Consider the following 56,704-nt stretch of genomic DNA (forward strand, 5'->3'; position numbering starts at 1 on the left):
GAGCGGGGGTAATTCCGAAACGCTACCCCATCGTTGACAGTCTCGGCCCTTTTCCCCGCGCGAGCGGGGGTAATTCCGAAACGCTACCCCATCGTTGACAGTCTCGGCCCTTTTCCCCGCGCGAGCGGGGGTAATTCCAATGTGAGGGTGGCACAATCCCCGCCCCCGTGCTTTTCCCCGCGCGAGCGGGGGTAATTCCCCCCTTCCGCCGATACGCAGAAGCACGCTATGCTTTTCCCCGCGCGAGCGGGGGTAATTCCGGGGTCGACATTCCCGGCCGCAAGGCGAGGCCCTTTTCCCCGCGCGAGCGGGGGTAATTCCTTCCGTGGCATAGATGGAGTGATGAATGCCTTCTTTTCCCCGCGCGAGCGGGGGTAATTCTATCGCCGACTTGGACGAGGGTACTGCGTTGAGCTTTTCCCCGCGCGAGCGGGGGTAATTCCCGGGTGCAGGCGGGCGAAAAAATAGTTGTGGACTTTTCCCCGCGCGAGCGGGGGTAATTCTGGTAAATGCCTTGGATGCTTAAAAAGTTTATGCTTTTCCCCGCGCGAGCGGGGGTAATTCCGCTGCCTCGCAACGGTTGAGCAGCTGCTCGAGCTTTTCCCCGCGCGAGCGGGGGTAATTCTGTTGCTAATTCCAGGCCCTGTACAGGCAGGAACTTTTCCCCGCGCGAGCGGGGGTAATTCCACATGCTCATGTCACCGGCGCGAGCATACATACTTTTCCCCGCGCGAGCGGGGGTAATTCCGCACATTCACGCACATTCGGCTTTCGGGCTTTTCTTTTCCCCGCGCGAGCGGGGGTAATTCTGTTTATTTCTATGCCGTTTTGCTCATACCAGTCTTTTCCCCGCGCGAGCGGGGGTAATTCCCTCCATGCCACGCTACCCGCAGCTAGGATTTGCTTTTCCCCGCGCGAGCGGGGGTAATTCCAACTACAACAACGGCACCCCGCCTTTGGCCCACTTTTCCCCGCGCGAGCGGGGGTAATTCCCCAGCAAGCGGGAGGGGGGCATTTATGGGCAGCTTTTCCCCGCGCGAGCGGGGGGAATTCCCCAGCCCCTCAACCCCTCCTGGTAATCAAGGACTTTTCCCCGCGCGAGCGGGGGTAATTCCCAAACCCTCATCCTCTCATTCAGCAGAGGCAACTTTTCCCCGCGCGAGCGGGGGTAATTCCTTCCGCCCAAACTTCTCTACCGTGCAAGTAATCTTTTCCCCGCGCGAGCGGGGGTAATTCCGCTTCTTCGCGCCAATCACGCCGCGCCCCTTCCTTTTCCCCGCGCGAGCGGGGGTAATTCCTGAGCTCAGAGCAGTCTCGCCAGCAGGTCCTTCTATTCCCCGTGAGAATGGAACAGGGAGAAATTCGATAAATGTTACTCGACCACTGTCGAGTGGCGTGTCACGTGCAGCTCAGATACGTGTAGGAATAATCGTTTAATATGTCATAGCCGTTTCTGTAGCTGTTGCATTTAGTTGCAGTAGCGGCCATTCTTATCTACACCTAACCCTATTGGTTTCAGGCTATTTAAGGACGCTCCCTGCCGTAAGTAGCATGCCCCGTGATTGATTAACGTAGGGGACGCGTCAGCAATCATTCCCGAGTCTTTTAGGCGTTAGAGCTGCAGTTTTTCCTTCACACTTGCGTACCATTGTTCTCGTGTGCCAACAGTGGTGAATTGCTGGCGTCTAGGTGCTAATTCCTGTCCGGGAACATAGTCCTTTATAGTGGCGAACCGTTCTTTAAAGTTGCTGTTCGTTACGAATAGTGGCAATTTCGCGAAATCTTTTGTGGGCCCTATACCAAGGTAAAATGGAAAGGAAGGTGCGAATGCCTTCCTGCCTAGGTAGGTGCTATATGTGGGATCACGTAGTGCGGCTGCAATATCTTTAGTATGGTCAGCACAAGTAATCTGAACTATAAATTCAGAGTCAGCTAGATACGTCCGTTTCGAAATTGCGGTGCCGCTCTGAGCATCAGGAGTAAAGCTCATGCTCTTATCGCTTGCCCGTAGATTATGTGCGATAATGATGCGCCTGCGGAACATCTCTTCTTTATACGGCGGGTTTATGGTTTGGAATTCGTCGACTACGCGACCGGGCCGATCTTGCCGTACCGAAAAGAAAACCTCATCTAACCAGTCTTCCCAGCTCCCACGCTTATATCCCAGTGCCCCAGCTAAGAGGCCTTTCAAACCGCTAGCTGTGGGAAAGCGGTTAGTATGCGCCACGTTGCCGGTTATTTTCATGCCGGTCCACGATTGTAATGGGCCGGCTAGCCTAAGGTATATGGACTTACTCATCAGAACCGATCCATGCGACTACAGCATCTACAAGCTCCTTCTTCGTGGCCACACGTAGGTATCCAAAGCGTCCGTCAAGGTTGCCGTAGGTGCCGGAAACGATCTGGCAAGGCCCGAAGTTGTCGGGATCGAATCGCCGCGCGGCAGCGTATTGCTCGGCAAGACGCTGAACGCTAGATTCGAGGTAACCACCGCTCTCGGCCGGCTCAACTGGCGTCTCAAAGTCGTATGCGGTGCGGTAGCGCTGCTCTTCTGCAACAACTACCGCAGGCATTGCATATGGGGCTGTTGAATGTTCTTTGCCTCGAGGCTGCCCATAAAGAATTGCGTTTATGAGTTCGCGCAGATTGGACTCGGAGTCAGCCTTGCCAAAGCCTGTCCAGCTCTCTTTCAGCTGCTCGCGATCTATGGTCACGGTTCTGTAGAAAATGCCGTTCGTGTAGTTCGCGACCCCCAGGAAGGTAGCGCCAGTTTGATGGTTGCGTTCCTTTATATCGTCAGTGGTGGAGAAATAGTCGTTGTCAATGTTGGCTTGGTGAGTTGTGAGTGCGGGGGATACACTCAGCGCTGCCTCTGTGCCTTTTTCAGCTTTGTTCGCGAACATGCGGCCGAAGCTAGCAATAGCAAGGCTGCCAGTCTGTCCATCGGCAATGAAATCGTTGTCAGAATTGGCAAGAGCGGCCGTTGCTGCAGTCTGGATCTCTTCTTGGCTCATCCAAGAGGAGCGAGATGCCTCATTCTCCGACGACGAGCTTTTGGTAAGAGAACCGATTATTTTCTTCGCATGTTTCAATACTTGTTTTTGATCGGCATCCTGCTTTATCTTCAAAGCTGTGCGTAGCACTTCGTCTGCTAAATCCCCTGATCGTACGGATGCGTCGAGTGAGGCATTCTCGTAGATGGTACGAATCCCCTTTTTTATAGACTGTGAGGAGTGCATGGCCCGCAAAGCGCCCCCTTGATATATACGCTTAGGAACGCCGGAATCATCGCGGTTGAGGTTGGAATAGCTGACTGGGGTAAGGATGTGCAGAGTAAGATTGCGGTACATATTAGTCCTCGTGATCTGTTTGTTCTAAGGATTTGTTTAATTCTGAGGTTTGTGGAACAAAGGAGTAATAATCGCGCAATATGCGCAATCGTGATTGTTTTGAGGTTTGTGATACTCCCTTTCCCCACCTTAAAAAGGTATGAAGTAAATTTACGTAGTCGATAGCCGGACAAGCGGTTTTGTTGGAGGATGCTATCTGAAAAATACGTCTAATAGTCAGAATAGCCTGCTCAAGTGGTTGGGTGTGGATGTATGTAAGCCGATTCTCGATAACCGTGTCACTACCGCGAATATCTGACCGGGCCATTGCAACCTGGCGTGCCCAGAGCCCGAGCGTATGTTTCCGTAGCTCGGCTTCAGCCTGTGGCACGTTTGCGAATTCAGCAATAATGGCTGCAACACGAAGCAACGCAATGCGTTCATCGTCACGTTCAGGATTCTGAGCGTAAGGAATAATGTATGGGTAGGCGTAGAATTCAGTCTGGCTAATGGCCCCCTTGCGGATGGCTGAAAGCTCACGTCGCCTACCCTCCTCCCTCCAGTTAAGAATCTTGTAAACGAGCTCTTTATATGCCGGCGTCGAACTCACTTCATTCATTTCTTCACGTCTTTCTTTGGAGTGATCAGGTTAGCCGTTTTCCGGAGGTTATAGGACACTCTACTTCTAACGAATCCGATGCGATTGGGATAAATTTGAGCGTAGGCTTCTGTTATTTCGTCAAATGCTGATAAAGAAGCATCCACTGCCCTCTGGTATAGTTCGCGGGGCAATGTTGAGGACTCAGTATCTTGGATACTGCGAATAAAGTCTTGGTATACGTCGCTGATATTGCGCCAAAAAGCATTTACTACGTCGGTTTTTCTTGTGGCCAGTGGATCCAGTGCGTAAATGCGCCCTTCAGAATCTGTGTCTTCCTTACCTGCCCGCCGGAAAGGAGCACTTACCGCGCGAAGTAAGCCCTGAATCATAAGGGCACAGTCGCAAACCGCAGCTTGCAGTTCTTGGTTCAGGTCCAGTACCCATTTGGAGGGATCTGGGAAATATACAACTGACGCTAAAATTCCTGGAGACTGTGCCGTTTTACCTATTTGGTGCCTGATGAAGGATAGGCTCCTGTGTGCGCGAGGGACCGGTGCTAAACAGTCTCGACCAGCAAACTTGGGTATGTTTTGACGAGCGGCCCACTCTACGGCAAGTTTTGTGGGGTCTTCACCTATGTCCATTCTTGCGGCGTGTGCCTTACCATCGTTGCCGGTTATGTACAAATAAAGGGGGTCGGTTAAATTTCTGGTATCCCACCAGGCTTTTGCGGCGGCCTTTCGCTCGGAAGGAGAACCGCTATGTGTTCCCATTTCGAGTGCGTACCATTGTTCGGGTATGCCTCCTATACGAACTTGTAGGAGCCTACCGTTTTCCCAGCGACAAGCGGGCGCGTTAGAGCTCCAAGATGCGCACCAGAGCGGATGATGCCCATCAGTGGACTTTGATTCCCGGCCTTCCCTATCTGCCCATGCAGGTAGGCCAGACCCCTGTACCCACTTCCAAGGAATCAGTCCTAAGAGGGTTTCCAAGAGGTTGCGGCCTCGCCAAAATATTTCTGTGGCGCTATTTTCTTTGCCTAAAAATCGTATCCCTGGGGCTCCCATCTGCATTTTTCGGTTAGCGTACTTTCCGTTCCCTGCCATGGAGTAAAAACTGTGCACCACTAAGGATCTAGCCGCGGAAGCTGAGTGTAGGAATTCCTGCTCGGGCAATGAAAGGTCCCAAAAAGAATCGCCTTGCTCAGAAGGCACCGTTGGAAGTAATTTTCGGACTGTGTCCTCTTTGGGGCGAAACTTAGTTGTTAAGTCAGGATGTTTGGCAGCCGGCTGTTGCATAAACGGCTTATCAGGACTGTCTAAATACGATACTTCAAGCAGCCTGTCTAGAGTTTTATTCACGGCCGCTGCTGGTAAACCGTTTTCCAGTAGTTCGTCTGAGTCTATATATTTTTCTTCTACATCTACAATGGAAGAATCAATATTCCTTAGAACCAGTGGCAAAAGATATGCCAAGAAACGGAGCTGAGCGCCGTATTCGTAGCCGGGCACGTTGGGGTCTAGATTAGTAGTATGCGCAGCTAGTAAGGCCTCTTCTACCGTTGCCGGTCCAGTGGCTAGGCCTATCCATTTAGGGCCACGCAAAGCGTTGTACTTCACTAGCGCTCCTTTCTGTTTCTAGAAGGCTAGCACGTGGTACCCCCACCTATGGCAAGCTTATAAAAGATTATAAATAAGTCTTCGCTCAGGCCGTTTTTAGGCTAGTGTGAAAGACAGTTAATCTTACTAGTCTGATGCGGTGAAATATTACTAGTTCGTCAGTAGAAAAGAGGATGAATTGGGTACAACGGCTTTCCTAACGCGCTTTCCAGTGCACGCCGCGCTCGGAAGAGGTGCCGCCCATAAACCAAGTAAGGGTTGGGATGTGAACGATCCTAGCTTCCGGCACAGGGCAGTCATGGCACTGTTTGGGCAGACCAATAATGCTAACCCTCGCGAACATGGCAAGATTCTCTTTCGCTTTGAATTTCTGCCAGGTCAGGCCCCCTATTTTTTGGTCCAGTCCTTGGCGCGGCCTCAGGAAGGTGATCTTGTAGGGCAAATAGAAATCAAAGAAGTTGATCTGACGCCTCCGCCCTCGGGAAGTGTAGTCCGTTTCCGGCTTGCGGTAAACGCAATTCAACGCAAAGGCGCCAAAGGCGTAAACCCGATACCTGCCGATTTTGAAGAAGCGCCAGAGGGCGTGCCCCACCTCAGCGAGTGGCTTGCAGGTAAGCTGCGGGGCGCTCTAAGCGAAATTGAAATTGTCTCCCACCAGCGCCAGCTCTTGGGTGCAAACCGCAATGGGAAAAACAAGAACGGCGTGTTAGTTCAGGTAGACACCATAGACGGAGTGGCTAAGGTGGGCGATTCGGATGCTTTAGAAAACCTTATTATCAACGGCGTGGGCAGGGCTAAAGCCTACGGCTGTGGCCTGCTATCTGTACAAGCAGTGCGGTAGCAGTGGACATCCACCAGCGGATTTGGGCGAAAGAGATAGGGCTAGACCGCCCGTACCCGCTTCTTGCTCACTTGCTGGATACGGCGGCAATTGCCAAGCAACTTTACATGGGCTGGCTGCGGCCAGGGCTGCGCGAGCAAATTGCCGAAGACTTAGCTGACGGCGACCAAACAGAGACGGTAAAGATAATTGCCTACATCGCCGGTACACATGATATTGGCAAGGCAAACCCTTACTTTCAGGCCCAACCGCGCAACAGCAATGAGGCTTTTGAGCGTATCCGAGCGGCCATCTTACAAGAAGAGCAGTGCACTTTCTTAGATGAGGACGAAATTCCGGTACCACCAAGTGCTAAACCCTATCTGACCAGGCATGAGCGTGTGGGTGCGATCGCGTTAAGCCCGAAACCGCTCGAGGCCGGTACAAACTTGCGCCGCGCCTGGTGGGGGATACCCGCGCTTGGCCACCACGGGCGCTTTACAGAACCTGCCGAAGAAGAACGGCAGGAACAAGAACTTGAACGAATCCTGGTCACACGTAACTGGGAACCCATTCAACGAGACCTCCTAGAGGCTATGAAAACCGCGTGCGGCATTAGTGAATTACCCAGACTGGCCTCTGGAGTTACTACTGTGCTCTTGGCGGGGCTAGTAATACTAGCCGATCGGATAGCTTCGGGAACCGACTGGGTGCAGGCGCGCGCTAACCTCGCCGCTGATGGGCAAATTAGCCTTGAAAAGCCAAAACATTGGATAGACAAGGCAGCTACCTCCGCGTTAGAGCGAATAAAAAACACCCTTGGGATTTATAAGGGATGGGAAAACCAGCAGGCTGCAATCGCCGAGATACTTGGCGGGAACCAGCCTAGGCCATTGCAAGAAGAAGCTATGCGAGTAGGGGGAGGCATCTGGAACGTTATGGCCCCTACCGGGGGAGGGAAAACTGAAGCGGCCATATTACGTCATTCCACCCGGGATGAACGCCTGATCTTTTTGTTGCCCACGCAAGCGACTTCAAACGCTTTGATGCGTAGAATCCACAAAATCTATGAGCACACGCCTAACGTGGCCGCCCTGGCACACGGATTAGCATCAGTCGAAGATCTCTACGCGCAACCGGTTACCGTTGCCTCCGATAAAAAAGAGGGCGGCTTATACTACACAGATTTCGTGAAAAGCGGCAGTTCCCGCCTGCTGGCTCCCATATGCGTAGGCACAGTGGATCAAGGGTTATTAGCTACTTTGCCGGCAAAATGGACCCATCTGCGTTTACTTGCTTTAGCTAACGCGCACGTAGTCATTGACGAGGCGCACACGCTGGACCCTTACCAAACGAAACTCGTAGAGAATCTACTAGAATGGTTGCGGGCAACAAATACCCGCGTGACACTACTGACCGCAACACTTCCTAGCCAACAGCGCACTGATTTTTTGAACGCCTACTGTGGGAAACCTCCAACCGGTAAAACCCATTTTCCTGCCTCAGAAAATCTCCAGGTTGGCGAGTGCGAAGGAAAACTCTCCATCCCAACAGTGCGTGAATACAAAATAGCTTTCACCACCGAAAATATCGCCTACGATGCGTTGGTCTCAAACCACGTAACCTGGGTGAAAAAGATGCGCGCTAAATACCCTAAAGCACGCATTGGGATCATCTGTAACACCGTAGAGCGGGCGCAAAAAGTAGCCAAAGAAATAGGTGAACACACAATCATCTTGCACTCGCGTATGACCGCAGAACACCGCAGACAAAACGCTGAGCTACTAGAAAAAACTATCGGGCCAGACAAAAAAGGTGAAGGCCTAACAGTGGTGGGTACCCAAGCAATTGAGGCATCACTCGATATTGACTTAGATGTAATGAGGACGGAATTGTGTCCGGCGCCCTCGTTAATTCAACGTGCTGGCCGTGTTTGGCGGCGTGAAGATATAAATCGATCCCTCAGGATTCCAGGCGCTGTGCATCTACCCATGACTGTTGTGAAGATCGACAACGATGCTGGTTTCCAGGTGCGCCCTTATTTTGATGCCGAACTGAGCCGTACTTGGAAATGGCTCAACGGCCATCACATGATGAAAATGCCCGATGACTGCCAGGACTTTATTGATTATTCTAAAGTAACTTTAGATACTATCGTTGAAGATTTTGAGGGAGCGACGGAACAGCTCGCAGATGAAGTGCTCAAAGCGCAAGAAGGCCTGGCTGTCGCCAACAAACTCGGTGACCTTACGAAAAAAGGGGTGACGTTGGGGACACTGATAGCAATGACGGCCCCGAAAGAATCCAGCGAGAACGAGGCGTCCACCAGATTCATAAAAAGAAATACTATTCAATGCATATTGGGCGATCCGACTGGGGTTATACCCGGCGGATGGGGAGGTAGCGCAGAGAGACTTTTAGCCGCACGCGGTAGTGACCAGGAGCTGATCAAGGCTGCAATGCGTGGTTCAATTCCTATACCAGAAGGCAGCAAATATGCGGCTATTCTGGCAGAGAAAGTAGCTTTAACACAATCAAAATCGCTCTTAGCAAGATACTACTTCATTCCTAACGCGCTCCAATTCTATGACCCAAACGTGGGTTTAACTGTTGGTGATAACTAGTGCCCTACTCCCAAGATGCGTTGACATTTTCAACTATTCCCACTAACCATCAGGTGAGATTGGAAGACAGGGTTAGTTACCTCTATTTGGAATACTGCCTAATTCGTCAAGATCGCACTGGAGTTATCGCAATAAGGGAGGGCGAAGGCCGCGACCGGAATGGGCCTAAAACTGCCAAGTTACAAGTTCCTGTTGCTGGTATGGCAGTGCTTTTGCTCGGTCCGGGAACGAGCTTGAGCCACGCCGCTGCTGTTTCGTGCGCAAGATCAGGCGTAGTAATAATGTTCTGTGGCGGGGGAGGAATAAGTTGTTACACTCACGCCAGCCCCCTAACCTCATCGGCGAAATGGGCTATAGCGCAAGCCCGTCTGGTTGCCAGCGAGGAACATCAGATTCAGGCTGCCCTATACCTGTATAAGCTGCAATTAGGCATCGAAAATATGCCCGGTGGAACCATTAATGCGATGCGGGGACTTGAAGGGCGCACTATACGTAACGTGTACAAAGCACAAGCCAAGAAGTACGGAATAAAGGGATTTAGGCGCGATTCTAACGGAGACGATGTGGTGAATGTCAGTTTGAATCTTGCGAATTCGATACTCTACGGCTGCGCTGGGGCGGCCTGTTCCGCGATAGGCGTAAATCCTGCACTCGGAATAATACATAGAGGTAATGTGCGATCATTACTTTTTGATTTAGCTGATCTGTATAAACCAACTATGACCATACCGCTGGCTTTTTCTGCGACAACTGCTGAAGACCCACTCATATTCGTTCGAAGGAAAATTAGGGCAGCCATATTCGAAAAACATGTAGTGGTTAGGATGTTGGATGCTCTGATGCAGGTTCTATCACCGCATCTTCCCCGTCGTGACGACGACCGTTTGATCGGATCGGTCGGGGAAGAGGTATCTGGGCATATTCAGTATGGCAAGGACTCGTAATGTTTGCGGTTGTCACGGCTACTGCGATACCGGATCATCTACACGGATACCTAAGTAGATTCCTGTCTGAAGTTTCTCAAGGGGTATACGTAGGTAACGCTTCACCTGTTGTAGTTGAAAATCTTTGGGAACGCTGCAATGAAGCTGCAAGCGGGGGCGTTTTGACACTAATTGTTTCTAACAATGAAAACGAACAAGGGTTTGAAGTTCGCACATGTGGCGATGCTAGCAGGCAGATAGTAGACATCGATGGTATTCAATTAGTGGCGCACTAGCACCGGGCGTGTGTGAGCTTGCCTCGGTTGGGCGGCCCGGGAACTGTTCTAGTTCAGACGAGCTGTAGCCACGCGAGAGTGAGCAACTGCCCTGTAAAATTGCTGGTGGACTTTTCCCTGCGCGAGCGGGGGTAATTCCCATCTTTATCGAAAGTGTGGCTAGCCCCCCGCCTTTTCCCGCGCTGGCGGAAGGCAATTGCAAAGGTATACCGGCCCCTACCGCGCCACTCTGCCCTAGGAAAATACTAGATTTCGCCTTGGACTTTGGCCCAGGTGAGGAATTCGGTGGCACTGTAGATTGGTTTGCCTAACGTGCGTGCCTTGCGGGCTTTCACTGACATGCTGGATGTGTCTGCAGCGATCAGCAGGTCGCAGCGGGTTTTGGTTACTGACGATTTTACTTCCAGCCCGACTGATACAGCGAGGAGTTCCATGTCTGAACGCTCGTAGGTTTTGTTGCCGTCGTAGGCGGTGCCCGTGAAACAAACCCGGGTTCCCTGCTTTAGCAGGTCCGCCAACGGCATTTGTAATCCGGCGTAACGGTAGTGCACATGCTGGTCGTATTCGATATTGAAACGGTCGACTATTTGGCAAGATTCGGCGGTCAGATCCATGTTCTGGAGCCGCTCCTGCAACATTTTTGCCACCACTTCCACGTAACCGAAAGGCACGATCTTGCCGGCCCCGCGCGGCAGCGCCCAACCCGAAACGCTGGTGGTGGCTGGCTGGTAGGCGTACAAGTCGCCCTCTACGGTAGCCGACGCAGCCAACGACGCCACTTCGAAGGCGGTGTCCGCATGCGCGTTCCCCTTAACCTGCGCGAGGGCAAAATGCTTTAGCGGAGCCACAATCCCCGTCCGCTTCAACTCGTCATCGAACACCTTCAGCGCGTGGCGGGCGTTGGCCGTGACCACGCCCGTGCCCTCAATTATCGGCTCAATCGCGGGCCAAAGCTGTGCCAGGGTGGGCGCCAACTGTAAATCTGCGGCACTCACACCATAGCGTTCAGCCGCGTCGCCCACATCCCGCGTGGGGTTCACAAGTGACGTGAACGCCCACCCGTCCTCACGCAAAATAGCAACCTCGAGCGGGCGCTGGAACCCGTCCTTGCGGCCACAAAACAGCGCCCCCAAAAACGTGCGCTCCTGGGTGCGCTTTCCAAGGCGATCCGCTAAGAACTCGCGCACCCGCTGGTCCACTTTCACGTCCCGAGGGCGAATATGCCGGCGCAAAACGATTCCCTTCAGGGACTTGCACCTAGACAGGGCCACGTAGAGCTGACCGGGAGCAAAAATCCCCCCGGACAGATCAATTAGGGCGTGCTCTAGGGTTTGCCCTTGCGACTTGTGGATGGTGACGGCCCAGGCAAGCTTGAACGGCAGCTGCGTGAATGTGCCCACCACCTGGTTAGTGAGCGAACCTGCCGAAAGCGCCGGACGCGTCACCTCCCACGTGTGCACACCGACGGACACAACATTCCCACTGCGCAGCCGCACCTGCACCTCAATATCCCCTTCGGGGAAGGCCACGGATTCGACCACCCCCAGTGAGCCGTTAACCCACCTGCCAGCCGCATCATTATTGAGCAGCATCACCTGGGCGCCAACCTTGAACTCCAGCTTGTCCTCGGTGGGAGCTTCGAAGCGTTTCGTGTCGCCGCTACGGGCAGCAAAATGGGTGTGCAACTGCCCGTCGAGGGCGTCCAGGCGGCGGCGGTTGCGCGCCCTCACTACCCTGTTGGTGGTTGCGATGGTAAGCCAAAATTCGCCTTTGGGTGGTTCAAAATCAGGGTCGACGCGTGCGTTCAAAGCGGACATAACCTGCTCGTTGACGTCCCCTGAACGCAGTTCGCCCAGCAGGGAGGCAAGGTTTGAATCCCCTGCTTGGCGGAACTGGTGGGTGAGCTGTACTGTGGGGAAGCGCTCCGGGAAATAGTGAGCTGCCGAGAAAAAGTAGGGGCTGGAGTAGGCCTCAGAAAAATATGCTTCTTCGGCGGTAGTAACTACCGGCGGCAGTTGATACAGGTCGCCTACGAGCACCACCTGCACCCCGCCCAGTGGTGAACCGGGGTTGGGCCCGTATCGTTCTAACGAGTAACACACCATGTCGAACAGATCGGCCCGCACCATGGAAGCTTCGTCGATAATCAGAGTGTCGAGCTGCGAAATCAGCCCCGCGAACCTGCCTGGCGCCGCCTGCCCCATGCGCACCTCGTCGACCGTAGTAGAGGGGGCGAACGAAAAAAGCCTGTGCAGGGTGTAACCGTTCACGTTCAGCGCTGCCACCCCCGTAGGTGCGGCTACCACCACGTTCTTTGTGGTCTGTTGGACGAAATGCCGTATTAGAGTGGATTTGCCTGTTCCAGCATTGCCAGTGATGAACAGTGACCGGCCTTGACGCAACAGGTCGAGCGCGCGGACAAAATCGTCAGTCATCTGGATAGGCATACCCACATTGTGCCACCTGCCCCTGACAGCTGATGGCGGTGGCGTGGTGGCCGCGGTGTTAGTTTCTTTAGTGCGAGGGCGGCTGGGCTCGCCCCCCTAAACTTGGGCTTGGCCCCTTGAACTTAGGAATAATTGTTCCCGCGTCGGATGGGAAACATTTTCCACTAATTCCCCATCGCGTAGCACAACGGCCCGCTGCGCCTGAGCTGCCACATCCAGATCGTGGGTCACCATGACAACCGCGGTGCCTTGGCGCCCAAGCTTAGAAAGTTCATCTATTACTAGGGCACTGGATTTAGAATCCAAAGCCCCTGTTGGTTCGTCGGCAAAAATTACGTGAGGCTTCACTGCTAGAGCTCTAATTATTGCTACCCGTTGGCGTTGTCCCCCTGAGAGCTGGGCAGGGTAGTAGTTCTTTCGCTTGGACAAGCCAAACTTCTCGAACAAGTTATCTAGTTCTGATTTTGCTAATTTCTTAGAAACGAAACGCAAGCCCAGCTTGACATTTTCCGCTGCTGTCATGGAGTCCACCGGGTTATATTGAAACTCACGATTTAGAGATTAGGATGGCTAAGACGAAGTAAATGACGTTCTTAGTTCGGTTGAGCATGTCGAAGGCGCTCCCGACGGATGCTGTTGCTACTTCGAGGGGCGTGAACACCAATATGGACAGCGCGGCAAGACGGACCTGGTTTCCGCCATCTGCCTGGGCTGGCCGTGCTCTTGGCAAAGTCTGTAAATCCGCACTGTCAAACTAACTAGCGCCCCCGGAGCTTTCTCCGCGAAATCTGCAGTATAGTACCGATACTCGCCCATATATGGGGCCCTTCTCTTGAAACGTTATGTCCTTTCTGAGACAGTAAGTGTGGATCATTCTTGTCCGCATGAAATTGTGGGCGTGCGAATGTGCGCCATTTCCCCGAACCCTAAAGAAGGTGTTTTATCGCCGATTCCAGCTATAACTGAACACATTGCAGGCCGCGAAAGATTAGCGATCTTTAGCCCCTGCACGCACCCCGAAGGGAAACATGAACATCCTCGAATGCGACCATGTTTATAAGATCTTTGGAAGGGACAAAAAGCAAGTAGTTCAAAAGCTCAAAGACGGCGTCGATCCTAAATCGATAAAAGGCGCCACGGTAGCTGTGAACGATGTTTCTTTCGACGTAAAAGAGGGCGAAATATTTGTTGTCATGGGCCTGTCAGGCTCGGGCAAATCGACTTTACTGCGAACACTAAATGCCCTCGGCCCCGCAACAGCGGGCACTGTGAAAATTAAAGGCACTGACATTACCAAGCTGAAGCCAGCTGAGCTGCGCAAGGTGCGCCAGCAATCCATGTCGATGGTTTTTCAGCATTTCGCATTACTTCCCCATAGAACAGTCTTAGAAAATGCTGCCTACCCGCTCGAAATTGCGGGTGTCAGCAAAGAAGAGCGCGAGGCGAAAGCCCGCCACGAACTGCAAGTAGCCGGCCTCGAAGGGCGCGAGGATTCCTACCCCTCGCAGCTTTCTGGCGGCATGCAACAGCGTGTGGGTTTGGCTCGCGCGTTGTGCGCCGAGGGCGACATTTTGTTAATGGACGAAGCGTTCTCCGCCCTCGACCCCCTTATTCGCCGCGATATGCAGGAGCTGCTGCTAGAAATTCAGGCGCGCTCCAAGCGGACCATTATTTTTATTACTCACGATTTGAACGAAGCCATGCTGCTTGGCAATCGCATTGCGGTTATGCGCAACGGCCAGATTGTTCAGGTTGGTACAGCCGAAGAGATTCTTACGAATCCGGCCAACGACTACGTGGCCAAATTTGTGCAGGATGTTGATCGTTCGCGCGTTATTACGGCCTCTTCGATTATGCGCCGCCCCGTGATGCGCATATATCTAAACGATGGCCCCAGGGTGGTTTTGCGCAAGCTCGAGGAAACCGATTTGCAAGGCGGCTGGGTTACAGCCTCTGGCGACAGGCGCCTGCACGGGTATGTCGAGGGCGACGAAATCGCTGACGCCCTCAGCAAGAATCCTAACCTGGACACGATCCGGGACCTGGTGCACTATTCGCACCCGGGTATTTCGGCGGACACTCCGCTTTCGGAAATCATTTTGCCGTCCGCTTCCAAGCCGATCCCCGTGCCCGTTGTTTCTAAGGACGGCCGCTTAGAGGGGATAATCGGCCGTGTGGCCCTACTGCGCGCCCTTGGCGAGGGCAGCGGAAACGAGGTCACTCCTGTTTCTACCGGCTCTATTCCAAAGGTGGATCAGTCTAGTTCGCCCACGCAAGAAGGGTCGGGTGCCAGTGCCAGCAGCAGTGCCAGTGAGGGCCCCAAAAACGCCACCGTTGACGGTGGTCGAAGCAGCGCGCGCGAGGGCGTAGCGCCAGCCTCCGACACCGCTTCCGCCGCTCCCGAAAACAAGGCGGGGCGTGGTTCTGGCCCGGCTGCGGGTTCTACTGTTCAGGAAGGTGATGCCGAATGATGCCTATGGTTCTTGATTCCTTCCGCATCCCGTTGGGCGGCTGGGTATCGGGCGCGGTCGATTGGATGATCGCTTCCTGGTCTGGCTTCTTCAACGTGATCTCAACTATCTTCCAGGGTATTAACGATGTGTTGCAGGCGATCTTGCTGACGCCCCCATTTTGGGTGTGGATCTTGGTGTTCACCCTGCTTGGGTGGTGGGCGAAGGGCTGGAAGCTTGCCCTCGGCTCGTTCCTAGGGTTCATGCTGATCTACGGCATGGATCAGTGGGACAATGCTATGCAATCGTTGGCGCTGGTCATACTGGCTTCAGCCATAGCTATCCTTATAGGTATTCCGCTGGGTATTTGGGCGGCCAGATCTAAACGCGTTTCGGCGGTGCTGCGCCCAATCTTAGATTTCTTGCAGACCATGCCAGCGTTCGTCTACCTGATCCCGTTCGTCGTGCTGTTCTCGGTGGGCGTTGTGCCCGCCATTGTGGCTACGATCCTGTTCGCTATTGCCCCGGCGGTGCGCTTTACCGAACTGGGCATCAAACAGGTTGACAAAGAGGTAGTCGAAGCGGCCTACGCTTTTGGCGCCACCCCGCGTCGCGTCCTTTTCCAAGTGCAACTGCCCCTGGCGCGCCAAACCATTATGGGTGGCGTAAACCAGGTGATCATGCTGTCCTTGTCGATGGTTGTAATCGCCGGCATGGTTGGTGCTGGTGGCCTGGGTGCAGATGTAGTGACTGCGCTGAACCGCGTGAACATGTCTCTCGGCGCCGAAGCTGGCCTGTCCGTGGTGATCTTGGCGATGTTCTTAGACCGTGTTACCGGCTCGCGGGCTGGCCGTAAGGCTGCGGCAGGCGACGGTGTTGGTGGCAAGTCTGTTCTGGATCGCATCGTAAAGCCGGCTGCGCTGTTGGCGGCCCTGGCGTTGGCTTTGGGCTGGACTGCCGTGGGCGCTTTCGGTAGCAGCGCGGGTTCCGATAAGACGATCCGCATTGGTGTGGCTTCCGGTTGGGACGAGGGCGTAGTCATTTCGAACGCTATGAAGGTCGCCCTCGAAGAGCAGGGCTACAATGTGAAGCTGCAAGACGCCGAGGTGGGGGTCATCTTTACTGGCCTCGCCGAGGGCGACTTCGACCTGCTGATGGACGGCTGGCTGCCCACCACCCACAAGGACTACGCCGAAAAGTACGGCGACCAGATTCAAGATTTTGGCGCTTGGTACGACAATGCGAAGCTGACCATTGCAGTGAACAAGGACGCGCCCATCGATTCGCTGGATGAGCTAGCCGCCAACGCGGACAAGTTCAACAACGAAATTATTGGCATCGACGCAGGTGCGGGCCTTACGCGCGTAACTAAGAACCAGGTTATCCCGCAGTACGGGCTCGAGGATATGAACTTCAAGATCTCGTCGACGGCGACCATGCTGGGAGCCCTCAAGGGGGCCATGCAATCCGGCGACGACATAGTGGTGACCCTCTGGTCCCCGCACTGGGCCTACGACGCGTTCGACATCAAGGATCTGAAGGATCCGAAGGGCGCGCTAGGCGGAGCCGAAAAGGCCCACTCCTTCGGCCGCGGCGACTTCTCGAAGGACTACCCCGAAGTTGCCGACATGCTAAAGCACCTGAAGGTCTCAGACGAAGAGCTGTATTCGCTTGAAAACTACGTGCTGAACAAGAAGGAAGGGAAGAACCTAGTCCAGGACACTCGCGACTGGATGGAAAAGAACCCCGACTTCGCCAAGCGGCTGAAGGTCAAAGAACCAGCCAAATAGGCGGATAGCCGCACAAACGCGGATTGTCTCCGCCTTAGCCCCTACCCGCAGGGTTTCCCCCGGGTAGGGGCTTTTCGCTTAACGCCGAGGGCGGCTGGTTGCTGGGTTGTTACTGCGGCTGGACTATTGCGACCGAACCTTGGTCTAGAGCACCACCGTGCGCGTGTTCGCCCTTGGCTTGCGACAAAACACCATGTCTCGCGAAAGTTGATCAAGGCTCGCGGCAGATTTCCCGTGGGTTACGCGCCGCGGCCCCAAAGGCTGGGCGTGAGCGCGTGCATAAAAAAGAGGCCGCAACTGAAGTTGCGACCTCTGGGCTGTGGCTCCGACCGGCGTCGATCCGGTGACCTTTCGATTTTCAGTCGAACGCTCTACCAACTGAGCTACAGAGCCTTTCTTAGACAAAAACCCGGGAAACCCGGGTCTGTCAGCGACCCTGACGGGACTTGAACCCGCGACCTCCGCCGTGACAGGGCGGCGCGCTAACCAACTGCGCTACAGGGCCATGGTAGGCAATGCCTAATATATTCAGTTGTGTCGCCCTTGGCGACCGTACCCCCAACGGGATTTGAACCCGTGTCGCCGCCGTGAAAGGGCGGTGTCCTAGGCCGCTAGACGATGGGGGCCTATTTATTTGGCTCCCGAGCGTTTCGGCTTTCGCCGTCTCCCTCGGACTCGATAAAGCTTACTGGAAAACCTTTGCGAACACAAAATTGTTTTGGCGTGAGCCTGGTCACCGTCCAGTTTTAATTTAAACGGCGGCCAAGATTACACGTCTTTAATTGGGATTCATCAGGCCTAATTGTGTCCACTCGACTAGCCTGGAATACATGATCTGCTCTGTGGTCGCCCGCGCTTTTGCGGGCGCTAACTCCGTGTTTCACCAGGCGCAATGGGTGTTGCTGCCAGCAGCTGATTCGCCCTCGCCATCGCCTAGTCCGTCTGAATCGGGCTCGCTACCGTCCACCGAGGACATATCTAAAACGGTCGACAAGGCCACCCAGGGCACGGTCGACATTTTGAATCTTTTAATGTGGGCGGCCATTGGGGCGGGCATCGGGATTGCGCTGATATTCCTTTTGCACTTGATTATTGGTGTGGTGGCTCATAGGCAGCGTTTTGTGCGGCTGGTAAAGAACCGGATTATCGTTCCCGCCTATTTCACCTGTGCGGTGTTCGGCGCCCACCTTGGGCTGTCCTATGCCTTCGACCCGTCGGATTCAGCCGCCTCGTGGGTGCCCGCCGCAAAGCACGCCGTACTTCTGTTGGGCTATGCGGGCATCGGCTGGTTGGCGTTCGCGGCAGCCGGGGTGATCGAGGACGTAACTGCCAGGCAAAAGGAGCGGCACGATCGCAAGGCCCGCCGCATCGAGACACAAGCCCAGGTGCTCCGGCGCGTATTACAGGCAGTAATAATCGTGCTGACCATTATCGGAATGGCACTCACCTATCCTGCTGCGAGGGCGGCGATGGCTTCAGTCCTTGCCTCCGCCGGCATTGCTTCGTTGATTGCCGGTCTTGCTGCTCAGTCCACTTTGGCGAATATGTTCGCCGGGTTGCAGGTGGCGTTTGCGGATGCGATTCGCGTGGGCGATGTGGTCATGATTAAGGGGCTGGATGGCGCTGAATTGCAGGGAACTATTGAGGAGATAACTCTTACCTATGTGGTAGTTCTGCTGTGGGATGACCGCCGCATGATCGTGCCTTCCACCTCGTTCACCCAGCAGCCGTTCCAGAACCTGACTCGCCAAACCCCACAACTGCTCGGTGCTGTGGAGCTGTCTCTGGACTGGTCTGCCCCCGTTTCGCAGATTCGCGCCGAGGCCGACCGCCTACTTTCGTCTTCAGACCTGTGGGACGGCCGCTCTGCCTCCGTGCAAGTGTCTGCTTCGAATGAACGGTACATGACCGTGCGCATTGTGGTCAGCGCTGAAAACTCTGGAAAGCTCTGGGATTTGCGCTGCTACCTGCGCGAACGCCTCTACGCCTGGCTGGTGTCCAATGCCCCCTACGCGCTGCCGCGGCACCGGTGGGTGCAACAGGTGGTCCAGCAGATCAACCAGGACGTTTCTGAAGAACGCGTCGCCCACCTGGCGCAGGAGCTAGCCCAAATTTCCCGCACGGATGCGGATACGGCCTCGGACATGCAAATAGACAAACTGGATACGGCCGAAGCGATCAAGCAGGTGCTGGCGCGGGGAGAGGGGCGCGCTAAGCAACCCGGGCAGAAGAACCAAAAGAACCAGAAGGGGCAGAGAGGCCAAAAGAAGAACCAGCGAAATGACAAGGCTGCCTCGTCGATTCACGAAGCCCGCTTGCAGGCGGCGAAAAAGAAGGCCCGGCGCCAGATCAAGCGGCGGTCGTTGCGCTCGCGCGGGATCGCCATGCCTCGCACCGGTCAGGAAACTTCGATCCTGCCCACCCAGCCGCTTGCACCCAAGGATGCCGCCGCCGTTGCGGTAGCTGTAGCGAAGCAGGCTAGCGAGCACCCCGGGAGCAAACGTCGCGGCAAGAAGCGGAATGCGCCCTCGGCGGAAACCACCCCAGATGTGGCGCAAACTCAGGTGCTCGCTACCGTCTTGGAGCAGCAAGAACGCGATGCCCAAACCGTCGCGCCGGAAATGGAAACCACCATGTCGGATCGCATGTTCTCGGGCAGTCCCGAGGCTGAAGAGCGCGGCCAACAGCTGTTCTCTGGGCCCCACAATGAAGAGGTAGAGGGCACTGCCCAGCAAGAGGACTCACCTGCGCAACAGAAGGGTGAGGCCGGTACCGTTAAAGCAGAGGCTGCCCCGCCCGCGAATAAAACAATCGACGTGACGGATGCGGGCACTTCAGAAACGAAGCTAATGCCAAAAATTCAGGAGGACGAATAATGGCCGAGGACTTTTCGAAGCTGACCGAAGCTGACTGGCGCACCCGGCTGACTCCCATGGAATACCACGTGCTGCGCGAGGCCGGCACGGAACGTCCGGGCACTGGGGAGCTGCTAAGCGAGGATCGGGAAGGAGTCTACACCTGCCGCGCCTGTGGGGCGGAACTGTTCCGCTCGGATACCAAGTTTGAATCGGGCTGCGGCTGGCCTTCCTTCTACGACCCGCAGAAGGCGGCGGTGAACATCTCTACGGATACCTCCCATGGCATGGTTCGCCAGGAAGTGCGCTGCGCCCAGTGCAATTCGCACCTTGGGCACGTGTTCCCGGATGCTCCGCAGACCCCTACTGGGGAGCGCTACTGCATGAATTCGGTGGCCCTTTCCTTCGCTCCTAAAGGCTAGTAAATGCCTGCAACCGTGCGTGTCATCAGCGCCAATATTGCTCACGACGCCGATGTGGCGCATGATCTTGCCCAGGCAAAGCCCGACATCTTGTGTATGCAGGAGGTCGACGTGCGGCAGTGGCGCTCTGGTTTTCGCGACCAGGGCGCCCTCATCTGTGAGGAAGCGGGGCTGAAGCATTGGCGCTTCCTGCCGTTTTTCCGCGGGCAGGCATTGTTCTTGCGGCTGCCGGTGCGGCGAGCCTTGGCGGGGCGGCGGCCTAGGCTAGGCGGCTTTGGCGTGGTGGTGGCTTCGCGGTACCCGGTTGCCGTGTGGCGCACCTTGAAACTGGGGGCGGCTCCCATTCGTCGCATCGGCCGCGCTAAGGGCGCAGGCCTCTTTGGCAGTTCCACCTCGGTTGACTTTGGGCAGAATCGGGCACTGCTGGCGGCGGACGTCCTGACGCCGGGTGGGCCGTTGCGCGTGGGAAGCACCCACCTAGAAATTCATGGCGTCACGGCCCGCTCGCAACTGGCGCACGCATGGAAACAAATGGTGGGGGGCACTTACTGTTCTCCTGTCGAGGGCGAAGTCCCACCCCCGCACGTATCTTCCACGCTGCTAGTGGGGGATATGAATCTGGGGACTGCTCCGGTGTTAGAAGCCACCGGGGTTAGCGAACAGATGCACGTGGGCATGCCTACGTTCCCGGCGGTGGCACCCAAATCGATTATCGACCATGCGGTAGCGGCCGGGAAGATCCGTTTTGAGGACTCGTATGTGATCGAGCAGAAGGGCTCCGACCATAGGGCTTTAGTCATGGAAGTGGTTGTGGGCGACTGGAAGTCGGATGCATCATTGCGTAAAAGTGGCAAACTTTGACAAACGAGTCGTTGTATGTGAAAAATTCCTAATAATTTTTCGCTCCAAACTAACATTTAGCTAACAGTGTCCTGCAGGGCTGGCATACAGGGCTAAATAGTGAAACTATAGGGGCAAGGCGTAAATGCGCACCCCTATAGTAAGGAAAGAAAAATGGGCGAGATCATCGGTACCATTATTTTTGGCGCGATCATTGGCGCACTGGCCCGTCTGTTCATGAAGGGCAGCCAGCCGCTAAGCATTCTATGGACCATCATTCTGGGCGTCGTCGGCGTTGTCGTTGGCAACCTGATCCTAGGCATCTTCAAATACCCGACTGACACCCCCGGCATTGACTGGTGGCGTTGGGTCGTCTGCACTATCTGTGCAGTAGTTGCTATTTCTATTTACTTGGCAGCCACTGGCCGCAAGAGCAAATAGTTTCAAATAGTATTTGAACTGAAGAATCCCGCACTTTAGGTGCGGGATTTTTTTGTATCCATTTTCTTTTTTGCAACCTATTGTGACCGGTTGATACACACTTAAATACGCGGGTGATTCGCATCTGTAGGAGCCGCCTTAGTAAAAGGTAGAGGTGTGGACGCGCCAGGGGTGAGGGTAGGGATAAAGTCCCGGGCTACCGGCCCAGCCGTTCTCGCATTTTCCGTGCGAGGACGCGCAGGCGTTTGCCGCCCTCGGAAAATATTGAATCGGGCACCTGGCCAACCCAGGCGTCGCGGCCAGCCCCTAGCCGACCGGCCACCCACGCCGCGTGCAGGCGCATATTCGCATTGGGCAGCAGCGAATTGAGCTGCGAATCCGGGTTTCCCCAAAGCCCACACGGCGCCTTCACGCCCTGCCAGGGGGCCGGTTCGTCAGAAGAATGCATTTCGAAAATCAGCCACGAAGCCGCAAGGCGCGCTGCTACGGAGGGGGCTACCGGGTAAACACCCACCGCGGGGGCGCCCACGATAGTGCTGATTAGCTTGTCAGAGTTCATTACCGACTCGGTGGCCGCCAACGGCAGAATAGGCGTTATCGTGCTAACGCCCTGGCCGGTAAGGGTACTAGCCCGCCACCGGCCAATCCGCTTCGCCGCTAAATAGTTCGGCCCCTGTAGTGGCACGATGGCATCCACCAGATGCCCCTTTGAATAGTAAACGTCAGTGGGAGTGCCGCTAAAGCACACCGTAGTGTCGGGGCGAGCCTGGCATACCATGCGCTCCACCAGGTCAGCCGCAATTGCCGCGTGCACATGGGCGCGCGAGGGCGCATATAGCGCATCCACCAAAATCACCGGCTTAGAAATGCCGCAAATGTAACCGGCCAACTGCCTGGGATTCTTCACCACATCGCATATCCGCCCCGAAGGAATCACCAGTTTGCCAGGCGCATCCTGGCAAGCCTGCAACAGTGCCTTACGCCGCTTCGAATCTGCCCGCACAATCGCGTGTACCGTAGCGCCCGCGTGCGCCAGGGCCACCGTGGGTGCAAGCTGCGCGGCCCCCGCCAACACCACCACTTCGTAGCCGGCCAGATTCCACCACTGCGGATGCAAGCTAACAATCGACAAAGCAGCCTGGGCGCGCTTGTTCAACAGCGAATGCCCAATCGGCAGCGAAAGCCGTGGAACCGGGCACGTGGCAGCCTGATCGGCTTTGCCCACCTGCGAAACAGGCACCTCAGTTGCAATGGGCTTAGCTTCGGCAAGGTTAGTCCCATCCGGTAACTGGGCGTTAGCGTAGATGAAATCCAACGCTGCCTTGGCCATGGTGGGGGAGTCTTCGCCCTCGAGCGCAGTTAGGTTATGGAAGGAGGTGGGATAGTTCTGTCGCCAATCACGGTCGCCAACTTCTGTCACCTTTGGGGAACCTGTGGCTCTGGCAGCGGCGTTCATTGCGCCCTGGATCAGGCGAGTTGCACTGCTAGCACCATCCAATGTCCACTTCGACAAGAGCGCCCCTCTATTCATTGCGATTGCGTCAACGCCCCTATCCTACGCGCCCGTAGGTTAGAGGGGAAAATATTTGCCATTACTGCCCTTCCAACGCATGATTTAAACATGAGAAAGTCTTCATGTCTGCTGGCAGCAGCGCTAACGCTGCTCCTTGGCGCCAGCGCGTGTGCCAGCACTCCCAAGCCTGGTCCCGCGTCCGCTCCCACCTACACCAATAACAACAAGGTCGTTGATGATAGGGCGCAGTACGCGGATGCCCCCGAAAAGTCTTCGGCCAAGGTCTATTCCTACAACGAGGGCGAACACGAGGTCTCTGGCAACCTGTACTTCAACGGCATCGCCTACTTCATGTGTGACGAGATGGTGCAGGGCCCGCCGCTCACCTGTTCCTACCCCAGGGTCATGGTGCACGGGCTGGAAAATACTCACGATTCCATCATCGGATTCAAGCAGATCCCCACGGGCAAACTGGCGCGCCGCTCAATGAAGGTGCGGATTGATTCGGTGGATCGGCACAATAAAATTTCGCACACGCGCTTCCTGCAGTGGACTGATAAGTAACCGACCGGGAGGCCGCTTGTCTGCACCGGTAGATGTAATAGAGGGGCGGACAGGAAACCTGTCCGCCCCTTACTAGCAGGGCCCACCAGCTAGCCCCGCCAGTCGGCTAGGCCTAAGCCTGAGCCGTTTCCTTGGTGTCGGCATTCTGATCTTCAACCTTGTCAATCTTCTTGTTGATGAAAGCAAGGATGAAAGCGCAGACTGCGCCGACAATGGCAACAACCAAGGTAATCCAGAAGATCTGCTGGTAGCCAACATAGGGGTTAGCCTTGTGGGCCTCTACCAGTTTGCCAGCCAGCGGGTTCGCCCAGAAGATGGATGCGTAAACTAGGAACGAGCCCACTGCCATTGCCGAGCCGTTGATCTCTTCAGGAAGCTGCAGTTCGGCGATAGGTGCCAAGATCACTGCCTTGCCCATGAACACGCCGAATGCGACAACCATTAGTAGGACTACTGCAGGCCAGACCATATTCTGCTGGGAAGGAAGGAGACGGATGATCGCGGTAGCTGCCGCGGTAACCGTGAGGGCGGCGCCCATCATCATGGTCGAGGACTTGAATACGTAGTCCGCGACGATCCCAGCAACTAGTCCGCCGAAGACGCCGATCAGGCCCGTGTTCAAAATGCCGAACACGCCCGCGGTTGCGTCGGAAGCGTGGAATACCAGTTGCAGGTAAGGAGCCGACGAGTAGATCAGGTTGACGTAGCACCAGTACAGGCACAGACCGGCAACGCCTGCCAGCCACACGCGCGGGCGAAGCAGCACTTTCAGTAGGCCAACGGCCGCAGCGGCGTTCTTGCCCATGTCTTCAGATTCGGCAATGGCGTTCTTCGGTACAAACTTCAAGATCGCCAGGATTAGCGGAACTAGCAGCAGCGAGTAGCCGATGCCGAAGCCGATCATGATCTTGTTGGCTGCTGCCGGGAAGACGGCGATAATGCCGATGATGACGATGTTCATCAGGAACTCTGCGGCGCGGCGGATGGTTTCTAGTAGCCCCATTGCCAGGCCGCGCCCCTTTGTGTCCGCGTCCTTGGAAACAAAGGTGACGCCGTTGACCACCGCTGGCCAGCCGATCGCGTCCCAAACGCCCCAAGAGATCGCGATCGCAACCATGATCTTGAAGCTTAGGTTGGGGATCATGTAGAGCATCAGGAAGGTGACCAGACGCCAGGAGCACCACCAGATCAGAATGGAGCGGATGGTGAAGCGGTTGTTGACCCAGCCACCGGGCACGTACAGGAACATTGCGATTCCCAGCCAGCCCATTAGAACGCCAAAATCGTCAACACCGATTCCTAGCGCGTGGGTTAGTGGCAACATCAATGAGCCTTTGAAGGCTTCGAAGGTCGAGTAGACCAGCTGCCCGGCCATAACCACGGTCAGGAAGGAGCCGACCCTGCCCTTGCGCAGGAAGATAGGGATTTTTTTCGAATTCATCGTAAGTCCTTTTACTTAGCGCGCAATTCCATTTGCGTGCGATACAAGGGGCTTAGTTAGCCCAGACTAGGCCTCTTAGTAGCGGTCTGTCAGTTGGTGGGAAATGTCGGTAAATACGCCGGTGGCTCCCCAGTGGAATAGCTGGTTGATGCGGGCTGGATCGTTTACGGTCCACACGTTCACGCCGACGCCGAAGTCGCGGAACTCCTGGATGCGTTCCTTGGTTAGACCCGCGTCCTCGGGGTGAACGTATTCTGCCCCCAACATTTCGAGGACGGAACGCCAGTCGTCGTACAGGGCGCAGGTTTCCCACAGCGCACCAATTACGGTTTCGGGAGCGATCTGCTTGATCTTGTAAAGCAGTAGGAACGAGAAGGAGGAGACAATGATCTGCGATTTTTCAACGCGGGCTAGTTCTTCGGCAACCTTCTTCACTAGGAGCTCGCTGCGCTCCTTGCCCTCTTCGTTAGCTTTCAATTCGATGTTGGCGTTCATGCCGGTCTCGTTTAGGAAATCCACCAGCTCGTGCAGGGTGGGCAGGTGTTCGCCCTTGAAGTCCTTGCTGAACCAGCTGCCGGCATCGACCTTTGCTACTTCTTCGTCAGTCAGATCGTAGAAACGCCCGGTGTGGTCGGTGGTGCGATCCAAGGTGGTGTCGTGGCAGATAATAGGAGTGCCATCTTTGTCGATGTCAACGTCGGTTTCAATCCATTTCGCGCCGTGCTCGAAAGCCGCGCGGAAGGCTGCCATGGTGTTTTCTGGGGCTAGTCGGTTTGCGCCTCTATGAGCAAATATTGTCTTTTCAATCATTGAAAAACCTTCGTCATTGAACCTAGCGAATATGGTTCCCACCGGTGGTGGAAAGAGCCCGCTGCGACTAGGTTTGTCGCAGCAGTGCAACACAAAAATAGTATGTTTTGGGTATTTTGGCCCGCAATGAAAATGAACGTTTTTTCATCTTCGTTGGGCGGGTGTGACAAAGGTGCAATGCCTGGAAAATGAGTACAGCAATGGCGGCGGCTACTGTTTTACGTGACTGTGGCCTACGAAACTTTTTATTTCGGCACAAAAATATTGTCAATACATTCGCCCGTGACTGTGGCGTAGATTACCGGAAAGGTAACTCCCTGCGCTTTTGTATATTTTCCCTGTTGGGACCGTAGTTCTAGGGCTGCGAGTGTGTTTTTCGTGGCAAGGCCAAAGCGAAAATAAAAACCCCGGCTGCTGCCGGGGTGATGGTGGGCCCACAGGGAATCGAACCCTGAACCCACGGATTAAAAGTCCGTTGCTCTGCCAATTGAGCTATAGGCCCGCGCTTGCGCGCCCCATAATCGTAGCAGCACCCGGGCGGAACGGGGAAATTTATCGCCGAGATATTGCTCTCTATTGCACTGGTGGCGCCTGGGCGCCTTCGGCGGATGCGCGAGGATGGGGTGGTGCCAGCGCAAATGTTTCCCACTGGCGCAATTGGGATGGCCCATAGCCGCTGAAGGGGAGGGCTTATTCAACTAAAATTTACTTTATTAGTTCACAATGAGTCTGATATTAGGAGGAGTGCCATGTCTGCCCGTTTTCGTCGGCCGGCGATGCTTGAACCCGAAGATGCCGAAAACATTGTGGGGGATGCTGACCCGGCGCTGCGTTCCGACATTGCGCACACTACCGCGCAACTGTTGCTGGGCACCTTTGACGGTCATTTTGACAAGCCTATGACGCTGGGCGATGCCATATCCACCCCCGAGGTGCTGGTTCCCAGGCTGCGGCAGATAGCCGGATCAGGCAATGTTGATCTGGTGGCCGAACTGTGGTCGGGCCAGCCCGCCTCTACGCTGCCTGGCGCCCTCTGGCGGCTGTACTTGCTGCGCGAATGGGCAAGGCGGGACAGAGAAACCACCCAGCAGCGCTATAACGAGGGGTTGGCCGCGCCGCAGCGGGCGCACGGCGTGAAGAACCCGCCTCCGTTCGATCAGGCTTTCGGGGCGATCAACCAGGTGCTGGCGGGGGCTCCTGACGAGGTCGAAGAACCGCTCCATTGGGTAGGCGAACGCCTGGCGGTGGCCGCACAGGTAATGCACATTTTGGCCGCCGGTGCTGCGGGCCCGGATTGGATTACGTCTGATAAGGACGAGTTGGCAGACCAGGTGACTCGGAGGGCTTCGGCTCTGACCAAGACCGCTGATGATTTTGAGGCCGCAGCAACCGCCGCGGCAAACCACAACCTTAACTAAGGGGTAAATATGAGGAACGCTTTCGGTATGGAAATTCCCGAGACTAATAACCAGGACTCACTTTCCCATCCTGCCGCCCAGGCCGGAGGTGTCCCCGCTGAAGAGCCGCAGGAACGGGAAGGAAGCCCCGCCCAGGAAGTAGCGGCAGAGGCCGAGGCGGATGAGGCCGCTGCCAAGCCGGATGCCGTAAACGAATCAGGCTTTGAATCGGCCGAATCGAAAGACTTCACCGCCGATCCTTCCCAGTTCCCCGGCCACGAACACGAAGATTCCGAATTCGAGGACGAGCCCGAAGAAAGCGAGCAGGCAGAGCCCACCCCGCTCACTCCCGCTCCCATCCCGCCGGCCGAGGAGGTTCCGGAGCCACCCAAGACTCCCGCTAGGGAAGTGAATTTGCCCGAGGGCCGCTTTGGCGATCGCGAACTATCGTGGATGGACTTCAACCTGCGCGTAATGGAACAGGCCGAAGACACTCGCCTGCCCCTGCTAGAGCGCGCCTGGTTCACCACCATCGTCACCTCGAACCTGGATGAGTTCTACATGGTGCGCGTAGCCGGGCTAAAGCGTCGCATCGCCGCCGGCATCGCCCGCCCATCTGCCTCCGGCCTCAGCCCGCGGCAGGTACTGACGGGCATTACCGACCGGGCACAGAAGCTAACCCGCCGCCAAGCCGACTTTGTGCAGGAAACCTTATTGCCCGCCCTCGACAGGGAAGGGCTACACCTGTGCAAGTATGAAGACCTAGACCAGGAAATGCGCCATCAGCTGCACCGCTACTTCCGCAAGCGGATTTTCCCGGTGCTCACCCCGTTGGCAGTGGATCCGTCTCACCCATTTCCCTATATCTCAGGTCTGTCCCTGAACCTGGCGGTTGTGCTGCGCAACCCCGTTTCCGGCAAGCAGCACTTTGCCCGCGTGAAGGTGCCTGAGGGGCTACCGCGTATTGTTTCGGTTGACCAGGTAGTAGATGGCATTCGGCCCGAAGAGGCATCGGATACGGCCGAGGGCGCCACCTTCGTCACTATTGAAGACGTTATTGGTCACCACCTGGATCACCTGTTCCCCGGAATGGAAGTGTTGGAATACCACACCTTCCGGGTCACTCGTAACGAGGACCTGGAGGTTGAAGAGGACGACGCCGAGAACCTGCTGCAGGCTATGGAGACGGAGCTGTTGAAGCGCCGTTTCGGGCCGGCGGTGCGATTGGAAGTGTCGGAAGGTATTAGCGATTTCGTGCTGAACTTCCTGGTGGTAAAACTCGAGATCTCGATGGCAGACGTATTCCGGTTGCCGGAGCCGCTGGATCTGACTTGCCTGAACATCCTGCACGACCTGGACATTCGCGATCTGCTGTACCCCCCATTTTTGCCGGTTACGGCCGCGGGTCTTGCCGAGGTCGAATCCGCCACTCCTACGGACATTTTCGAGTCGATCCGCAACGGCGACGTGCTGCTGCACCACCCCTACGATTCCTTCTCCACTTCGGTGCAACAATTTGTTACCCAGGCGGCTAAAGATCCGAGGGTGCTGGCGATCAAGCAGACGTTGTATCGCACCTCGGGCGATTCGCCGATCGTGCAGGCACTTATCGACGCTGCCCAGGCTGGCAAGCAGGTGCTGGCGATTGTCGAGATTAAGGCCCGCTTCGATGAGGAGGCCAACATTGGGTGGGCCCGCAAACTAGAACGCGCCGGGGTGCATGTGGTCTACGGCATGGTGGGGTTGAAGACTCACTGCAAGCTGTCGATGGTGGTGCGCCAGGAATCTGACGGTTTGCGCCGCTACTGCCATGTGGGCACCGGTAACTACCACCCCAAGACGGCGCGCGGGTACGAGGACCTGGGGTTGCTGACTTGCGACCGCGACGTAGCCCAGGATCTGACCCGCCTGTTCAATCAGCTGTCCGGGTTTGCGCCGCTGACCACCTTCCACCGCCTGCTGGTGGCGCCTCGTTCCATTCGGCCGGGCCTACTGGAGCGCATCAACCGCGAAATAGAGAACAAGCGTGCGGGCAAGCCGGCTTGGATTCGCTTCAAGATGAACTCGCTGGTAGATGAAGCGATCATTGATGCCCTCTACCACGCTTCCCAGGAGGGCATCCCGGTAGATATTGTGGTGCGCGGTATTTGCGCATTGCGTGCCCCGATCGAGGGCGTCTCTGACAATATCCGCGTCCGCTCCATTCTGGGGCGGTATCTGGAACACTCGCGCGTGTATTCCTTCTGCAACGGTGGAGACACCGAAGTGTGGATCGGCTCGGCTGACCTGATGCACCGTAACCTGGACAGGCGCGTCGAAGAACTAATCCGCATCACTGATCCTGACATGATCGAACATTTGGCAGGCTTGGTAGAGCTGGAGGCTTCCGAGAAGGTTTCCAGCTGGCACCTGCAGGCGGATGGGACTTGGAAGCGGCACATCGAAGACAAAGAAGGCCAGCCGCTGCTGGATATTCAGACGTATTTGATGGAGCAGGCTAACAAGCGTGTCAAGGGGCGTAAGTAGACGTTTCGGCATTCACCGGCAAGGGCGGGTAGGGTTAACAACTAGAATTAGCTATCCGGCATGCCGGTAATGAAAGGATGGTCCAATGTCAAGGCCCCGCCCTCGGCCGCCTGTTTCCCGTATTGTGCGTTCAGGTGGAGCTATTGTGTGGCGGTTGCGCCAAGGTGGCAGGACAATCCCGGGAACGCAGATTCCGCGCAGTGAGGCCGACATTGAGGTGCTGATCGTGCACCGGCCCCGCTACGACGATTGGTCGTGGCCGAAGGGCAAGATGGAACGCGGTGAACACATAGTGGCTACCGCTGTCCGCGAGGTCGAAGAGGAAACCGGCTTTGCGGTGCGCCTGGGCGTGCCGTTGCAGACACAGCGGTACCGGCTGGGCGTCGGGCACACCAAAGAGGTGCGCTACTGGCTGGGCCAGCTAGATGTCAGTGAGCCGGCAATGGTTGGCCGTCCGCTCGCCAAGCGTGCCCCCATCTCTGAAATCGATCAGACCAAGTGGGCGAAGCCTGCTAAAGCCCGCAAAATGCTTACCCGGCGAGGGGACCAGCGTCTACTCGACGAGGCGGTTGCGCACATTCGTAACCGCACCGCACAAACCCAGCCGCTGCTGATCATGCGCCACGCCAAGGCGGTAGGGCGCAAGAAGTGGGAGGGCGAAGAATCGGCCCGCCCGCTCGCTCGCAAGGGTGTCGGGCAAACCAAGAACCTGGTTCCGATCCTGTCCGCCTATGGCATCGGCCAGGTACTGACCTCGCCGTGGCGGCGCTGCTTCCAGACCGTGGCTCCTTTTGCCACCCTCACTGGCGCGCCTCTTACCGCGCTCGCGGATCTGACCGAGGCTGCCCATGCGGCAGACGGGACTGCCGTGCGCGAACTGGCCAAGAAGTGGCTGGCGGACGGGCAGGCCAGGGGCGTGTGCGTGCACCGGCCTACTTTGCCCGCCCTCGTCGGAGCCCTAGCCGGGATCACTCCGAACGCTATTACGCGGCAGTTGCCGCAGGAAGACCCGTATCTGCACACCGCGCAAATGCTGGTTGCCCACATCGCGCTCGTGCCTCTTGCCGAGGACGATCCGTTGCCCACGCCCGTGGCGCATCTGCTGTCTGACAGTGGGGAAGTGCCCGTCGCTTACGAGGGCGGCCCGGAACTGGAGCACGAGGCCAAGCCGAAGAAGAAGGGCCCGTCGCCCGCGCTGCTGGCGGGTAAGAAGGGAACTCCGGTAGCGCTCCCCACCAAGGGGTCGGCCCTGCGCACCACCAAGCCTGCGAAGAAGTCGAAGGCTCAGCCTGTCAAGGCAGTCTCGGCTCCCGCTGCGGTAGATCGGGAAGCGCAGCTGGAATGCCGACCGGTGGTAGTCGCCCTCGAACTGGTGCGCGCGTAAGGTAAGAAACCGAATCATTAGAGTGTTCTAACTCACCGCCGTTAGCGTATGTGCACGTCACAACTGTAAATCGAGTTTGTTCACCAACTGTTCACTTGGGTTGAACTTTATCTACACCTGACTTCCGTACCTTGTACATGTCAGGGCCTAGGCCCTCCCATTCGGTACGAAGAATAGGAAGTATCACAAGTGAATCAGAAGTTTTACAAGTTCCTGGGTGTGGCTGCAGCCGCTTCCTTCGCGGTCACCTCACTAGCTGCTTGCGGTTCCGACAACGCTACTGGCGAAAAGGCGGACGGCAATGACAAGACTTCGCAGCAGAGCGAATCCGTATCCGGTTCCCTGAAGGGTGCGGGCGCTTCCTCACAGGAGTCGGCAATGACCACCTGGACTCAGACCTTCATGGAAAACAACCCCGATGCCCAGATCACCTACGGTGCAGTTGGCTCGGGCGCTGGCATTGAACAGTTCATTGGCAAGCAGGTAGCGTGGGCCGGTTCCGACGCATACCTCGAGGGCGACGAAGTAAAGAAGGCCAAGGATCGCTGTGGCGCCGATGCTTTCGATCTGCCCACCTACATTTCCCCGGTAGCCGTCGTCTTCAACATCAAGGGCGTCAAGAAGCTGAACCTGGATCCTGACGTAGTTGCCAAGATCTTCAAGGGCGAAATCAAGAACTGGAACGATCCGGCCATTGCCAAGGCCAACCCGGATGCCAAGCTACCCGATCTGGCAATCACCCCGGTTCACCGTTCTGACAAGTCCGGTACTACCGAAAACTTCACCTCTTACCTTCACGAAGCCGCTGGGGACGTGTGGACTGACGAAGCCGACAAGACCTGGCCAATTGCTGGTGGCGAGACCGGTGACAAGACCTCTGGCCTGATCCAGGCAGTACAGTCCACCGAGGGCACCATCGGCTACGCCGACTTCTCTAAGGCAGGCGACGATCTGGGCATTGCTTCTTTGAAGTCCGGTGACGGTTACACTGCTCCGTCGCAGGAAACCGCTGCCAAGGCTGCGGACATCGCCGAGCCGGCCAAGGATCGCGCAGATGGCGACCTGGCCCTGGACGTGGTTCGCGTTCCTAAGGAAGAAGGCGCCTACCCGCTGATCATGATCTCTTACGAGATCGTCTGCTCCAAGTACGAAAAGGAAGAGGGCGACCTAGTAAAGGCCTTCATGGAGTATGTCTCCTCCAAGGAGGGCCAGAAGGCCGCTGCCGAGAGCGCAGGCTCTGCCCCGATTTCTGACGAGATGCGACAGAAGGTTCAGAAGAGCCTAGACAAGATCAAGATCGGCTAATTATGCAACGAGGCGTTCGGTAGTGGGAAACCGCTACCGAACGCTTTCGCATGAGAGTTGGAAGTAGGAAGTTCATGACGGTCAAGCGATCAGAAGCTAACTTGCTGACCGATTCCAAAGGAACGGGTAAAACGGGTAACGCTGTATTCCGCGCCATCGCCCTGCTGGCAGGTATCACCATTTTGGCCACATTGGCGTTGGTAGCAGTGTTCTTGCTGCTGCAAGCCAAGGATGCGATCTTGGCGCAGGGCAAAGTGTTTACCACCATGGGGTCGGCAAGTCACGTAAACATCTGGCAGTTCACGATGCCGCAGGTATTCGGTACGTTGCTAGGTTCTGGCATGGCAATGTTGATGGCTGTGCCGGTTGCAATCGGGATCGCCCTCTTCATCAGCCACTACGCGCCCAAGAAGCTGGCGCAAACCCTGGGGTACCTGGTGGATCTGCTGGCAGCTATCCCCTCGGTAATCTACGGCCTGTGGGGCGCCCTCTGGCTAGTGCCGAAGCTAGTGCCTTTGAATAAGTGGCTCAATGCCCACTTCGGTTGGTTCCCCCTATTTGGCGGGGTGGCCTCTCCGACCGGGCGCACCATCTCGTCGGCCGCCGTGATCCTAGCCGTCATGATTCTTCCCATTGTCACCTCGATTAGCCGCGAAATTTTCCTAAAGACCCCGGGGCTGCATGAAGAAGCAGCACTGGCCCTTGGTGCCACCAGGTGGGAAATGATTCGCCTGGCAGTGCTGCCGCACGGCCGCTCCGGCATCGTCTCAGCATCCATGCTGGGGCTCGGACGCGCGCTCGGCGAAACCATGGCAGTGCTAATGGTGCTGTCGGTTGGCGCCAGCTACTCGTTCCACATTCTTGAAGCGGGCAAGCACTCGACCATTGCGGCCAACATTGCGTTGCAACAGCCCGAATCTACCGGCCTCGCCCTGTCTGGCCTCTTCGCCACCGGTCTGGCCCTGTTCTTCATCACCATGATCGTCAACATGCTTGCGCGCTGGATTCTAGCCCGCACAGGCACAAAGTAGGGGGATCCAATGTCTGATACGTCAAGGGCCCGCAGCTCCTCGTCTGCGCTCGCCCCATCCTCGTCCTCGGATGCCCGCCCGCAGGCCCCGAAGAATAACCCGTTCGCGCCTGCTGATCCGGGTCTGAACCGACGCAGGGCAATCAAAGACAAGATCTCGACCGTAGTGGTTTCGATCTGCTTTATCCTGGCCATGATCCCACTGGTGTCCCTGCTGTGGATTACCGTCGCTCGGGGCGGGGCCAGATTACTCAGGGATTTCCCCTACTTCGTGGCAGTGTCCATGAAGGGTGTCTCGGGCGGCATGGATGCGGGCGGCATCTACCACGCCATCATTGGTACCCTGATCATCACCGCCCTGGCAACCCTCATATCGGCGCCAATTGGCCTATTCACCGCCGTGTACGTTACCGAATATGGCGGCAACAACAAGCTGGCTCGGGCAATCATGTTCTTCGTGGACGTCATGACCGGCGTCCCCTCGATCGTCGCCGGCCTGTTCGCCCTGTCAGCCTTCGCGCTGCTAGTAAAGCCCGGATACCAGGCAGGCATCGTAGGTGCGGTGGCACTGTCAGTACTCATGATCCCCACCGTGGTGCGCGGCTGTCAGGAAATGCTGCTGCTGGTACCGCAGGAATTACGAGAGGCGGCACTCGCCCTCGGCGTGCCCAAGTGGAGGGTAATCCTGAAGGTCGTACTGCGCACCGCAGCTGGCGGCATCACCACGTCGATCATGCTGGCAATCGCCCGCATCATTGGCGAAACAGCCCCGCTGCTGTTCACCGCGGGCCTGGTCAACTGGATTAACTTTGACCCGTTCAAGGGGCAGATGACCACGCTGCCGGTGTATGCCTACCGGCAGTACTCGCAGGGCCTAGTGCCCTGTAAAGGCGGTGGCACTTGCATCGCCGACATCAACTACCAGCGTGCTTGGGCCGCCGCCCTCGCGCTAATCATCCTAGTAATGGCCCTGAACATTATTGCGCGTGCAATTGCAACGGCCGTTGCCCCGAAGGGGCGCAACTAAGACCCCGAAAGGAAAATGGCAGTGTCTACTCGCATTGAAGTTCGCAACGAAAACATCTACTACGGCGATTTCCTAGCCGTCCGCGGCGTCAATATGGAAATTGAGCCGAACTCGATCACCGCGCTGATCGGCCCTTCCGGGTGCGGTAAATCTACTTTCCTTCGCACTCTAGATCGCATGCATGAAGCGATCCCCGGCGCCCACGTCGAGGGCGAAGTGCTAATTGAAGGCAAGAACATTTACGACAAGGACGTGGACCCGGTACAGGTGCGCCGCCTAGTAGGCATGGTGTTCCAGCGGGCAAATCCGTTCCCCACCATGTCCATCTACGAGAACGTGCTGGCGGGGGTGCGGCTAAACTCGCGTCGTCTAGCCAAGTCTGACGCAGACGCGCTGGTCGAAGAATCCCTGCGCAGCGCAAACCTGTGGGACGAGGTCAAGGACAGGCTGGACCGGCCCGGCTCTTCGCTCTCCGGCGGCCAGCAGCAGCGCCTGTGCATTGCCCGCACAGTGGCAGTGCGCCCGAAGGTAGTGCTGATGGACGAACCCTGTTCGGCACTAGACCCCATCTCGACGTTGGCGATCGAAGACCTGATGATCAAGTTGAAAGAGAACTACACGATCGTCATCGTCACCCACAACATGCAGCAAGCGGCGCGTGTCTCTGACCGCACCGGCTTCTTCAACCTGGAAGGTGCCGGCAAGCCCGGCGTGCTGGTAGAGATCGACAAGACCGACAAGATCTTCTCGAACCCCTCCAACAAGGCAACCGAAGACTACGTGTCCGGGCGCTTCGGCTAAAAAGAAGACAAAGAAAAGTGCACACAGCCAAAAAGCTGTGTGCACTTTTTGCGCCCGGACCGCGAGCGCAAACTTTTGGGTTAGGCCCCAATCAGCAGGTGTAGGGGCAGGTATAGCAGGCCTGCAACCAGTGCTGCGGCGGGCATGGTTAGTACCCACGCTACGGCGATGTTGCCGGCCATTCCCCAGCGCACTGCCGACAGGCGGCGGGTTGCGCCAACGCCCATAATGCCGGCGGTGATGGTGTGCGTGGTGGAAACGGGGGCGTGGAAGACATAGGCGGCAAGGTAGAGTACCGAGGCTGCAACCGTTTCGGCTACGAAGCCGTGCGCGGGGTCTAGCTCGATGACCTTGCGGCCGAGGGTGCGCATGATTCGCCAACCGCCAGAGTAAGTGCCGGCAGAAATTGCTAGTGCTGCGGCGAGCTTCACCCACAGAGGGATGGTTAGTTCGCCATTAGTGTCAATGCCGTGGTAGCCGCCGGCCATCAGTGCCATAACAATGACGCCCATTGTTTTCTGGGCGTCCTGGAGGCCGTGCCCTAGGGCCATTGCCCCGGCCGAAATGGTTTGGGCGATGCGGAAATGGCGCATTGTACGGTGATACTGCAGATTGGCGCACAGGGCCAGAACCAGTTTCATTACCAGGTAGGAAACTGCGAAGCCCAGCAGTGGCGAGGCGAACATGGGGATGACGACCTCTTCAACAATGCCGCTCCACTGCACCTGGGTGGCAGAGGCTAGACCTGCGCCCACCAGGCCGCCGATTAGGGCGTGCGAGGACGAGGAAGGCAGGCCGAACCACCAGGTGATCAGGTTCCAGGTAATTGCACCAATTAGGGCAGCCAGAATGATTACCAGCCCGTGTAGGCGCAGGCTCGGATCTGCCGCTTCAGAGTACTGGCTGATGTCGATAATGCCCTGACCAATGGTTTTGGCAACTTCGGTGCCTAAAAGCGCGCCCACGATATTCATGGACGCGGCCATGATTAGGGCAGCACGCGGCGTTAGTGCGCGGGTGGATACCGAGGTAGCGATCGCGTTGGCAGCGTCGTGAAAACCGTTGGTGAAGTCGAAACTTAGTGCCAGTACTACCACCAGGGCGACTAGGACTAGTGTGAGTTCCACGGCTTAGGACTCCTTGATCGCGATCGTTTCGATCGTGTTTGCCAAAGTCTCGAAGGAATCAATGCCTTCTTCCAAGGAATCGATGATGTCCTTCAGCTTAATAATATCGATCGGATCTAGATCAGAGTTGAACAGTTTGGCGAGTAGCTTGTTGTAGGCAACGTCGCCCTCGTTTTCCAGGCGGTTGATTTCTACCCAGTAGTCGCGCAAGTCGGAAAGGCCGTTCAGGCGGGGCATGGCGTCTGCAGTCAGTTCTGCGCATCGCTGCAGCACGTCTACCTGCACGGAAAGCTGCTTGGGGAAGGCGTCCACGTTGTAGGTGACGATCAGGCCGCCGCCCTCGTCCACCTGATCCACGCAATCGTCTAGGGCGTAGGCAAGCATCTGGATGTCATCCCGGTCTAGGGGAGTGACGAAAGTCTGGTTGAGTTTGCGGGAAATCTGGTGGGTGAGCTCGTCAGCGGCGTGCTCCACGTCGTGCAGCTTGTCGCGAAGAGGAGGGCGATCCTCGGGATTCGCGTGAATGATCTGTGCCAGCAGCTCAGTTGCGTCTTTCAGCCGCAACGCGGTCTGCGCCATTAGAGCAAAGAATGAATCGTCCGAAGACTTCGACCGTTTAAAAATGCGGTTGAACATGTCGGCCTAAACTCCATTTCGTTCGCGGTATTGCAATAAAAGCCTAGTTTGAATCTAAGGGGTTAAATCTCAAATAGTCCCATGAATGTTTTGAAGTGCTTTTGTGGTCGCGCAATTATCATCGGGTAAATAGCCGTTTACCTTGGGGTTAACAAATCAGGCGTCGCAACAATCTGTGACGAACCCCACTTTCATTTTTGTGTTTTTTGGGCCTGAATGCCCCGCTACCGTTTTCGGGGCGGGGCTATAGGTTCGCATGAGCATAGAAAAAGACGTCGGACCGAGATGCGCCTGTCGGCGCGAAGGCCGCTCGTAGCGGCTATAAGTGGAGCCCGGGGCAAAACGGTCCGACGCCACCTTTAGTGTAACGGTTGTCCGCCACCTATGCATACGCGCTGGTCCTAGCTGTTACGGAAAAGTTAGTTGAGCAAATCGAAGGCGCGAACAGGGAAGATACCTCGCCCTCGAAAAGAAAGAAAGGGCCGGGGAAAGTAAGGGCAGCGCCAGCGAAAGGCGCCGAGCGGGGAAGGAAAGCAAAAAATTGCAGAACTTATGAGACTATAGGCGCGTGAGAAAGCAGCAAAAGGCCAGAACGGCAGGAACTACCGAGACGTGGGGGAAAGTCCTTGCGAATCGGCCCGCCTTCTATCTGACCACCGCTTTCGCCGGGTTGGCGCTGATCGTCGGGGCGCTGTGCCCCTTCCCGGTCTTCGCCGCTATAGTCGGGGCAATGGTCGCCGGCTTCTGTATCCCCTGGGGGAGGGCGGCGCACGCCCCCGCCCCACTGGTCTCCTCCGCCGTGGCACTGATCGTGTCGCTCGTGACTCTGATTGTTTTGATGTTTACCGAAGATTTCTCTTCGGTGCCGGCGTGCTTTTCTTTTGCACTGCTAGCAACCTTTATCGGCGAGATTTCGCGCGGGATGGAACGCACCCACATGTCAATCTCGGTAGCCTGCTCGGCCACCGGCGCGGCAATCGCCACCGCGGGCGCCTCCTGGGTGGCATTGGGGGAAGACCCACTGTGGCAGCTGATGGCTCTGCCCGTTGGGCTAGTAATCATCGTGGCCTCGGTGGGTGGCTTCTTCCGCCGCGGGCTAAAACGACTGGGCGTATCCCTAGGAGCAGGGGTAGTGGTTGGCCTAATTGTGGCAGTGATAATCACCAATTCTTCTGCCCTGAACGCCACCACGAAAGTATTCCTGCCGTCGCTGCCAGCAACCTGGTCCAGCCCCTACCTGCTGTTTCCAATCTTTGGAGCCGTCCTGTCCGCCGGCGCATTCTTTGTGCAGGGCTTCGTTGCAGACTTCCGCGCCCTAGACAAAAAACCGGTTCCAGTCAGCGCCCTTATTGCTACCGGACTGATGATGCCGCTGGCAATGTCCATCCCGGCCTACGCCCTCGCTAGGCTAGCCGGCGCATAGATCGGTAAGGTGGGGGCATGTTCACTATTGATGCTGATTTGCCCCGCACCCTCTACCCGCTAGCCTGGCTAGTCGGATCGTGGCGCGGCTATGGTTCGCAGGTCGTTCCAGATGGGGATGACCACATGATCATCCAAGAAATCACGTTCACCGCTCAAGGCGAAGAATTGCTGCAAACCACCACCACTTACGCAGCCACGCCTAGGGAAGGCGATATTCCCGTCACCGCCACGGCGCGCGAGGGCGTAGGCGGCCTCGAAAAGGGCGAACAGCTTTGGCAAGAAGAAGCCAGGTGGAGGGTGCGGAACGTGGCGGACTCCGGTTCGGGTCCCGTGCAGGCCAGCATCGAAGTGTCGAGCAAGGGCCACCCCATGGCAAGCGGCACCTGGGATGGTATGGCTTCCGGCCCCCGAATCTCGATCAAACTGGCCTCCGACACGGCTGCCCCGGCAAAGGCGTCGCGCATGTTTGGGCTCGTAAACAGCGAATTGTTCTGGACGCAGGACGTGGCCCGCGGCGACCAGGGTGGCACGGACTTCTCGGGCCGTCTTGCGAAGGTTGAAAATGCAGATTGAGCCCGAATATGCACCTGCCAGCGCGCCCGCGCCCTCGGCGCTTGCCAAAGGGCGAGTATGCGGACAAGGCCCCGACCAGGCAGTAGCCGCCTACTACGGGGACCCGGTAGCAGAACAGTGGGCGTTGCAGGTAGGCGCCGGCCTTACCGACCTCTCCCACTTCGGTGTAGTGCGAGTAAGCGGCCCGGACAGGCTTACGCTGCTGACAACGCTGAGCACGCAGATAGTGACGGACATTGGTGAGCAGTCGCGGGAACTGTTGCTGCTGGATGCCAACGGGCACGTTGCTTTTTCGGCCGCAATTATTGATCGCCACGACGTGGCCTACCTGATAACTGACGCTGGCCGTGCCGAGCAGATGGCCGACTACATCTTGCGAATGCGCTTTATGTCCAGGCTCGAAGTCGAGGTCGCCACCGATCTGGCCCCTATGGGATTCACGCTGGGTGGGCCGCTGCAGAGGGCCCTAGCTGGCGAACTGGTGTGGGAAGACCCGTGGCCGGGAGTATGCGAAGGGGGAGCCTCTTACGGGCCCGCCCCTGAAGACGCGTTGCAGTTTGCGATCTGGCTCGCCCCTCGCGCCAGCCTAGAAGAGGCCGTAGCCGCCGTGCTGAAGAACGCCAACGATGGGTTCCCGCTGGAAACCGAACTGGGCTACGAGGTTGGCGAACCGACCCTTGCCGGTATCGCCGCGTGGGAAGCGATGCGGATTTTGGCCCACCGGCCTCGCTTTGGGCGCGAGGTAGACGCCCGCTGCCTGCCCCACGAGCTGGACTGGCTAAGAACAGCCGTACACTTGCACAAAGGCTGCTACTGCGGGCAAGAATCGGTGGCGCGCATTGTGAATCTAGGGCGCCCGCCGCGCCGCCTCGCCTTTGTCTCGCTCGATGGCTCTGCCGACGAGCTACCCCAGGTGGGTACCGAAATAAAGGTAGGGGACAAGAAGGTAGGAACCCTCACCTCTGTTGCCCGCCACTGCGAGGACGGACCCATTGGGCTGGCCCTAGTGAAACGGTCTGCCAAGAGCGGGCAGGTAGATGTGGGCGGAGTAGCCGGGCTACTAAGCGACATCGTGGACCCGGCCGGCAAAGCGGACGTGTCTCCGACCGAACGCCCAGGGGCAGGGCTGCGAGGCTCAACCGCGGGCCTGACCGGAGGCCAAAAGGCGGGCCTGGGGCTGGCCTAACCAAAACAATTGCGCGCGGGGTGCAGGTGCTGCCCCGCGCGGCAGTTAGTATCCGGGCAATATTTCAATCAATTCACCCAGGAGCGAGCCGCGCTCTGGAGTAGCCACTGTCGTAGCGCTAGGATAGGTTGGCCTAAGTATTCAGCTACGAATGTGAATGTGAGAATGAAAAAGCTACGTATTTTAGCTGCCCTCGCAGCCAGCGCCGCCCTCGCCCTAACTGCCTGTTCGCCAGCGGAAAATGACGCTGCGTCCTCGGGAAAAAACGAAGGGGAAGGCCAGACCGTTTCGATTACCCACGCGCTCGGCACCACCAAAATCACCGGCAAGCCAAAACGGGTAGCAACGGTGGGCTGGAACAACCAGGAAGTACCCCTCGCCCTCGGCATTCAACCGGTAGGAATGCCCAAGGCCGCCTTCGGTGACGCCGACGGGGACGGCATGGTCACCTGGGTAAAACAAAAAGTCGAAGAACTGGGCGGGGAAAAGCCCGTCCTCTTTGACGAAACCGACGGCATCCAATTCGAAAAGGTTGCCGATACGAAGCCGGACGTGATCCTGGCCGCCTACTCCGGGCTTACAAAAGAAGACTACGAAAAGCTGTCCAAGATTGCCCCCACAGTTGCCTACCCGAACAAGCCGTGGAATACCACTATGAAGCAGATGGTCACCATGGACTCGAAAGCGCTAGGAATGGAAAAGGAAGGCAAACAGCTGTTGGCCGACCTGGACAAGGAAGTGGACCAGCAGATGGCCAAGCACCCGAACTTGAAAGGCAAGAAGGTGCTGTTTACAGCCTTCGGCACGAACGGCTCGGACCTATCTAAGGTGGGCTTCTACGTCAGTGGCGACCCGCGTGCAGACATCCTCGAAAAAGCCGGAATGGGCGTACCGGACATTGTGAAGAAGTATTCGGGCAACACCGACAGCTTCTATAAGGAGGTTTCCTCGGACAAGCCAGAAATGTTCTCTGACGTGGACTTGATAGTCACCTACGGGCCGCAGGACGACCCGACCTCGCTAGTAGCCGACATGCAAAAGCACCCGCTAGTAGGGCGCATTCCCGCGGTGAAGGCCGGGCACGTAGCCGTGCTGAAGAATGACGATCTGGGAGCGGCAGCAAATCCGTCTCCGCTCGGACTGCAGTGGGGATTCGGCAAGTTCCTTGACCTGCTAGATGGCGCCCTCAAGTAACAGCACGCCAAAGCGGGTGGTAGAGGGCAAGAAGCGGTGGGCGCTACTAGGCGTTGGGCTGGTAGCGCTAGCAGGGCTCTGCTTATTAGAAATCACCCTAGGAGTGCGCAACGTCAGCCCGGCTGACGTGTGGGCGGCACTGCTAGGAAAGCAAGAGGGCGTGGGCCAAGCCGTCGCCTCCACCCGCCTGCCCCGCTGCCTGCTCGGACTGCTAGTAGGGGCCTCCTTGGCCGTAGCGGGCGCACTAATGCAGGCAGTAACCCGCAACCCACTGGCAGACCCAGGCATCTTCGGGGTCCTGCCCGGAGCCTCCTTCGCGGTGGTGGCCGGCCTCGCCTTCTTCGGCATTACCAGCCCTAACGTGCAGATGCTACTGGCCATTATCGGGGCCGGCGTGGCCGCTGGCGCAGTATACGCAATTGGTTCCCTGGGGCGCGGCGGCCCCTCGCCCCTGAAACTCGCCCTCGCCGGCGCGGCTACCGGCGCGGCACTAGTGTCATTCGCGAACGCCATCTTGCTGCCCAGGGCGCAGGCGCTAGACTCCTACCGCTTCTGGCAGATTGGCGGGCTCGGCCGGGCCGATTGGACCCGCATGAGCTGGGCCATCCCCGCCCTCGTAGTAGCCTTCGCAATGGCCACTGCCTGCGCGCGTGGGCTGAACGCAATGGCCTTGGGCGATGATCTGGCCAGAGGATTGGGCGAGGACGTAGCTCGCACCCGCGCACTTTCCTCAATTGCGGCAGTGGTGCTGTGTGGGGTAGCTACCGCCCTGGCCGGGCCTATCGCCTTCGTGGGCTTGATCGTGCCCCACCTATTTCGGCTGCTGCTCGGCCCGGACCACCGGTGGCTGCTGCCGTTTGCGGCACTGGGAGGAGCCGGGCTGCTACTGGCCGCAGACGTGGTAGGACGCGTGGTTGCCCGTCCCGAGCAGATCGCCGTAGGCATCATTACGCCGCTACTGGGAGCTCCCTTCTTCATTTGGATTGTGCGCAGGCAGAAGGGTCAGGCGCTGTAATGGGAATGGCAACACAGCTCAGCAGGCGCTCCGCCCGCCTACGGCGCCGCCGCCTCTGCCTAATGGCGCTCCTCGCCACCATTGTGGGCGGCCTATTCGTGGCCTCACTACTGTTCGGGCAGACTTACTACAGCCCCGCCGAAGTAGCGGGCGTCATCGCCGGCCGCGACGTGCCGGGAGCCTCCTACACGGTAGGGGAACTACGGTTGCCGCGCGCCGCCCTCGCCGTGGTGGCCGGAGCATGCTTCGGGGCCGCTGGCACCACCTTCCAAACTCTGCTGCGAAACCAACTGGCCTCCCCGGATGTAATCGGAATTTCCGCGGGGGCAAGCGCCGCCGGCGTTGTTGCGATCCTGTTTTTCGACCTCTCCGCGATGGCGGTGTCGGCGTGGGCGCTCCTGGGAGGGCTGGCAGTAGCCGGGCTGATCTACTTCCTGTCGCTGCGCGACGGCTTTGCGGGGACCCGCCTCATCCTGATCGGCATTGGGATGGCGGCCGCGCTCAATTCCGTGGTCACCTATGCCCTCTCGAGGGCGGCCGCGTGGGACCTAAACCAGGCCGCCAGATGGATGTCGGGGTCGCTAAACGGGGCAACCTGGGAACGAGTCATGCCCGTGGCGCTCATCTGCGTAGCGGGACTAGTCGCCCTCGGAATGAACGCGCGGGATCTGGATGTGTTGCGGCTCGGCGACGACTCCGCAGCCAGCCTAGGCGTTTCGGTAGAGCGCAAACGACTACTGCTCATTGGGTGCGCGGTCGCGATGATCGCGGTGGCAACGGCCGCGTGCGGGCCCGTGGCATTCGTGGCGTTCATGGCCGGACCAATTGCCGGACGTATATTCGGGCCGGCGAGTCCGCTGCTGTTCCCCGCCGCACTGGTAGGGGCGGCTCTGGTGCTGCTGTCCGATTTTGTGGGTCAGTTTGCGTTCGGAACCTCCTACCCGGTGGGAGTCATAACCGGGGCCCTGGGAGCACCCTTCTTGGTGGTGCTGCTGGTGCGCGCCAACAGGGAAGGAAGGACGCTGTAATGGCTTCACTGCAGGCAAAAACTCTCACGCTAACCTACGGGGCGCAGCCGGTCGCTACAGACCTTTCTGTGCAGGTAGAACCCGGAAAAATTACCGCAATAGTGGGCCCCAATGGGTGCGGGAAATCAACATTGCTGCGCGCCCTCTCTAGGCTGCTGGCCCCGGCCAGTGGTCGCGTGGAGCTCGACGGGAAGTCCCTTTCCGACTTTACCGGCAAGGAATTGGCTAAGGTACTGGGGCTGCTGCCGCAGTCTCCGGTTGCTCCAGAAGGGATAACGGTAGCTGACCTGGTTGGGCGAGGGCGACACCCGCACCTTGGGCTGTGGGGCCGCTACAGCAAGCAGGACTATCAGATCATTGCCCACGCCCTAGAGGCGACGGGCACCGCCGAATTTTCGAACCGGCCCATAGAGGAACTATCGGGTGGGCAGCGCCAGCGCGTGTGGATCGCCATGGCCCTGGCTCAGGATACCGACGTGCTGCTACTGGATGAGCCCACCACCTACCTAGACGTAGCTAACCAGCTGGACATTTTGGACCTGCTGGTAGAACTCAACCAGGAACGCGGCACCACCATCTTGATGGTGCTACACGACCTGAACATGGCCGCCCGCTACTGCGACCAGCTGATCGCCATGAGGGCGGGCAAAATTGTTGCAGCCGGCAGTCCGGCCGAAGTAGTGACGGCCGCAAATATGCGGCAGGTATTTGGCATCAATGCCCGGGTGATCGCCGACCCAACCTCCGGGGCGCCCCTGGTACTGCCCATCGGCAGACACAGAGTATAGGGACTAGGCCTCGACCAGTACGGTGTAGGGTCCGTCGTTAGTGAAGGAAACCTTCATGTGGGCGCCAAACTGGCCGGTCTCTACGTGCAGGCCGCGCTCTCTAAGGCCAGCCGCGACAGCCTCGTATATCGGTTCAGCTACCTGCCCAGGAGCAGCCTTCGACCAGGACGGACGACGCCCCTTGCGAGTGTCCCCATACAGGGTGAATTGGCTGATCAGCAGAATGGGAGCGTCGTTGTCGCTGGCGGAAGTTTCGTCCTCGAAAATGCGAAGATCGGCGATCTTGCGAACTACCTTATCTATCTGTTCCTTGCCATCTTCGTGGGTGATACCAAGCAGAACCATCAATCCCTGCCCGGTAAAGCCTCCCAGCTGCTTTCCTTCGACCGTTACGTTGGCGCCTTCTGCGCGTTGGATGAGTGCTCGCATACAGCCATGGTAACGCGAATACGGTGCCCCATTTGAGCTGCGCGGGTGGGCGGGGCGGGTACCTGAAAAGACGACATAGAAAAACCCGTTGGCCTCGAAAGGAAAATGGCTAAAACGAAAAAAATAAAACCTTTTACTCTTTGATTTTTGCGCCCCTGAAAGCGCAGATAAAACGACCAATAATCGGGTTTTCTGTAATCTGCAATGATTTGCGGCGGACGCTGCCACTCGCTGCCCATCCCGGCAGTATTTTGCCCGAAACTAGAGAACCGCCCCGCGTGATTCGCCCTACAATAGCTTGCGTTTTTGTCTAATTTTGCTAACTTAGAAGAGCGGATAAATTTAGAAATGCGAGGAATAAACAGAAATTGGTTCGCATCCAAGAAGCAAATAGTAACGAACAGATTAGACAAGCCGCACAGATTTTCGCAGATGCCTTCGCTAACGACCCCTCGTGCAGGGCAATGTTTCCCAGCGAAGAAGCCTGCCGCAAACTTATGGCCGCAGACGTAACGCTAGGCCTAAAAATCGGCTACATCTCCACACTCGACGTGGCGATTGACGAGGAAACCGGCAAGGTGATCGGTGCCCTTACCTCCCAGTCTCCAGACGGGAAGGTGAACAAGATTCGCAACACCCTGCTGGACATTTTTGAACGCTTTACTCCAAGCGGGCGGCGCGAACGCTTCCACGAAAGCAAGGTGGAAGCATTCCGCCCTCAGGAAAAGCACTGGTACCTGCGCACGCTCGGGGCGGCCCCCGAAGCGCGTGGGCAGGGCATCGGCTCGAAGCTGTTGCAGTACCGGTTGGGCATCATCGATTCTGACCCGGCTCCGGCGTTCCTGGAATCGACCACCCCCGCTAGCCAGCGGCTATACAAACGCTTTGGCTTCGAGACGGTGGCGGACGTGGCTACGCTGCCCGGGATTACGGTCTACGCCATGATCCGGCCAGCTAAAGTCAAAGCGCTGGTCTGAGCCAACTAGCGGCACTAAATAGTCAACCTAAAGGGCGTCCCCACTACCGAAAGGGGCGCCCTTTAACCTGTGCTGGCAGCGAACATTGCCGCAAGGGGGCGCGCGAAGCCTCCATAATGGAAGCAGTTTTTGCAATCGCCAAAAGGGAGTTTCATGTTCGAGCGGTTTACAGATCGGGCCCGCCGCGTCATCGTGCTGGCGCAGGACGAGGCTCGAAACCTCAACCACAATTACATCGGCACTGAACACCTACTGTTGGGGCTCATCACTGAGGGTGAAGGGGTTGCCGCCAAAGCCCTAGAGATGATGGACGTATCCCGCGACAAGGTGCGCGACGAAGTAGTGACCATCATTGGTTCGGGCGATCAGCCTGTCCCCGGGCACATCCCGTTTACTCCGCGCGCCAAGAAGGTACTCGAGCTGTCTTTGCGCGAGGCTCTTCAGCTCGGCCACAACTACATTGGCACCGAACATATTCTGCTTGGCCTAATTCGCGAGGGCGAGGGCGTGGCCGCCCAGGTGCTAACCAACCTGGGGGCTGACCTACAGACTGTGCGCCACAACGTAGTCCAGTTGCTTTCTGGCTACCAGGGCGGGCAGGCCGAGGGCGGGGAAACCGTCGGCGTCGGAGGCTCCTCCTCGCCACAGGGGCAAAAGTCCGGCTCGGCCATCTTGGACCAGTTCGGGCGCAACCTGACCAAGGCGGCCCACGAACAGAAGCTGGACCCGGTTATTGGCAGGAAGAACGAAATGGAAAGGGTCATGCAGATCCTTTCCCGCCGCACCAAGAACAACCCGGTGCTTATTGGCGAACCCGGCGTGGGCAAAACCTCCGTTGTCGAAGGCTTGGCACAGGCGATTGTGGCTGGCGACGTCCCAGAAACCCTGAAGGACAAGCAGCTTTACAGTCTGGACATGGGCTCGCTGGTGGCCGGTTCGCGTTACCGTGGCGATTTCGAAGAGCGTCTGAAGAAGGTACTGAAGGAAATCCGCACTCGCGGCGACATTATTCTTTTCATTGACGAGATCCACACCCTGGTAGGTGCGGGTGCCGCCGAGGGCGCAATCGATGCGGCTTCCATCTTGAAGCCGATGCTTGCCCGCGGCGAGCTGCAGACCATTGGTGCCACCACTAACGACGAGTACCGCAAGCACATCGAAAAGGATGCCGCCCTCGAACGCCGTTTCCAGCCGGTTCGGGTGGAACAGCCCACGGTTGAAGAGACGGAATTGATCTTGAAGGGGCTGCGCGACCGGTACGAAGCGCACCACCGCGTCATCATCACCGACGAGGCCATCAAGGCAGCGGCAACACTTTCCGACCGCTACATTTCTGACCGGTTCCTGCCGGACAAGGCGATCGACTTGATCGACGAGGCCGGTGCCCGCCTGCGCATTCGCCGCATGACCGCGCCGCCGGAACTTCGCGAGATTGACGAGAAGATTGCCGACGTGCGCCGCAAGAAGGAATCGGCGATCGACGATCAGGACTTCGAAGCCGCTGCATCCCTGCGCGACCAGGAAAAGAAGCTGTCCGAGGAGCGGGCGTCGAAGGAATCCGAGTGGAAGTCCGGCGACATGGACCGCATCGCCGAGGTGACGGAGGAATCCATCGCCGAGGTGCTGGCAATGTCTACCGGCATCCCGGTGTTCAAGCTAACCGAGACCGAATCTGCCAAGCTGCTGCACATGGAGGACGCGCTGCACAAGCGCATCATTGGCCAGGATGAGGCCGTGAAGGCCCTGTCCAAGTCGATCCGCCGTACCAGGGCTGGCCTGAAGGATCCGAAGCGTCCTGGCGGCTCGTTCATCTTTGCTGGCCCTACTGGCGTCGGCAAGACCGAGCTGGCAAAGGCTCTGGCCGAATTCCTGTTCGGCGACGAGGACGCCCTGATCCAACTGGATATGTCCGAGTTCGGCGAGAAGCACACCTCTTCCCGCCTGTTCGGTGCCCCTCCGGGATACGTCGGCTTTGACGAGGGCGGCGAGCTAACCGAGAAGGTCCGTCGCAGGCCCTTCAGCGTCGTCCTCTTCGACGAGGTAGAGAAGGCCCACCCGGACATCTTCAACACCCTGTTGCAGATCCTGGAAGACGGCCGCCTGACCGATTCGCAGGGGCGCCTGGTCGACTTCAAGAACACGGTCATCATCATGACCACCAACTTGGGTACGCGCGACATCAATAAGGGAGTCATGACCGGTTTCCAGGCCGCTGGGGAACTGTCTACCGACTACGACCGCATGCGCTCGAAGGTCTCGGAAGAGCTGAAGCAGCACTTCCGCCCCGAGTTCCTAAACCGTGTGGACGAGGTTGTAGTGTTCCCGCCGCTGAAGCGCAACGAGATCGTGCGCATCGTGGACCTGATGATGGGCCAGCTTTCCGAGCGCATGGCCGATCGCAACATGAAGATCGAACTGACCGCCGATGCTCGCGAACTGCTAGCGGACAAGGGCTACGATCCGGTGCTCGGTGCCCGTCCGTTGCGCAGGGCTATTCAACGCGAGATCGAGGATCCGCTGTCCGAGAAGATCCTGTTTGGCGATTTCAAGGATGGCGAGTCCGTGCAGGTTGACGTCGATCCAGACAATCCGCTGGAATTCGTGTTCAACCACCTGGGCGAAACCGTCCTAGAAGGTCAGCAAGAGGGCCAGCAGGAAGAACAGGTAGAGGCCGAATAGGCATTACAAGCACATAAGAATGTGGGCGGGGCGAAGGCCCCGCCCACACGTGTTTTCTGACGAGTAAAATGCGCCTGTCAAAAACCCGAATTTAGGAGTGAGCGATGGCTCCCCACCCACATGCCCTCTCAACTGGAAAAACGCGTAAGCACCCGGTGGTTCGCCAGATTAGACACGACTTAACGAAAAAGCCATTTATTGCAATTTGGGAAGTGACGCGAGCCTGCGCCCTCGTCTGCAAACACTGCCGTGCCGAGGCGCAGCCGCACGCTGCCCCCGGACAGCTGAGCACTGAGCAGGGGAAGAACCTCCTGGAACAGCTGGCGGCATATGACAAGCCGCGGCCGCTAGTGGTGTTCACCGGCGGGGATTGCTTTGAACGCAAAGACCTGGTGGAACTTGTCCAATACGGCACTGATTTGGGCCTGTCCGTATCGATTTCGCCCTCGGTGACCCCGCTGTTCACCCGCGAACGGCTGCAGGCTCTGCGCGACGCGGGCGGCAAGGCCATGTCGGTATCGATGGACGGAGCCACCCCAGAAACCCACGACGCCTTTCGGGGCATTACGGGTACTTTCGAGAAGACGGTCGAAGCCACCCGCAGGATCAACGAGGTAGGTTTCCGCCTGCAAATAAACTCCACGCTTACCCGCGGCAACATTCACGAGGCACCGGCAATGCTGGCGAAGGCCATAGAGCTGGAAGCCTTCATGTGGTACGTGTTCTTCCTGGTGCCTACCGGGCGCGGATCCCAGCTGAACATGCTCAGTCCTGCCGAACGCGAGGACGTGCTGCACTGGTTGCATGACGTGTCGGACCGAATCGCCATCAAAACCACGGAGGCGCCCCAATACCGCCGCGTTGCCTTCCAGCGCGATGAAGCACAGCAAAAGGGCGAGGCTTTGCCCGAGCGCGGCGAGCTCTACCACTGGCTGAGCGAGGAGACGACGCGGCTGATAGGGGCGCACGCCCGCAAGCCGCGGCTGCCACGCACGCCCTTGGCTATCAATTCCGGCTCTGGCTTCGTATTCATTGACCACGTTGGGGGCGTCTACCCGTCAGGGTTCCTGCCCATTCACGTGGGCTCGGTAAAAGACACCCCCTTGGCTGACCTGTACGCCAACAGCCAGGTTATGCGCGACCTGCGCACGCCCTCGGCATTCCACGGCAAGTGCGGGGTGTGCAAGTACAACCACTTCTGTGGCGGTTCCAGGTCAACGGCATACGCACTTACCGGCGACCCCTTGGCTAGCGATCCCACCTGCGTCTATGTGCCAGACGGGTACGACGGGCCCATGCCTAAGGGGTGGTCTGCCGACTCGCGGCCGTTGCCCCCAGGCTGCAACTAAGAGCTGCCTGAGGGCGGAGGGCCGCTAGGCCAGACGGTTTAGCAGGTCGGTGTGGAAGGTGGCGTCCCCGGTTAGTTCCGGGTGGAAGGACAGGGCCACAATGTTGTTCCCACGGACGGCAACAATGTCGCCATCTTCTTCAAGGCCCCCCTGCTCGGGCATGCGCCTGGCGAGCACCTGCACGTCCTCACCCACGCGCACAATCTTCGGCGCCCTGATGAAGGCGCCTCGAACGGGCCCCAAGGTGGTATCCAAGGTTACTTCTGCCGAGGCAGTCTGCGAGCCGTAGACATTCCTAGAGACGGTCGTATCCAATACCCCCAGGCTGGTCTGGCCAGGGGCGGCATCTAGCACCTTCCTGGACACCAAAATCATGCCGGCACACGTAGCCAGGCAGGGCAGGCCGTCTGCCAACAGGTCGGCCAGCAGCTGCTTCATATTGAAGATCTTCAGCAGCCGGTCAATGGTAGAAGATTCCCCGCCGGGCAACACGATGCCATCCAGGTGGGATTCCAGGTCTGCTTCTTTCCGCACCAGGCGCACCGTGGCGCCCAGGTCAGAAAGCATCTGAGCGTGCTCGGCAACCCCGCCTTGCAGGGCCAAAACTCCAATAGTAGGCCCGGAACCCGACTGGCGGGTTCCGGGCAATACCTGTGCCTTCATTACCAGCCGCGCTCCGCTAGGCGGTGCGGGGCAGGAAGGTCGGCAACGTTGATGCCAACCATGGCCTCGCCCAGGCCACGAGAGACGTCGGCAACTACTGCCGGATCGTCGTACTGGGCAACGGCCTTCACGATCGCCTTTGCGCGTGCCTCGGGGTTGCCGGACTTGAAGATGCCGGAACCGACGAACACGCCCTCGGCGCCCAGCTGCATCATCATGGCCGCGTCTGCCGGGGTGGCTACACCGCCCGCAACGAAGAGGACGACGGGCAGCTTGCCCTCGCGTGCCACTTCCTCGACGATCTCGTAAGGAGCCTGCAGTTCCTTAGCGGCAACGTACAGTTCCTCGGGGTTGGCCTGGTAGGTGGCCTGCAGCTTCGCGATCTGCGCGCGAATGGTGCGAATATGGGTGGTTGCCTCCGACACGTCGCCGGTGCCGGCCTCGCCCTTGGAACGGATCATGGCCGCGCCCTCGGCAATACGACGGATCGCCTCACCCAGGTTGGTAGCACCGCAGACGAAGGGGACCTTGAAATCGTGCTTGTCGATGTGGTGGGCGTAGTCGGCGGGGGAGAGTACTTCGGACTCGTCAATGTAGTCGACGCCCAGGTGCTCCAGGACCTGTGCTTCAACAAAGTGGCCGATGCGGGCCTTTGCCATGACCGGAATGGACACTTCGTCGATGATGGAGTCAATCAGATCCGGATCGGACATGCGGGCCACGCCGCCCTGGGCGCGAATGTCGGCAGGAACGCGTTCCAGAGCCATTACGGCAACTGCGCCTGCGTCCTCGGCAATACGAGCCTGTTCGGGAGTGACCACGTCCATGATCACCCCGCCCTTCAGCATGTCAGCCAAGCCGCGCTTGACTAGAGGGGAACCGGTACGAACTTCTTTTTCTGCGTCGCCCTTAGCGACATTGTTTTTCGTCATGACTCAATCTTGGCGGTAATTCTGGTCTAGCGCAAGATCCAGAAAAAGCGAAAACCAATAGACCAGTATTCTAGGCTGAGGTAGTCCGCAGATGCGGGATAGGGGTAGCTAATTTGCCATTTATGATTGAATTTATGAAGAACCGCACTGGATTTGCGGAATGTTTATAGAAAGTAGATATACCAATGCGAACCTCTAGAATCCTGGCTGCACTGCTGCCGCTAGCGCTCGTGCCGGCATTGGCCGGCTGTGGAGAACAGGCCAAAAATACCGATGCGAAGACGTCTGCTTCCCAAAGTCAGCAGGCCTCTAAGGAACTGAAATTTACAGACCAGGCCGACCACCAGGTGTCGGTCAAAGTCCCCGTGAAGCGTATGGTTGTGCTGCAACACCACAGCGCGGACATCCTTGCCCAGCTGGGAGCCCAAAAACAGGTAGTGGGCATCGAACAGAAGTGGAAACGCAACCTTGGAGACTACATGGTCGATGTGTTCCCGGGAATCGAGAAGCTGCCCACTCCGGGGCAACTCGACTCCATGAACGTCGAGCAGGTTGCAGCGCTGAAACCTGACATCGTCATCGTCGCCTCCCAAGCCAATCCCGCAGACCTGAAGAAGCTCGACGGCCTAAAGATCCCCTACGCCACGGTGTCCCTGCGTGCCGAGGGCAAGCAGGAAGAAGCCCAGAACCCGCGGCTGGCAGATTCAGACAAGGCCTACACCGACGGGCTGGAATGGTCCGTAAAGACCTTGGGGAAGCTGACCGGTAAGGAAGAAAAGGCCAAGAAACTGTGGGACTTCACCACGCAGTCCCGCAAATATGTAGAAGACAAAGTTGGCAAGGTTGCCGAACCCAAGACGGTGCTAGTTGCTAACGAGGGCGAACAAACCTACGGCAACGACAAGTACGTGGGCGCCCAGATGGTGCGCGCAGGCGCAAAGAACGTGGCTGCCGACGACATCCAGGGGTACAAGCAGTACAACTTCGAACAGGCCCTTGCCTGGGACCCCGACTATGTAGTGGTGCAGGACCGCTACCCGGAGGTGTACAAGGAAGTGACCACCGCGCCGAAGTGGCAGGCGATGCGCGCGGTCAAGGAGGGCAACGTCATCAAGGCCCCATACTGGACCAAGCCGTGGGGTAACCCCGATACCGATTCGATGGCCCTGGGCGAACCCTACTTCGCCCACAAGTTCTACCCGAACCTGGTAAGCGCCGACTACGTCCAGAAGAGGGTGGAAGACTTCTACAAGACCTTCTACGGCGTCCTCTTCAAGGGCAAAGTCAGTGAGTAAAACTACCCGCCTGGCCAGCGCAATCGGATTCGTAGTAGTGCCGGTCGCGCTGGCCTTGGCAGCTGCGGCAATCGGGGCTTTCCCCATCCCGCTGTCGCAGGTATTAGCGGCATTGGTAGGCAAAGCCGACCCCCAGATGGCAACTGTGCTGTACACGGTTCGCCTGCCCCGCATCGGCGCTGCCATCCTAGTGGGGGCGGCGCTCGCGGGGGCCGGTGCCGTATACCAGGCCATCTTTCACAACCCGCTGTCTTCGCCCTACACGCTCGGGGTAGCTAACGGAGCCGGCTTTGGGGCTGGCTTGGCCATCATCTTCGGAGCCTCCTCCATCCTGATCCAGGCCAGTGCCGTGGGGTGGGCAATCGTATCGGTTGGGCTCACCTTCTTACTGGCTAATGCCTCCCGGTCTGGACCGGTCACGTTGATCCTGTCGGGCATGCTGGTAGGTGCCTTCTTCGCCTCCCTTGTGTCATTCCTGAAATTCGTTGCTGACCCGTACGAAAAACTGCCCCAGATTGTCTTTTGGCTGATGGGTTCCATCTCGGCCATCTCAACTGCGCAGCTGCTGTCTATCCTGCCCGCCCTCGCCGTGGCCGGGGTAGTGATAGCGGCGTTCCTGTGGCGGCTGAACGCTATCAGTTTTGACGACAGATTTGCCCGGTCAATCGGCATCAACGTGACTACAGAACGCGCCGTCGTTCTTTTTGCCGCATCCGTACTAGCGGCCGTCGTAATTTCGGTGGCCGGCATCGTCGGCTGGGTAGGGGTAGTGGTGCCCCACTTCGCTCGCATGATAGTAGGTAACGACATGCGCAAAGTATTTGCCGCCTCCCTGTCCATGGGAGCCACGATGCTGCTAGGAATCGATCTGTTGGCTCGGACTCTAACCTCTGGGGAACTGCCACTAGGGGTGCTTACCGGCATCGTGGGGGTACCCATTTTCCTATTCCTGATAGTGCGAGGGCGGGTGAGCTTCGAATGATCGAGGTTGCCCACCTAGATTTCTCCTACGGGTCCCACCAGGTGTTACACGATGTTTCTTTCCGCATCGAGGCGGGGCAAATATTGAGCCTGCTAGGCCCAAACGGCATCGGCAAATCCACCCTCTTGGAACTGTTAGTAGGGTCCCTGAAACCGGGTCGCGGCAAGGTCTTATTGCAGGGCAAGGAAGCAAGTGCGCTCACCCCCAAGCAGATTGCCCACCAGGTGGCATATGTGCCCCAGCAGCTGCGCGCCGCATTCAACTTCTCGGTGCTCGAGGTGGTCACTATGGCCCGCACTGGAAGGCAGGGGTACTTCGCTTCGCCCTCGAAAGCCGACCGCGAGGTGGCCCAGCAGTGTCTGCAAACAATGGGGATCACCCACCTGGCAGACAAAGGCTACTCCCAGATTTCGGGAGGCGAACGCCAACTTTGTTCCCTAGCAGGTGCGCTAGCCCAGGACACCAAGGTAATAGTGCTAGACGAACCGACCTCGCATCTAGATCCCGCCCGCGCCCATATGCTGCTAAAACAATTGCGCGAACTGAACCAGCAACTGGGCAAAACCATTGTTCTTACCACCCACGACCCAAACCACGCCTTCTACTTGGGCGGATCGGTACTGGCCTTGGCACGCGGTCGAGTAGCCGCATTCGGGCCGGTAGCTGAAGTAGCCACTGAGAAGTGTCTTGCCAGCCTATACGGTTGCCCCTTCACCCTGGGGCGTGTTGCTGGATGCACTGTGGCCGTGATTGCTGACTAGGAACGGGCCACTACGGTTACGCCCTCGAATAGAGCAGGAGGCATCTTGCCCACCAGCGCTGCCGTGGAACAGACCTCGGCCCGCATCCCGTCCGCGCAAGTAACGCTAACCTGGCGGGTGCCACTCGCGGCGGGACGCCCGGTGGCCGGATCGATGATGTGGTGCACCACCTGCCCCGATACCAGCTCGGGCAAGCACTGCAAGTAGTCTCCGGAGGTCGACAGCGAAGTGTGGGAGGAAAGCTCTACCACCTGCGAAATGGAGTCGACCCCTGCACGGATCCCCACAGTCCAGGGGCCTCCCAGCGTGGCTATAGAGGAGGTGCCGATGTCTACCAGGGCCCGCTCTATTCCCTCCTGTTCGCACAGGTCCCTGACCCGATCTGCCGCGTACCCTTTTGCTACCCCGCCGAGGTCGAGCATGCTACCTTCGCGAAGCCGGAAACGGAGTCCGCCGCCGTGTTCTAGAAGGTCTGTGGAGCAACTTGCACGGGCCGCAGCGATGGCGTCCTCTGAGGGGAGAGTAGGCGTCGTTCCGGCAGCTAACGCGGCCAGGTAGGCTTTGACGTCCCATAACTGGGCCAGCCGACCGATCAGGGGAGAGAAGGCCCCCTGCGAGAGCGCAGCGAGGTCCATGGTGGCAACCAGTACCCGGCCGGTCATCGGGTGGACTTGTACCCACCCGCCCCGGTTCAACTTCGAGATGTCAGAATCGGGTAAAAACTTAGACAGCAGCTGTTCCAGGCGAAACAATTCGCCCGCCACCTTCTGCTTTACCGAGTCAGGTAGCGGGGTAGCGGTGGTAATTGTAGCTACCGTCCCCATGGTGGGGACGGCAAAACGGCTGCGGTCTGAAAGAGCTGCCTTAGTAGTCTTCGTCATCCAACTTCAACGACGGGACGTCGATGCTGTCTACCGCTCCGTCATCCTTGACTCCCTGCGACTTGTAAATGGCTCGAACCGCGGCCTGCAAGAACTGACTGTGGGCTACCGTTGCTCCCGAGATGACGTCTACCTTCGTGGGGTCGCCCACCTCGGTCAGCTTCTTCGAATACTGGTCGTAGGAATGGACCACCGCCTGGGCGCGTTCGTAGTATTCCTGGTTACCTACCTCGCCGCCCTTGGTCTTGCCGTATTCCTTGTCCTTGACCTGCCCGTCTGCGGTCTTGGTCTGGTATTTCGTGTCGGTGATCTTCCCGTCCTTGACGGTGATCTGCACGGTACCAACCGCGCCCTGTTCGTCGGGGTTAGAGGCGCCCTCGAAAGTGCCGTCCTTTAGCGGCTTGGACATGTCCACCAACTGTGGCGGGGTGCAGGCACTTAGTACTACGGCCCCCAACATGCCAAACGCTGCCAGTTGCAGCGACTTCTTTGCGCTCACTTTGCCTCCTTGAGGATTGACCCAATGCCGGTGCGGTCGAAGCCTTCGCCCAACTTGTGGTTAGCTTCGCCCACCACCTTGCCGTGGTCCAAGCGAATTTCGCGGGTACCCTGGCTGGCCACCGTGGTGTCGTGTGTCACCACGATCAGCGTGGTGCCGTCCTTGTGCAGCTGCTTGAAAATGTCGAGCACAATGCGCTCATTCTTTTCGTCGAGGTTGCCGGTTGGTTCATCCGCAAGCACCAGCTTGGGGTAGTTTATCAGCGCTCTAGCAACGCAAACACGCTGCTGCTCCCCACCGGACAGCTGCGAGGGCAGGTGGCCGGCACGCTCCGCCAGCCCCACCCGATCAAGGGCGGCTAGCGCCTCCTTCTCGTCGGGCAGCGAATGGTAGTACTGGGCCACCATCACATTTTCGAGGGCGGTCAGGTGCCCAATCAGGTGGAACTGCTGGAAAATTAGGCCGATGGTTTCGCGCCGCAATTGCGTCAGATCGTGTTTGCTGGCCTTGGAAATGTCGTGGCCATCCAGCGTAACCTGGCCCTTCGAGGCCGTGTCCATGCACCCAATAATGTTCATCATGGTGGTCTTGCCAGACCCGGACGGGCCTACGATCGACAACCAGTCTCCCTGCTTTACAGTCAGGTCGACGTTGTCCAGGGCGTGCAGGTCGCCGTAGATCTTCGATACGCCTTGCAGCTGCAAGAGGGCGTCTTCACTCACTTTGAACTCCTTACTCTCCGCGCAGTACCAGGGCGGGATCGACTTCAACGGCTCGGCGCACAGGAATGGCGCTGGCCAGCGTAGATACGATGATGGACAGGATGATCGTGCCGAAGATGACCGACCAGTGCAGGGCCACAGTGCGGTGGAAAACGTTCAGCGAGATCACCTGTGCCAGGCCGTAGCCTAGGGCCGCCCCGGCGACGCCACCGACCAGGCCTAGGACTACGCCCTCGCCCAAGAATTCGGTGACAATGGACTTATCTTCAGCGCCGAGTGCCTTGCGCAAACCAATTTCGTTGCGCCGC

The 56,704-nt window shown here is 57.8% G+C and carries 51 protein-coding genes, 4 tRNA genes and 1 CRISPR repeat array (1 of these 56 cut by a window edge); of the genes, 31 read left to right on the forward strand and 24 right to left on the reverse strand.

The features are described 5' to 3' along the window. Positions 1-48: 48 nt before the first annotated feature. Positions 49-1,297: a CRISPR direct-repeat array (repeat unit 28 nt; unit sequence CTTTTCCCCGCGCGAGCGGGGGTAATTC). A gap of 315 nt (positions 1,298-1,612) precedes the next feature. The 4 genes from cas5e to QP400_RS03560 are packed head-to-tail and all read right to left on the reverse strand — an operon-like array spanning position 1,613 to position 5,549. Next, positions 1,613-2,299, reverse strand: a complete 687-nt coding sequence (gene cas5e, locus QP400_RS03545) for a type I-E CRISPR-associated protein Cas5/CasD (protein ID WP_004807158.1) — start codon at positions 2,297-2,299, stop codon at positions 1,613-1,615. Further along, entirely contained in the window at positions 2,292-3,350 is a 1,059-nt protein-coding gene (locus QP400_RS03550; protein WP_004807160.1) for a type I-E CRISPR-associated protein Cas7/Cse4/CasC, read from the reverse strand. Before QP400_RS03550 ends, cas5e begins: the two co-directional genes overlap by 8 nt. 1 nt (position 3,351) lies before the next feature. Next, positions 3,352-3,948 (reverse strand): type I-E CRISPR-associated protein Cse2/CasB, encoded by a 597-nt coding sequence (casB, locus tag QP400_RS03555; protein WP_004807161.1) that lies wholly within the window; start codon positions 3,946-3,948, stop codon positions 3,352-3,354. After that, positions 3,945-5,549 carry a type I-E CRISPR-associated protein Cse1/CasA gene (locus QP400_RS03560; protein WP_004807165.1) on the reverse strand — a complete coding sequence of 535 codons (1,605 nt, stop codon included), beginning with the start codon at positions 5,547-5,549 and terminating at the stop codon, positions 3,945-3,947. Before QP400_RS03560 ends, casB begins: the two co-directional genes overlap by 4 nt. A 211-nt stretch (positions 5,550-5,760) precedes the next feature. Here QP400_RS03560 and QP400_RS03565 point away from each other — a divergent pair, with 211 nt between their 5' ends. Genes QP400_RS03565 through cas2e form a run of 4 tightly spaced genes read left to right on the forward strand, consistent with a single transcriptional unit; the run spans position 5,761 to position 10,212 of the window. After that, positions 5,761-6,390, forward strand: a complete 630-nt coding sequence (locus QP400_RS03565; RefSeq protein ID WP_256172958.1) for a type I-E CRISPR-associated protein Cas6/Cse3/CasE — start codon at positions 5,761-5,763, stop codon at positions 6,388-6,390. A gap of 2 nt (positions 6,391-6,392) precedes the next feature. Continuing rightward, on the forward strand, positions 6,393-8,993 hold the full coding sequence (locus QP400_RS03570; RefSeq protein WP_004807169.1) for a CRISPR-associated helicase/endonuclease Cas3: 2,601 nt from the start codon (positions 6,393-6,395) through the stop codon (positions 8,991-8,993). 53 nt (positions 8,994-9,046) lie between these two features. Continuing rightward, positions 9,047-9,937 carry a type I-E CRISPR-associated endonuclease Cas1e gene (cas1e, locus tag QP400_RS03575; RefSeq protein WP_231288200.1) on the forward strand — a complete coding sequence of 297 codons (891 nt, stop codon included), beginning with the start codon at positions 9,047-9,049 and terminating at the stop codon, positions 9,935-9,937. Continuing rightward, complete coding sequence (gene cas2e, locus QP400_RS03580; protein ID WP_004807173.1) at positions 9,937-10,212, forward strand: type I-E CRISPR-associated endoribonuclease Cas2e; 276 nt, start codon at positions 9,937-9,939, stop codon at positions 10,210-10,212. The genes cas1e and cas2e overlap by 1 nt, the downstream gene beginning before the upstream one ends. A gap of 245 nt (positions 10,213-10,457) precedes the next feature. Here the strand turns inward: cas2e and QP400_RS03585 are convergent, their stop codons facing one another. The 3 genes from QP400_RS03585 to QP400_RS03595 all read right to left on the reverse strand — a co-directional run bounded on the left by QP400_RS03585 (position 10,458) and on the right by QP400_RS03595 (position 13,389). Then, positions 10,458-12,659: an AAA family ATPase gene (locus QP400_RS03585; RefSeq protein ID WP_004807174.1), complete on the reverse strand. Its 2,202-nt coding sequence runs from the start codon at positions 12,657-12,659 to the stop codon at positions 10,458-10,460. Between the two features lie 96 nt (positions 12,660-12,755). Then, positions 12,756-13,181: an ABC transporter ATP-binding protein gene (locus QP400_RS03590; RefSeq protein ID WP_004807177.1), complete on the reverse strand. Its 426-nt coding sequence runs from the start codon at positions 13,179-13,181 to the stop codon at positions 12,756-12,758. Positions 13,182-13,206: 25 nt separating this feature from the next. Further along, positions 13,207-13,389, reverse strand: a complete 183-nt coding sequence (locus QP400_RS03595; RefSeq protein WP_141740542.1) for a hypothetical protein — start codon at positions 13,387-13,389, stop codon at positions 13,207-13,209. A gap of 298 nt (positions 13,390-13,687) precedes the next feature. On the opposite strand from QP400_RS03595, the gene QP400_RS03600 reads away from it, so the two are divergent. Both QP400_RS03600 and QP400_RS03605 read left to right on the forward strand, forming a co-directional pair. Next, positions 13,688-15,130 (forward strand): quaternary amine ABC transporter ATP-binding protein, encoded by a 1,443-nt coding sequence (locus QP400_RS03600; RefSeq protein ID WP_004807179.1) that lies wholly within the window; start codon positions 13,688-13,690, stop codon positions 15,128-15,130. Continuing rightward, positions 15,127-16,899, forward strand: coding sequence for an ABC transporter permease/substrate binding protein (locus QP400_RS03605; RefSeq protein ID WP_004807182.1), 1,773 nt, complete (start codon positions 15,127-15,129; stop codon positions 16,897-16,899). Before QP400_RS03600 ends, QP400_RS03605 begins: the two co-directional genes overlap by 4 nt. Before the next feature lie 320 nt (positions 16,900-17,219). Here QP400_RS03605 and QP400_RS03610 read toward each other — a convergent pair. The 3 genes from QP400_RS03610 to QP400_RS03620 form a co-directional block, all read right to left on the reverse strand. Further along, a tRNA-Phe gene (locus QP400_RS03610) sits at positions 17,220-17,292 on the reverse strand. Positions 17,293-17,330: 38 nt separating this feature from the next. Further along, positions 17,331-17,404 (reverse strand) — tRNA-Asp (locus tag QP400_RS03615). Between the two features lie 48 nt (positions 17,405-17,452). Then, positions 17,453-17,525 (reverse strand) — tRNA-Glu (locus tag QP400_RS03620). Between the two features lie 204 nt (positions 17,526-17,729). Between QP400_RS03620 and QP400_RS03625 the strand changes: the two genes are divergently transcribed. The 4 genes from QP400_RS03625 (at position 17,730) to QP400_RS03640 (ending at position 21,457) form a co-directional block, all read left to right on the forward strand. Further along, entirely contained in the window at positions 17,730-19,775 is a 2,046-nt protein-coding gene (locus QP400_RS03625; RefSeq protein WP_285462535.1) for a mechanosensitive ion channel family protein, read from the forward strand. After that, positions 19,775-20,176, forward strand: a complete 402-nt coding sequence (gene msrB / locus QP400_RS03630; RefSeq protein WP_004807185.1) for a peptide-methionine (R)-S-oxide reductase MsrB — start codon at positions 19,775-19,777, stop codon at positions 20,174-20,176. The genes QP400_RS03625 and msrB overlap by 1 nt, the downstream gene beginning before the upstream one ends. A 3-nt stretch (positions 20,177-20,179) precedes the next feature. Then, the gene (locus QP400_RS03635) at positions 20,180-21,037 is read left to right on the forward strand and encodes an endonuclease/exonuclease/phosphatase family protein (protein ID WP_004807187.1); all 858 of its coding nucleotides are present in this window, start codon (positions 20,180-20,182) and stop codon (positions 21,035-21,037) included. A 153-nt stretch (positions 21,038-21,190) separates the two neighbouring features. Beyond that, positions 21,191-21,457 (forward strand): GlsB/YeaQ/YmgE family stress response membrane protein, encoded by a 267-nt coding sequence (locus QP400_RS03640; RefSeq protein ID WP_004807188.1) that lies wholly within the window; start codon positions 21,191-21,193, stop codon positions 21,455-21,457. A 196-nt stretch (positions 21,458-21,653) separates the two neighbouring features. Here QP400_RS03640 and QP400_RS03645 read toward each other — a convergent pair whose 3' ends face one another. After that, entirely contained in the window at positions 21,654-22,970 is a 1,317-nt protein-coding gene (locus QP400_RS03645; RefSeq protein ID WP_141740543.1) for a hypothetical protein, read from the reverse strand. Positions 22,971-23,078: 108 nt separating this feature from the next. Here QP400_RS03645 and QP400_RS03650 point away from each other — a divergent pair, with 108 nt between their 5' ends. Continuing rightward, complete coding sequence (locus tag QP400_RS03650; protein WP_004807191.1) at positions 23,079-23,534, forward strand: hypothetical protein; 456 nt, start codon at positions 23,079-23,081, stop codon at positions 23,532-23,534. A 112-nt stretch (positions 23,535-23,646) separates the two neighbouring features. On the opposite strand, the gene QP400_RS03655 is transcribed toward QP400_RS03650, so the two are convergent. The 3 genes from QP400_RS03655 to QP400_RS03665 all read right to left on the reverse strand — a co-directional run bounded on the left by QP400_RS03655 (position 23,647) and on the right by QP400_RS03665 (position 26,287). Then, positions 23,647-24,975, reverse strand: coding sequence for an MFS transporter (locus QP400_RS03655; protein ID WP_004807193.1), 1,329 nt, complete (start codon positions 24,973-24,975; stop codon positions 23,647-23,649). Positions 24,976-25,050: 75 nt separating this feature from the next. Then, a complete protein-coding gene (locus QP400_RS03660) occupies positions 25,051-25,785 on the reverse strand; it encodes a glycerophosphoryl diester phosphodiesterase (RefSeq protein WP_004807195.1) in 735 nt (244 codons plus the stop codon). 426 nt (positions 25,786-26,211) lie between these two features. Further along, a tRNA-Lys gene (locus QP400_RS03665) sits at positions 26,212-26,287 on the reverse strand. Between the two features lie 247 nt (positions 26,288-26,534). Here QP400_RS03665 and QP400_RS03670 point away from each other — a divergent pair. The 7 genes from QP400_RS03670 to pstB all read left to right on the forward strand — a co-directional run bounded on the left by QP400_RS03670 (position 26,535) and on the right by pstB (position 35,255). Then, on the forward strand, positions 26,535-27,203 hold the full coding sequence (locus QP400_RS03670) for a hypothetical protein (protein ID WP_004807199.1): 669 nt from the start codon (positions 26,535-26,537) through the stop codon (positions 27,201-27,203). A 9-nt stretch (positions 27,204-27,212) separates the two neighbouring features. After that, a complete protein-coding gene (locus QP400_RS03675) occupies positions 27,213-29,708 on the forward strand; it encodes an RNA degradosome polyphosphate kinase (protein WP_004807201.1) in 2,496 nt (831 codons plus the stop codon). Positions 29,709-29,793: 85 nt separating this feature from the next. After that, positions 29,794-31,092, forward strand: coding sequence for an NUDIX hydrolase (locus QP400_RS03680; protein WP_004807202.1), 1,299 nt, complete (start codon positions 29,794-29,796; stop codon positions 31,090-31,092). A gap of 189 nt (positions 31,093-31,281) precedes the next feature. After that, a complete protein-coding gene (pstS, locus tag QP400_RS03685; RefSeq protein ID WP_004807204.1) occupies positions 31,282-32,397 on the forward strand; it encodes a phosphate ABC transporter substrate-binding protein PstS in 1,116 nt (371 codons plus the stop codon). A 74-nt stretch (positions 32,398-32,471) separates the two neighbouring features. After that, complete coding sequence (gene pstC / locus QP400_RS03690) at positions 32,472-33,428, forward strand: phosphate ABC transporter permease subunit PstC (RefSeq protein ID WP_004807206.1); 957 nt, start codon at positions 32,472-32,474, stop codon at positions 33,426-33,428. 9 nt (positions 33,429-33,437) lie between these two features. Then, positions 33,438-34,454 (forward strand): phosphate ABC transporter permease PstA, encoded by a 1,017-nt coding sequence (gene pstA, locus QP400_RS03695; RefSeq protein ID WP_004807208.1) that lies wholly within the window; start codon positions 33,438-33,440, stop codon positions 34,452-34,454. Positions 34,455-34,475: 21 nt separating this feature from the next. Continuing rightward, positions 34,476-35,255 (forward strand): phosphate ABC transporter ATP-binding protein PstB, encoded by a 780-nt coding sequence (pstB, locus tag QP400_RS03700; protein ID WP_004807210.1) that lies wholly within the window; start codon positions 34,476-34,478, stop codon positions 35,253-35,255. 80 nt (positions 35,256-35,335) lie between these two features. Here pstB and QP400_RS03705 read toward each other — a convergent pair whose 3' ends face one another. Further along, positions 35,336-36,382, reverse strand: coding sequence for an inorganic phosphate transporter (locus tag QP400_RS03705; RefSeq protein WP_004807212.1), 1,047 nt, complete (start codon positions 36,380-36,382; stop codon positions 35,336-35,338). Positions 36,383-36,385: 3 nt separating this feature from the next. Continuing rightward, the gene (locus QP400_RS03710) at positions 36,386-37,018 is read right to left on the reverse strand and encodes a DUF47 domain-containing protein (RefSeq protein WP_004807214.1); all 633 of its coding nucleotides are present in this window, start codon (positions 37,016-37,018) and stop codon (positions 36,386-36,388) included. 568 nt (positions 37,019-37,586) lie between these two features. Here QP400_RS03710 and QP400_RS03715 point away from each other — a divergent pair. The 7 genes from QP400_RS03715 (at position 37,587) to QP400_RS03745 (ending at position 44,227) form a co-directional block, all read left to right on the forward strand. Further along, on the forward strand, positions 37,587-38,441 hold the full coding sequence (locus QP400_RS03715; protein ID WP_004807216.1) for a hypothetical protein: 855 nt from the start codon (positions 37,587-37,589) through the stop codon (positions 38,439-38,441). Positions 38,442-38,458: 17 nt separating this feature from the next. Beyond that, the gene (locus QP400_RS03720; RefSeq protein WP_004807217.1) at positions 38,459-39,016 is read left to right on the forward strand and encodes a heme-binding beta-barrel domain-containing protein; all 558 of its coding nucleotides are present in this window, start codon (positions 38,459-38,461) and stop codon (positions 39,014-39,016) included. Then, positions 39,006-40,202, forward strand: a complete 1,197-nt coding sequence (gene ygfZ / locus QP400_RS03725) for a CAF17-like 4Fe-4S cluster assembly/insertion protein YgfZ (protein ID WP_004807219.1) — start codon at positions 39,006-39,008, stop codon at positions 40,200-40,202. The genes QP400_RS03720 and ygfZ overlap by 11 nt, the downstream gene beginning before the upstream one ends. A gap of 165 nt (positions 40,203-40,367) precedes the next feature. Continuing rightward, positions 40,368-41,396, forward strand: a complete 1,029-nt coding sequence (locus tag QP400_RS03730; protein ID WP_004807220.1) for an iron-siderophore ABC transporter substrate-binding protein — start codon at positions 40,368-40,370, stop codon at positions 41,394-41,396. Beyond that, the gene (locus QP400_RS03735) at positions 41,380-42,411 is read left to right on the forward strand and encodes a FecCD family ABC transporter permease (protein ID WP_004807222.1); all 1,032 of its coding nucleotides are present in this window, start codon (positions 41,380-41,382) and stop codon (positions 42,409-42,411) included. Before QP400_RS03730 ends, QP400_RS03735 begins: the two co-directional genes overlap by 17 nt. Then, complete coding sequence (locus QP400_RS03740) at positions 42,411-43,439, forward strand: FecCD family ABC transporter permease (protein WP_004807223.1); 1,029 nt, start codon at positions 42,411-42,413, stop codon at positions 43,437-43,439. Before QP400_RS03735 ends, QP400_RS03740 begins: the two co-directional genes overlap by 1 nt. After that, on the forward strand, positions 43,439-44,227 hold the full coding sequence (locus tag QP400_RS03745; protein WP_004807225.1) for an ABC transporter ATP-binding protein: 789 nt from the start codon (positions 43,439-43,441) through the stop codon (positions 44,225-44,227). Before QP400_RS03740 ends, QP400_RS03745 begins: the two co-directional genes overlap by 1 nt. A gap of 3 nt (positions 44,228-44,230) precedes the next feature. Here the strand turns inward: QP400_RS03745 and dtd are convergent, their stop codons facing one another. Both dtd and QP400_RS03755 read right to left on the reverse strand, forming a co-directional pair. Next, the gene (gene dtd, locus QP400_RS03750; RefSeq protein WP_004807228.1) at positions 44,231-44,656 is read right to left on the reverse strand and encodes a D-aminoacyl-tRNA deacylase; all 426 of its coding nucleotides are present in this window, start codon (positions 44,654-44,656) and stop codon (positions 44,231-44,233) included. After that, entirely contained in the window at positions 44,617-45,039 is a 423-nt protein-coding gene (locus QP400_RS03755) for a hypothetical protein (protein WP_146002923.1), read from the reverse strand. The genes dtd and QP400_RS03755 overlap by 40 nt, the downstream gene beginning before the upstream one ends. 81 nt (positions 45,040-45,120) lie before the next feature. Between QP400_RS03755 and QP400_RS03760 the strand changes: the two genes are divergently transcribed. From QP400_RS03760 to QP400_RS03770, 3 genes are all read left to right on the forward strand, one after another. Then, positions 45,121-45,633 (forward strand): GNAT family N-acetyltransferase, encoded by a 513-nt coding sequence (locus QP400_RS03760; RefSeq protein WP_141740545.1) that lies wholly within the window; start codon positions 45,121-45,123, stop codon positions 45,631-45,633. Between the two features lie 153 nt (positions 45,634-45,786). Continuing rightward, positions 45,787-48,312 (forward strand): ATP-dependent Clp protease ATP-binding subunit, encoded by a 2,526-nt coding sequence (locus QP400_RS03765; protein WP_004807232.1) that lies wholly within the window; start codon positions 45,787-45,789, stop codon positions 48,310-48,312. Positions 48,313-48,416: 104 nt separating this feature from the next. Beyond that, a complete protein-coding gene (locus QP400_RS03770) occupies positions 48,417-49,661 on the forward strand; it encodes a TIGR04053 family radical SAM/SPASM domain-containing protein (RefSeq protein WP_004807233.1) in 1,245 nt (414 codons plus the stop codon). Between the two features lie 24 nt (positions 49,662-49,685). Here QP400_RS03770 and pdxT read toward each other — a convergent pair whose 3' ends face one another. Together pdxT and pdxS are read right to left on the reverse strand one after the other, a co-directional pair. Next, positions 49,686-50,324: a pyridoxal 5'-phosphate synthase glutaminase subunit PdxT gene (gene pdxT, locus QP400_RS03775; protein ID WP_004807235.1), complete on the reverse strand. Its 639-nt coding sequence runs from the start codon at positions 50,322-50,324 to the stop codon at positions 49,686-49,688. Continuing rightward, positions 50,324-51,256: a pyridoxal 5'-phosphate synthase lyase subunit PdxS gene (gene pdxS, locus QP400_RS03780; protein WP_004807237.1), complete on the reverse strand. Its 933-nt coding sequence runs from the start codon at positions 51,254-51,256 to the stop codon at positions 50,324-50,326. The genes pdxT and pdxS overlap by 1 nt, the downstream gene beginning before the upstream one ends. Before the next feature lie 185 nt (positions 51,257-51,441). Here pdxS and QP400_RS03785 point away from each other — a divergent pair, with 185 nt between their 5' ends. From QP400_RS03785 to QP400_RS03795, 3 genes are read left to right on the forward strand one after another with little or no spacing between them, the layout of a single operon-like run. Continuing rightward, on the forward strand, positions 51,442-52,551 hold the full coding sequence (locus QP400_RS03785; RefSeq protein ID WP_004807240.1) for an ABC transporter substrate-binding protein: 1,110 nt from the start codon (positions 51,442-51,444) through the stop codon (positions 52,549-52,551). Beyond that, complete coding sequence (locus tag QP400_RS03790; protein WP_004807242.1) at positions 52,544-53,533, forward strand: FecCD family ABC transporter permease; 990 nt, start codon at positions 52,544-52,546, stop codon at positions 53,531-53,533. The genes QP400_RS03785 and QP400_RS03790 overlap by 8 nt, the downstream gene beginning before the upstream one ends. Beyond that, a complete protein-coding gene (locus QP400_RS03795) occupies positions 53,530-54,294 on the forward strand; it encodes an ABC transporter ATP-binding protein (RefSeq protein WP_004807244.1) in 765 nt (254 codons plus the stop codon). Before QP400_RS03790 ends, QP400_RS03795 begins: the two co-directional genes overlap by 4 nt. Here QP400_RS03795 and QP400_RS03800 read toward each other — a convergent pair. The 4 genes in view from QP400_RS03800 to QP400_RS03815 are tightly spaced (at most 10 nt apart) and all read right to left on the reverse strand, a layout consistent with a single transcriptional unit that may run on beyond the window. After that, on the reverse strand, positions 54,291-55,175 hold the full coding sequence (locus QP400_RS03800) for an FAD:protein FMN transferase (protein WP_004807246.1): 885 nt from the start codon (positions 55,173-55,175) through the stop codon (positions 54,291-54,293). The genes QP400_RS03795 and QP400_RS03800 overlap by 4 nt on opposite strands. Next, positions 55,159-55,674, reverse strand: coding sequence for an FMN-binding protein (locus QP400_RS03805; protein ID WP_004807249.1), 516 nt, complete (start codon positions 55,672-55,674; stop codon positions 55,159-55,161). Before QP400_RS03805 ends, QP400_RS03800 begins: the two co-directional genes overlap by 17 nt. After that, a complete protein-coding gene (locus QP400_RS03810; RefSeq protein ID WP_004807250.1) occupies positions 55,671-56,396 on the reverse strand; it encodes an ABC transporter ATP-binding protein in 726 nt (241 codons plus the stop codon). Before QP400_RS03810 ends, QP400_RS03805 begins: the two co-directional genes overlap by 4 nt. A 10-nt stretch (positions 56,397-56,406) precedes the next feature. Beyond that, positions 56,407-56,704, reverse strand: the end of a protein-coding gene (locus tag QP400_RS03815) for an ABC transporter permease (RefSeq protein ID WP_004807252.1). It continues 917 nt past the right edge of the window; the window shows 298 of its 1,215 coding nt (coding positions 918-1,215); its start codon lies beyond the right edge, outside the window — the gene reads right to left on this strand; the stop codon is at positions 56,407-56,409.

It is taken from the genome of Winkia sp. UMB3158, assembly GCF_030217145.1.
Classification (GTDB): Bacteria; Actinomycetota; Actinomycetes; order Actinomycetales; family Actinomycetaceae; genus Winkia; species Winkia anitrata.

Bases quoted from the DNA above. Each gene is read 5' to 3' on its own strand.
- QP400_RS03585 (WP_004807174.1), bottom strand. From the start codon at position 12,659: ATGCCTATCCAGATGACTGACGATTTTGTCCGCGCGCTCGACCTGTTG.
- QP400_RS03710 (WP_004807214.1), bottom strand. From the start codon at position 37,018: ATGTTCAACCGCATTTTTAAACGGTCGAAGTCTTCGGACGATTCATTC.
- cas2e (WP_004807173.1), top strand. From the start codon at position 9,937: ATGTTTGCGGTTGTCACGGCTACTGCGATACCGGATCATCTACACGGA.
- QP400_RS03800 (WP_004807246.1), bottom strand. From the start codon at position 55,175: ATGACGAAGACTACTAAGGCAGCTCTTTCAGACCGCAGCCGTTTTGCC.
- pdxS (WP_004807237.1), bottom strand. From the start codon at position 51,256: ATGACGAAAAACAATGTCGCTAAGGGCGACGCAGAAAAAGAAGTTCGT.
- ygfZ (WP_004807219.1), top strand. From the start codon at position 39,006: ATGCAGATTGAGCCCGAATATGCACCTGCCAGCGCGCCCGCGCCCTCG.
- QP400_RS03770 (WP_004807233.1), top strand. From the start codon at position 48,417: ATGGCTCCCCACCCACATGCCCTCTCAACTGGAAAAACGCGTAAGCAC.
- QP400_RS03785 (WP_004807240.1), top strand. From the start codon at position 51,442: ATGCGAACCTCTAGAATCCTGGCTGCACTGCTGCCGCTAGCGCTCGTG.
- QP400_RS03550 (WP_004807160.1), bottom strand. From the start codon at position 3,350: ATGTACCGCAATCTTACTCTGCACATCCTTACCCCAGTCAGCTATTCC.
- casB (WP_004807161.1), bottom strand. From the start codon at position 3,948: ATGAATGAAGTGAGTTCGACGCCGGCATATAAAGAGCTCGTTTACAAG.
- msrB (WP_004807185.1), top strand. From the start codon at position 19,775: ATGGCCGAGGACTTTTCGAAGCTGACCGAAGCTGACTGGCGCACCCGG.
- pstC (WP_004807206.1), top strand. From the start codon at position 32,472: ATGACGGTCAAGCGATCAGAAGCTAACTTGCTGACCGATTCCAAAGGA.
- QP400_RS03650 (WP_004807191.1), top strand. From the start codon at position 23,079: ATGAGAAAGTCTTCATGTCTGCTGGCAGCAGCGCTAACGCTGCTCCTT.
- QP400_RS03720 (WP_004807217.1), top strand. From the start codon at position 38,459: ATGTTCACTATTGATGCTGATTTGCCCCGCACCCTCTACCCGCTAGCC.
- QP400_RS03590 (WP_004807177.1), bottom strand. From the start codon at position 13,181: ATGACAGCAGCGGAAAATGTCAAGCTGGGCTTGCGTTTCGTTTCTAAG.
- dtd (WP_004807228.1), bottom strand. From the start codon at position 44,656: ATGCGAGCACTCATCCAACGCGCAGAAGGCGCCAACGTAACGGTCGAA.
- QP400_RS03635 (WP_004807187.1), top strand. From the start codon at position 20,180: ATGCCTGCAACCGTGCGTGTCATCAGCGCCAATATTGCTCACGACGCC.
- QP400_RS03735 (WP_004807222.1), top strand. From the start codon at position 41,380: ATGGCGCCCTCAAGTAACAGCACGCCAAAGCGGGTGGTAGAGGGCAAG.
- cas5e (WP_004807158.1), bottom strand. From the start codon at position 2,299: ATGAGTAAGTCCATATACCTTAGGCTAGCCGGCCCATTACAATCGTGG.
- QP400_RS03745 (WP_004807225.1), top strand. From the start codon at position 43,439: ATGGCTTCACTGCAGGCAAAAACTCTCACGCTAACCTACGGGGCGCAG.
- QP400_RS03760 (WP_141740545.1), top strand. From the start codon at position 45,121: ATGTTTCCCAGCGAAGAAGCCTGCCGCAAACTTATGGCCGCAGACGTA.
- QP400_RS03640 (WP_004807188.1), top strand. From the start codon at position 21,191: ATGGGCGAGATCATCGGTACCATTATTTTTGGCGCGATCATTGGCGCA.
- QP400_RS03730 (WP_004807220.1), top strand. From the start codon at position 40,368: ATGAAAAAGCTACGTATTTTAGCTGCCCTCGCAGCCAGCGCCGCCCTC.
- QP400_RS03605 (WP_004807182.1), top strand. From the start codon at position 15,127: ATGATGCCTATGGTTCTTGATTCCTTCCGCATCCCGTTGGGCGGCTGG.
- QP400_RS03670 (WP_004807199.1), top strand. From the start codon at position 26,535: ATGTCTGCCCGTTTTCGTCGGCCGGCGATGCTTGAACCCGAAGATGCC.
- QP400_RS03600 (WP_004807179.1), top strand. From the start codon at position 13,688: ATGAACATCCTCGAATGCGACCATGTTTATAAGATCTTTGGAAGGGAC.
- QP400_RS03660 (WP_004807195.1), bottom strand. From the start codon at position 25,785: ATGATTGAAAAGACAATATTTGCTCATAGAGGCGCAAACCGACTAGCC.
- QP400_RS03795 (WP_004807244.1), top strand. From the start codon at position 53,530: ATGATCGAGGTTGCCCACCTAGATTTCTCCTACGGGTCCCACCAGGTG.
- QP400_RS03675 (WP_004807201.1), top strand. From the start codon at position 27,213: ATGAGGAACGCTTTCGGTATGGAAATTCCCGAGACTAATAACCAGGAC.
- QP400_RS03765 (WP_004807232.1), top strand. From the start codon at position 45,787: ATGTTCGAGCGGTTTACAGATCGGGCCCGCCGCGTCATCGTGCTGGCG.
- QP400_RS03740 (WP_004807223.1), top strand. From the start codon at position 42,411: ATGGGAATGGCAACACAGCTCAGCAGGCGCTCCGCCCGCCTACGGCGC.
- pstA (WP_004807208.1), top strand. From the start codon at position 33,438: ATGTCTGATACGTCAAGGGCCCGCAGCTCCTCGTCTGCGCTCGCCCCA.
- pdxT (WP_004807235.1), bottom strand. From the start codon at position 50,324: ATGAAGGCACAGGTATTGCCCGGAACCCGCCAGTCGGGTTCCGGGCCT.
- QP400_RS03655 (WP_004807193.1), bottom strand. From the start codon at position 24,975: ATGAATTCGAAAAAAATCCCTATCTTCCTGCGCAAGGGCAGGGTCGGC.
- QP400_RS03625 (WP_285462535.1), top strand. From the start codon at position 17,730: ATGATCTGCTCTGTGGTCGCCCGCGCTTTTGCGGGCGCTAACTCCGTG.
- QP400_RS03680 (WP_004807202.1), top strand. From the start codon at position 29,794: ATGTCAAGGCCCCGCCCTCGGCCGCCTGTTTCCCGTATTGTGCGTTCA.